General features: G+C 47.0%; 49 protein-coding genes and 1 pseudogene (1 of these 50 running past the window's edge). 15 read left to right on the forward strand and 35 right to left on the reverse strand.

Translation table 11 applies throughout. From position 1 onward, the window contains the following. Positions 1–92: 92 nt before the first annotated feature. The 16 genes and pseudogenes from ACWYU8_RS20345 to ACWYU8_RS20420 all read right to left on the reverse strand — a co-directional run bounded on the left by ACWYU8_RS20345 (position 93) and on the right by ACWYU8_RS20420 (position 18,544). Positions 93–1,068: pseudogene (locus tag ACWYU8_RS20345) on the reverse strand (IS630 family transposase). A 132-nt stretch (positions 1,069–1,200) separates the two neighbouring features. Continuing rightward, complete coding sequence (locus ACWYU8_RS20350) at positions 1,201–4,155, reverse strand: MSCRAMM family protein (RefSeq protein ID WP_457521566.1); 2,955 nt, start codon at positions 4,153–4,155, stop codon at positions 1,201–1,203. 4 nt (positions 4,156–4,159) lie between these two features. Next, a complete protein-coding gene (locus tag ACWYU8_RS20355) occupies positions 4,160–5,005 on the reverse strand; it encodes a fimbrial biogenesis chaperone (protein WP_457521567.1) in 846 nt (281 codons plus the stop codon). 17 nt (positions 5,006–5,022) lie between these two features. Next, positions 5,023–5,490 (reverse strand): DUF4402 domain-containing protein, encoded by a 468-nt coding sequence (locus tag ACWYU8_RS20360; protein ID WP_457521568.1) that lies wholly within the window; start codon positions 5,488–5,490, stop codon positions 5,023–5,025. A gap of 138 nt (positions 5,491–5,628) precedes the next feature. After that, positions 5,629–6,261, reverse strand: a complete 633-nt coding sequence (locus ACWYU8_RS20365; protein ID WP_457521569.1) for a DUF4402 domain-containing protein — start codon at positions 6,259–6,261, stop codon at positions 5,629–5,631. 188 nt (positions 6,262–6,449) lie between these two features. After that, the gene (locus ACWYU8_RS20370) at positions 6,450–7,100 is read right to left on the reverse strand and encodes an SPOR domain-containing protein (protein ID WP_457521570.1); all 651 of its coding nucleotides are present in this window, start codon (positions 7,098–7,100) and stop codon (positions 6,450–6,452) included. Positions 7,101–7,411: 311 nt separating this feature from the next. Beyond that, a complete protein-coding gene (locus ACWYU8_RS20375; protein WP_457521571.1) occupies positions 7,412–8,401 on the reverse strand; it encodes a GGDEF domain-containing protein in 990 nt (329 codons plus the stop codon). A 388-nt stretch (positions 8,402–8,789) separates the two neighbouring features. Further along, positions 8,790–9,086: a DNA-binding transcriptional regulator Fis gene (fis, locus tag ACWYU8_RS20380; protein ID WP_000462885.1), complete on the reverse strand. Its 297-nt coding sequence runs from the start codon at positions 9,084–9,086 to the stop codon at positions 8,790–8,792. Between the two features lie 23 nt (positions 9,087–9,109). Continuing rightward, positions 9,110–10,078, reverse strand: a complete 969-nt coding sequence (gene dusB, locus ACWYU8_RS20385) for a tRNA dihydrouridine synthase DusB (RefSeq protein ID WP_457521572.1) — start codon at positions 10,076–10,078, stop codon at positions 9,110–9,112. Positions 10,079–10,217: 139 nt separating this feature from the next. After that, a complete protein-coding gene (gene prmA, locus ACWYU8_RS20390) occupies positions 10,218–11,105 on the reverse strand; it encodes a 50S ribosomal protein L11 methyltransferase (RefSeq protein ID WP_457521573.1) in 888 nt (295 codons plus the stop codon). 131 nt (positions 11,106–11,236) lie between these two features. Next, a complete protein-coding gene (accC, locus tag ACWYU8_RS20395; RefSeq protein ID WP_457521574.1) occupies positions 11,237–12,580 on the reverse strand; it encodes an acetyl-CoA carboxylase biotin carboxylase subunit in 1,344 nt (447 codons plus the stop codon). Positions 12,581–12,594: 14 nt separating this feature from the next. Beyond that, entirely contained in the window at positions 12,595–13,056 is a 462-nt protein-coding gene (gene accB / locus ACWYU8_RS20400) for an acetyl-CoA carboxylase biotin carboxyl carrier protein (RefSeq protein WP_457521575.1), read from the reverse strand. A 60-nt stretch (positions 13,057–13,116) separates the two neighbouring features. Then, positions 13,117–13,566 (reverse strand): type II 3-dehydroquinate dehydratase, encoded by a 450-nt coding sequence (gene aroQ, locus ACWYU8_RS20405; protein WP_457521576.1) that lies wholly within the window; start codon positions 13,564–13,566, stop codon positions 13,117–13,119. 306 nt (positions 13,567–13,872) lie between these two features. After that, positions 13,873–15,822 (reverse strand): acetate--CoA ligase, encoded by a 1,950-nt coding sequence (acs, locus tag ACWYU8_RS20410; RefSeq protein WP_457521577.1) that lies wholly within the window; start codon positions 15,820–15,822, stop codon positions 13,873–13,875. A gap of 244 nt (positions 15,823–16,066) precedes the next feature. Continuing rightward, positions 16,067–16,696, reverse strand: coding sequence for a 3'-5' exonuclease (locus ACWYU8_RS20415; protein WP_457521578.1), 630 nt, complete (start codon positions 16,694–16,696; stop codon positions 16,067–16,069). 21 nt (positions 16,697–16,717) lie between these two features. After that, entirely contained in the window at positions 16,718–18,544 is a 1,827-nt protein-coding gene (locus ACWYU8_RS20420; protein WP_457521579.1) for a DUF294 nucleotidyltransferase-like domain-containing protein, read from the reverse strand. Positions 18,545–18,785: 241 nt separating this feature from the next. On the opposite strand from ACWYU8_RS20420, the gene ACWYU8_RS20425 reads away from it, so the two are divergent. Both ACWYU8_RS20425 and ACWYU8_RS20430 read left to right on the forward strand, forming a co-directional pair. Then, positions 18,786–19,976 (forward strand): 3-phenylpropionate MFS transporter, encoded by a 1,191-nt coding sequence (locus ACWYU8_RS20425; RefSeq protein WP_457521580.1) that lies wholly within the window; start codon positions 18,786–18,788, stop codon positions 19,974–19,976. Positions 19,977–20,095: 119 nt separating this feature from the next. Then, entirely contained in the window at positions 20,096–23,530 is a 3,435-nt protein-coding gene (locus ACWYU8_RS20430; RefSeq protein ID WP_457521581.1) for a hybrid sensor histidine kinase/response regulator, read from the forward strand. A gap of 82 nt (positions 23,531–23,612) precedes the next feature. Here the strand turns inward: ACWYU8_RS20430 and ACWYU8_RS20435 are convergent, their stop codons facing one another. From ACWYU8_RS20435 to ACWYU8_RS20450, 4 genes are all read right to left on the reverse strand, one after another. Further along, a complete protein-coding gene (locus ACWYU8_RS20435; protein ID WP_457521582.1) occupies positions 23,613–24,998 on the reverse strand; it encodes a class II fumarate hydratase in 1,386 nt (461 codons plus the stop codon). Between the two features lie 164 nt (positions 24,999–25,162). Beyond that, on the reverse strand, positions 25,163–25,645 hold the full coding sequence (locus tag ACWYU8_RS20440) for a hypothetical protein (RefSeq protein WP_457521583.1): 483 nt from the start codon (positions 25,643–25,645) through the stop codon (positions 25,163–25,165). Positions 25,646–25,751: 106 nt separating this feature from the next. Continuing rightward, on the reverse strand, positions 25,752–27,479 hold the full coding sequence (locus ACWYU8_RS20445; RefSeq protein WP_457521584.1) for a sodium:solute symporter family protein: 1,728 nt from the start codon (positions 27,477–27,479) through the stop codon (positions 25,752–25,754). Positions 27,480–27,491: 12 nt separating this feature from the next. After that, complete coding sequence (locus tag ACWYU8_RS20450) at positions 27,492–27,755, reverse strand: DUF4212 domain-containing protein (RefSeq protein WP_457521585.1); 264 nt, start codon at positions 27,753–27,755, stop codon at positions 27,492–27,494. Between the two features lie 379 nt (positions 27,756–28,134). On the opposite strand from ACWYU8_RS20450, the gene ACWYU8_RS20455 reads away from it, so the two are divergent. Beyond that, positions 28,135–29,877 (forward strand): potassium/proton antiporter, encoded by a 1,743-nt coding sequence (locus tag ACWYU8_RS20455; protein ID WP_457521586.1) that lies wholly within the window; start codon positions 28,135–28,137, stop codon positions 29,875–29,877. Between the two features lie 181 nt (positions 29,878–30,058). Here ACWYU8_RS20455 and ACWYU8_RS20460 read toward each other — a convergent pair whose 3' ends face one another. From ACWYU8_RS20460 to aspA, 4 genes are all read right to left on the reverse strand, one after another. Further along, the gene (locus ACWYU8_RS20460) at positions 30,059–30,688 is read right to left on the reverse strand and encodes a response regulator transcription factor (RefSeq protein WP_457521587.1); all 630 of its coding nucleotides are present in this window, start codon (positions 30,686–30,688) and stop codon (positions 30,059–30,061) included. A 215-nt stretch (positions 30,689–30,903) separates the two neighbouring features. Then, positions 30,904–32,730 carry a protein-disulfide reductase DsbD gene (locus ACWYU8_RS20465; protein WP_457521588.1) on the reverse strand — a complete coding sequence of 609 codons (1,827 nt, stop codon included), beginning with the start codon at positions 32,728–32,730 and terminating at the stop codon, positions 30,904–30,906. Between the two features lie 160 nt (positions 32,731–32,890). Then, positions 32,891–34,198, reverse strand: a complete 1,308-nt coding sequence (locus ACWYU8_RS20470; RefSeq protein WP_457521589.1) for an anaerobic C4-dicarboxylate transporter — start codon at positions 34,196–34,198, stop codon at positions 32,891–32,893. A 174-nt stretch (positions 34,199–34,372) separates the two neighbouring features. After that, on the reverse strand, positions 34,373–35,824 hold the full coding sequence (gene aspA, locus ACWYU8_RS20475) for an aspartate ammonia-lyase (protein WP_457521590.1): 1,452 nt from the start codon (positions 35,822–35,824) through the stop codon (positions 34,373–34,375). A 386-nt stretch (positions 35,825–36,210) separates the two neighbouring features. Here aspA and ACWYU8_RS20480 point away from each other — a divergent pair, with 386 nt between their 5' ends. Beyond that, positions 36,211–36,738, forward strand: coding sequence for an FxsA family protein (locus ACWYU8_RS20480; protein ID WP_457521591.1), 528 nt, complete (start codon positions 36,211–36,213; stop codon positions 36,736–36,738). A 60-nt stretch (positions 36,739–36,798) separates the two neighbouring features. On the opposite strand, the gene trmL is transcribed toward ACWYU8_RS20480, so the two are convergent. From trmL to ACWYU8_RS20495, 3 genes are all read right to left on the reverse strand, one after another. Continuing rightward, positions 36,799–37,278: a tRNA (uridine(34)/cytosine(34)/5-carboxymethylaminomethyluridine(34)-2'-O)-methyltransferase TrmL gene (gene trmL / locus ACWYU8_RS20485; RefSeq protein WP_457521592.1), complete on the reverse strand. Its 480-nt coding sequence runs from the start codon at positions 37,276–37,278 to the stop codon at positions 36,799–36,801. A 153-nt stretch (positions 37,279–37,431) separates the two neighbouring features. Continuing rightward, a complete protein-coding gene (gene cpxA / locus ACWYU8_RS20490) occupies positions 37,432–38,829 on the reverse strand; it encodes an envelope stress sensor histidine kinase CpxA (RefSeq protein ID WP_457521593.1) in 1,398 nt (465 codons plus the stop codon). Then, positions 38,829–39,521 (reverse strand): response regulator, encoded by a 693-nt coding sequence (locus ACWYU8_RS20495; protein WP_457521594.1) that lies wholly within the window; start codon positions 39,519–39,521, stop codon positions 38,829–38,831. Before ACWYU8_RS20495 ends, cpxA begins: the two co-directional genes overlap by 1 nt. 190 nt (positions 39,522–39,711) lie before the next feature. Between ACWYU8_RS20495 and ACWYU8_RS20500 the strand changes: the two genes are divergently transcribed. From ACWYU8_RS20500 to pfkA, 3 genes are all read left to right on the forward strand, one after another. Further along, positions 39,712–40,224 (forward strand): CpxP family protein, encoded by a 513-nt coding sequence (locus ACWYU8_RS20500; protein WP_457521595.1) that lies wholly within the window; start codon positions 39,712–39,714, stop codon positions 40,222–40,224. A gap of 124 nt (positions 40,225–40,348) precedes the next feature. Next, positions 40,349–41,257 carry a CDF family cation-efflux transporter FieF gene (gene fieF / locus ACWYU8_RS20505; protein ID WP_457521596.1) on the forward strand — a complete coding sequence of 303 codons (909 nt, stop codon included), beginning with the start codon at positions 40,349–40,351 and terminating at the stop codon, positions 41,255–41,257. Between the two features lie 284 nt (positions 41,258–41,541). Continuing rightward, a complete protein-coding gene (pfkA, locus tag ACWYU8_RS20510; RefSeq protein ID WP_457521597.1) occupies positions 41,542–42,504 on the forward strand; it encodes a 6-phosphofructokinase in 963 nt (320 codons plus the stop codon). 208 nt (positions 42,505–42,712) lie between these two features. Here the strand turns inward: pfkA and ACWYU8_RS20515 are convergent, their stop codons facing one another. Continuing rightward, positions 42,713–44,080 carry an MATE family efflux transporter gene (locus ACWYU8_RS20515; protein ID WP_457521598.1) on the reverse strand — a complete coding sequence of 456 codons (1,368 nt, stop codon included), beginning with the start codon at positions 44,078–44,080 and terminating at the stop codon, positions 42,713–42,715. A gap of 219 nt (positions 44,081–44,299) precedes the next feature. On the opposite strand from ACWYU8_RS20515, the gene ACWYU8_RS20520 reads away from it, so the two are divergent. The 3 genes from ACWYU8_RS20520 to ACWYU8_RS20530 all read left to right on the forward strand — a co-directional run bounded on the left by ACWYU8_RS20520 (position 44,300) and on the right by ACWYU8_RS20530 (position 47,302). After that, the gene (locus ACWYU8_RS20520; protein ID WP_457521599.1) at positions 44,300–44,590 is read left to right on the forward strand and encodes a co-chaperone GroES; all 291 of its coding nucleotides are present in this window, start codon (positions 44,300–44,302) and stop codon (positions 44,588–44,590) included. Positions 44,591–44,667: 77 nt separating this feature from the next. After that, complete coding sequence (gene groL, locus ACWYU8_RS20525; RefSeq protein WP_457521600.1) at positions 44,668–46,311, forward strand: chaperonin GroEL; 1,644 nt, start codon at positions 44,668–44,670, stop codon at positions 46,309–46,311. Between the two features lie 427 nt (positions 46,312–46,738). Further along, positions 46,739–47,302: a VC2662 family protein gene (locus ACWYU8_RS20530; protein WP_457521601.1), complete on the forward strand. Its 564-nt coding sequence runs from the start codon at positions 46,739–46,741 to the stop codon at positions 47,300–47,302. Positions 47,303–47,384: 82 nt separating this feature from the next. On the opposite strand, the gene ACWYU8_RS20535 is transcribed toward ACWYU8_RS20530, so the two are convergent. Together ACWYU8_RS20535 and epmB are read right to left on the reverse strand one after the other, a co-directional pair. Next, complete coding sequence (locus tag ACWYU8_RS20535; protein ID WP_457521602.1) at positions 47,385–47,879, reverse strand: MgtC/SapB family protein; 495 nt, start codon at positions 47,877–47,879, stop codon at positions 47,385–47,387. A 95-nt stretch (positions 47,880–47,974) separates the two neighbouring features. Continuing rightward, positions 47,975–48,997: an EF-P beta-lysylation protein EpmB gene (epmB, locus tag ACWYU8_RS20540; protein ID WP_457521603.1), complete on the reverse strand. Its 1,023-nt coding sequence runs from the start codon at positions 48,995–48,997 to the stop codon at positions 47,975–47,977. A gap of 32 nt (positions 48,998–49,029) precedes the next feature. Here epmB and efp point away from each other — a divergent pair, with 32 nt between their 5' ends. Further along, on the forward strand, positions 49,030–49,596 hold the full coding sequence (efp, locus tag ACWYU8_RS20545; RefSeq protein ID WP_457521604.1) for an elongation factor P: 567 nt from the start codon (positions 49,030–49,032) through the stop codon (positions 49,594–49,596). 217 nt (positions 49,597–49,813) lie between these two features. Here the strand turns inward: efp and frdD are convergent, their stop codons facing one another. The 4 genes from frdD to frdA are packed head-to-tail and all read right to left on the reverse strand — an operon-like array spanning position 49,814 to position 53,155. Then, positions 49,814–50,191, reverse strand: coding sequence for a fumarate reductase subunit FrdD (gene frdD / locus ACWYU8_RS20550; protein ID WP_444496692.1), 378 nt, complete (start codon positions 50,189–50,191; stop codon positions 49,814–49,816). A 12-nt stretch (positions 50,192–50,203) separates the two neighbouring features. Next, on the reverse strand, positions 50,204–50,587 hold the full coding sequence (frdC, locus tag ACWYU8_RS20555) for a fumarate reductase subunit FrdC (protein ID WP_457521605.1): 384 nt from the start codon (positions 50,585–50,587) through the stop codon (positions 50,204–50,206). Continuing rightward, positions 50,580–51,347 carry a succinate dehydrogenase/fumarate reductase iron-sulfur subunit gene (locus ACWYU8_RS20560; RefSeq protein WP_457521606.1) on the reverse strand — a complete coding sequence of 256 codons (768 nt, stop codon included), beginning with the start codon at positions 51,345–51,347 and terminating at the stop codon, positions 50,580–50,582. Before ACWYU8_RS20560 ends, frdC begins: the two co-directional genes overlap by 8 nt. Beyond that, positions 51,347–53,155: a fumarate reductase (quinol) flavoprotein subunit gene (frdA, locus tag ACWYU8_RS20565; protein WP_457521607.1), complete on the reverse strand. Its 1,809-nt coding sequence runs from the start codon at positions 53,153–53,155 to the stop codon at positions 51,347–51,349. Before frdA ends, ACWYU8_RS20560 begins: the two co-directional genes overlap by 1 nt. A gap of 446 nt (positions 53,156–53,601) precedes the next feature. Here frdA and epmA point away from each other — a divergent pair, with 446 nt between their 5' ends. From epmA to ACWYU8_RS20585, 4 genes are all read left to right on the forward strand, one after another. Continuing rightward, positions 53,602–54,573 (forward strand): elongation factor P--(R)-beta-lysine ligase, encoded by a 972-nt coding sequence (gene epmA, locus ACWYU8_RS20570; RefSeq protein WP_457521608.1) that lies wholly within the window; start codon positions 53,602–53,604, stop codon positions 54,571–54,573. A 9-nt stretch (positions 54,574–54,582) separates the two neighbouring features. Then, positions 54,583–54,957, forward strand: a complete 375-nt coding sequence (locus tag ACWYU8_RS20575; RefSeq protein WP_457521609.1) for a VanZ family protein — start codon at positions 54,583–54,585, stop codon at positions 54,955–54,957. A 21-nt stretch (positions 54,958–54,978) separates the two neighbouring features. Further along, positions 54,979–55,614, forward strand: a complete 636-nt coding sequence (locus tag ACWYU8_RS20580; protein WP_457521610.1) for a TetR/AcrR family transcriptional regulator — start codon at positions 54,979–54,981, stop codon at positions 55,612–55,614. A gap of 147 nt (positions 55,615–55,761) precedes the next feature. After that, positions 55,762–56,718, forward strand: a complete 957-nt coding sequence (locus ACWYU8_RS20585; RefSeq protein ID WP_457521611.1) for a DHH family phosphoesterase — start codon at positions 55,762–55,764, stop codon at positions 56,716–56,718. Positions 56,719–56,785: 67 nt separating this feature from the next. On the opposite strand, the gene ACWYU8_RS20590 is transcribed toward ACWYU8_RS20585, so the two are convergent. Continuing rightward, positions 56,786–57,671: the 3' portion of a murein hydrolase activator EnvC family protein gene (locus ACWYU8_RS20590; RefSeq protein WP_457521612.1), read on the reverse strand. 263 nt of this gene lie beyond the right edge of the window; only the last 886 of its 1,149 coding nucleotides appear in the window; the start codon falls outside the window, past its right edge; its stop codon occupies positions 56,786–56,788.

Here is a 57,671-nt window from a genome sequence, read left to right on the forward strand (position 1 = left end):
AGAATAAAAGCAGAGTTATCTCACTCTGCTTTAGGGACTGGACAAGATTGACCACTTAATTAATGTAATTGGTATTATACCAATCTGGAAAATTAACTGATCAGGTCTATCCATCTTCTTGAGCACATTTTGGTGACTCTTTTGGAGCTATCCAAAAAACGATTCCATGCATCGCAGACTTTGGAGATGATGTCGTCGTAATCAGTAAAAGATTGGTTGGCTAAATAGCGTTGCCTCAACCAACTCCATACTTGTTCGATAGGGTTTAGCTCTGGAGAATAGGGTGGAAGTTTGATGACACTGACATTCTTAAAGTCATTGGCAATGTCTTCTGTATGCCATCCTGCTCCATCCATAATGATGACGGCATGACGTCCTTTTTCAGTGACCGACGATATTTGCTTTAAATGCTCGATCATGATGTCTTTATTGACCCACGGGACAACGATAGCCTCACCAATTCCTTTTTGTGGGTAGACAGAACCAAACAGATACGCATATTCAAATTGTTGTTGCTTCACCGCTCTGGGATGTGCTCCTCTCGCTGCCCATAAACGGGTTGTTGTGTTTTGTTGCCCAAATCTGGCTTCGTCCTGAAACCAGACATCAACACACTCTAAAGCTCTATGTCCTGGGATCTTAAGGATCGTTTCGATTTTGAATTTTTTTAAAATCGTCTTGTGTTTGTTGAGATTGTTTGGGGTGTTTTGAGCGGGAAGTTATCCATGAAAAGCCCATGTGGTCGAGCAGGTAATAGATAGAATCTGGGTGGTAGTGCTTGCCAAATTCTTTCACGCTATAAGCATGGATGTCGGCACCAGTCAGTCGTCCGCCTTGTGTATCATTGGCTTTATCTTTTATGTATTGGCTCAATTGCTCTCTTTGCTGAGGAGTCAATTGTGGTGGTCTTCCTGTTCTTGGCTTTTCGTGCAGTCCTTCCAGCCCTTCTTCAAGAAAAGTTTGTACCCACTTATTAACACTGGTTCGGCTCATCTAAAGAAACTTGGCGATTTGGGTGCGAGAGTGTCCATCTTTGAAATGAGCAAGGGCCAGCAGTCTCATTTTCATCTGAATAGATTTCTACTGGCTTGCGAGCTTATTAAAGTCGATATTGTTGAGGCTATCCATAGCGAATAAGTTCTATTGTTGGATGGCCTCAATTAGGTCATATTTTTTACTTAGATTGGTACAAGTCCGATGCTAAGAGCTTTTTTCTAATAGGATCTCTGTGGTTGTAACCCGGCAGTTGATGTCTTGCTCCTGCAGACTGCGGCACTGAGACTGCGCCTGGGCTCTGTTCAGGTAGGTGCCCAGTTGCAACCTGAGGTACTCGCTGCCTTCCCTGGCCACCTTGGAATAAGATGCCTGCGGCAATATATCGGCGTGTGAACGGTGGAGCAGGTGCCAGTAGGCCCTCATGGTTGTTTCTGAGCTAAACTCACCCAATGAAACCAGAAACGCTGGCTGGAAACTCAGGGCGGCAAGGCTGAAGTCGTTGCCGCGTAATACATCACCATCACCGTTTATCGTCACCTCGATGGCCTCAAGCGGATACATTTTCTTCTCCTCGATATACTGCTTATCGATCTCCACCCGGAAATTACCCGGCAACACATTCATAAAGAGATAGAAGCCATCATATTCGCTCTCCCCCCTCTGTACCACTTTGCCCTGATCGTCCAGTAGAACAAGGGGGGCATAGGCTGCCGGCTTTTCACCGCCATGGCCATCCTCTAGGTAGATCATGCCTTCGATTTCACCAGTGGTGACCACAGGTATATCTAGGGTCTCCACCACCCCCGGTCTGGGCGTAATAGAGATCCCGGGACGGCTGGGCATCCAGTAGGGATCCTCCAGACTGCCTGCCTCTAGTTCAATATCCGTGGTGTTATAAGCGGGCAGGCCACGTAAAAAAGCAATACCCTTGTCATTAGTAGAAGCTCTGCGGTAAACCTGGGTTCCTTTTACCTTGGCACCCACCACTGGCGGTTCATCTTGATCGTAGTGGCCGTTTAGGTTCAAATCATGAAATACGCGAACACTGATGGCACCGTTTTGCGCTAGGCGGCGGCGATCTATATAAAGGTCGCTTTCCTGAGGATCCCAGCCCAGGCTAAATAGGGTGTTCAGGCCCAGGAACCATTCGCCGCGATCATCGTAGGAGAGGGTAGAGCTCAGATAAAACGTATCGGCTTTCCAGTTCAACCTCATATCCGCTTTATACCTTTCGGTTTGGGGCCAGTAGTTAATGCCAAACTCGCTGTTAAGGGAGGAGCTGAGTGCGCGGCTGAACTCGGTATCCAGCTGGGTTAGCTCGGCCTCGGGTGACAGGCTATAGTCAGCCCCCAGCTCCCAGGTGAATGCTGAAAAGCGCTTACGCAACAAAGTGCTGCCGCTTTGCCAGTTCTCTGCCTCACCCGCCTCAGACTCGGTTCTTTGATAAGTAAAGCTGTTGCTCAGGTAATAGGACGGCCGGTAGAGGCTGAGACGGTTTTGCAGCGAAAAGATCGGTTGGTCGATATCGCCATAGTGGCGGCTAAATCCCTGCTCATAGTTGAGTGCAGTCTGCCGGCCCTGAAAAAGCGAGCCTGCCAGCGTCACATTGTCATTAAACTGACCATCATCAGCATTATGCGAGAAATTCAGTGCATGTTTGCCCAAAAAGGTTTTCCCCCCCACCCGGAAGGCGCCGTTGTTGTCGACTCCGGTCTGCATCAGCAGGCGGTCAAACAGGGAAAAACTAGCGCCTAGAGAATACGCGGCTTTATCTCTTTCCATCTGGGAAAAGGTTGCATCAAACAACAATTTGTCGCTAAGGCTTTTGCTATACTTGCCGGCCAGATGCCAGTCGGCAGCATTGGCGGTGGGCTCGTTGAGAAACAGGCTGCCGGGCTGGGTAAGGGAGAGATCGAAATAGTGCTGCTTTTGTACTGTGCGACTGTCTACCAGCACCTGCTTGGTCTTTTCCCGAATCTGGCCTTGCGGACCGTAAAAGATCAGTCTAAGGGTGTTGTTGCCGTAGAGCAGCTCGATATCGTTAAACACATAGCGACCATCTGGTCCGGCGGTCAACGCACCTATCAGTACATCGTTGCGATAGAGTTCTACATCCCAGCCGGGCTGAATATCTCCCTGCAAATCCAGAGTGTCTAACTCTGTATTGCCCGTCAACGGCCTGTTGCCGAAGCTAACTCCCCGCTCCTGGTTGCCTGCACCGGCCACTGGTAAAATATCGCCAAAACGATATTGGGTGGCATTTATGGGGCCCAACAGACCACCCTCTAGCGAGGTTTTTTCCAACGTCAGGCGCGCATAGTCCAGTTCATTTTCCGAGCCGCCGCCAAGGTAATACTGACTGCTAAAAAAGCCCAAATCATGGCGGCCCAAGGCAGCATAGCCGAAGTTGACATCTTTTCCTGAATAAGTGGCGTTGGTGCTGATATCCAGTAGGGGCGCGGACAACAGCTCATAACTGCTTTTGCGCAGTGGTAAAACTGGCTTGGAGCTGGTTCTTTTTGTCCTGCTTTTTTGTCTTTGCTTACGCGCCAGAGCTGCCTGAATCGGCAGGGGTTGCTCTGGCTTAAGCATCAACATCATAGCACCGAAGTCAAATGTCATTTTGATATTAAACCAGTGGCCAAGATCGTCGGCATGAATATAGAGGTCGTCCGGCAAGTTCTGAAAGCGTGAGGGCGGTAAATTGTAGGCAACCCCGTTGGCCTCGGCTTTAATCTGGCTATCGGTGGCAGCTTGCTCACCATCCTTTCCGGCCAGCTTCAGGCTAAAGCTCTGGCCCTCATTGATATACCAGCCAGCGGCCGCTGATGTTTCGCTGTCCAGCTCAATGGCGAAATCCAAAATCTCGACCAACTGGCCAAAGGCGATAAGGGCACTATCTTGATGCTTGATGGCAAACAGATCGCCGATCACCAGATCGTCGATGCGCACCTCCAGTATCAGCTCTTCACCATCGGCGATGCCCCGGCCGTCATCTGTCGTCGGAGCGTCGGCAGGCATCAGACCAAAATCTGGTTCCTGGTATTTGCGGTTGATCGTTCGGATCAACTCAAACAGTTCTAACTGGGCAACTGCGGGCGTGCAGACAGGCCAAAGCAAGCCCAGCAGCAGCCACTTACACGGATGGTTCAGGGACATAAAGTTAAGGTGCTAATTGGTAGTCGCTGATGGTCAGTTGTTGCTCTGCCAGAGCTCGGCCACCGAACTCGTCGTCTCCCTCATAAATCAGACGCAGCGTGCCGTCCTGCGCAATGGGATCGTGAAAGGGCAGACTAATCACGCGTTGTTTGTTTTCATGGAAAACTGCAACGTTGTTAAGGGTAGCCACATGGCGCTCTTCGCCGCCGTCATGCGGGCGCCAGAAGGCTTTTAGGCTACCGAAGGTGCTGTGCAGACCGGAGCGGTTAAGGGAAAAGGTTAATCCATCTGGCTTAGCACTACCGGCATCCTGGTAGAGCTCCATCGGGCCAAACTCTGCAGTGGCATCCAGGCCGCCGGCACGTATGATCACCGGAATGGAAAAGCTCAGCCGTAGGTTTAACTGAATACCCACGCCCTCGGTTTGCTTGCGTTCCTTATTGCCGGGCAGAGCGGCAAGCAGCAGGTGGGAGCGATACTCCCCGAGTGCAAGCTCCTTAGGGCGACGCACCGCGATGCGAACTTGCTGACGCTCGCCTGGGCCGAGTGTTACTTGTCTGGGGCTAAATCTGAGCATGCTGCTGGCAGTATTAAAGCTGGCTAACTCTTCCTCGCTCAGCGCCTGGTAGCGGCCGTCGGGTAATTGCCTTTGCTGCTGAAACTCCAGTCGATAGGTTTTGGTCTCGCTACTGGTATTCATCAAAAAGACCTTAGAACTGCGTTCTCTCTCGGCAAAGGTCAATCGGGTCGGCGAGATCAAAAGACTGGCGCTGGCGTTGCTGGCAAGTAAAACAGGCAGCAGCAAGGTGGCGAGCAGAGACAGGGTTTTTCTGCTTATTATCAACAGCATGGAATTCCTAAACTTTATTAATGGGTGATTTGTAGAGTTATATGAGGATTGTCGTATTTGGCGTCCAGGTAGTTGCCTGTGCCTGAGGTAGCCAGTGTGGCGCCAACCCATACCCGAGCCTCGCCCTTAGTGTTGGTTCTGACCCAGGGCTTGACGTTTAATTGCTTAATGGTGAAGCGGCTACCGGCGTTGCCGCCGTGGCTCAGGATGTTAGCACCCTCCGGCAGGCTGGTCGTGATATGCAGGTAACTGTCTGCCTGAAAACCGGAAAGCAGAAACTCGGCCGGGTGACCCTGCTCTATCACTACGATATTGGGGTCATATTTTCGTGAGCCGTCCGGGTTAATCTGGTAGTTATAGATATTGTCGTTGTTGCGCAGTGCGATAACCCCGAAGTCAAGCGGTTTAACCTGTGTGATCTCCTCTGCCCGGGCTTCTCCGGTGAGCAAGCATATTGCCAATGCCGATAACAAGCGGTTACGCATTACTTCTCCATAAACTCTTGTACTGGTTAATTGAGTAGAGGCAAGCCGGTAAGCCAGCCCGCCTCTTTGCTTTACTAATTGATACTCCGGCATATGCATTGCGGTAAAAGTTATGGGAGTATCTTGCAACCCGTGTTGCTAGTAGCTAATGGTTACAGCGTATTCGCCTTTGTATTCAGCATCCAGATAAGGTTCGGTTCCAGCAGTGTTCTTCGTTGTTGTGGTATTTAGCGTCGCACCCACTCTTAACAACAGGATACCAGTGCCGTCGGTCTTTGCCTGGCCCTTGTTACTTGCCAAGGTAACGGGTTTTTCATTTGCAACAACATCAAAATCGGTTAGCGTAAAAAACAGTGATTCCGGTGCCGCATTGTCCATTTTCAACTCAACGTCTTTAGTTTGAGTCAAATCGATATTCAGGTCGGTATATCTGGCTGCGTTGCTCACCGTAAAAGTACCTGGCGACACATTGGTTTTATCAATTGGGGTAATGCTGCCTACTTTCTTGTCTGTAGCGGTGGCGGTACCGGACGCCGCAGTTACTTCGCCGGAGGCCGGATCCAACGTCAGTGTGGCCACAGTTGTATCATTACCAGCTACGGCGGCAATGGTGCCGAAGTTAAGCGAAGCCGTTTCGACGATATCCAGAGTATTTCTGACCTCGACCGATGCTGTCCCCTTGCCGTTAAACTCAGGTGCTCCGCCCTCTGCGTAGGCAGAGCTGGCAAATACGGCCAGTGCTGCATAAGCCAGTTTTTTGTTATTTTTCAATGTTAACTCCTTTTGTTTTCAAGATAAGCGGGCGGCTAAGTGCCACCGTTAGATTATTCAATCAAGAGAACTTACTAAACCAATAGACGTGGGCGTATCGTTTAAGCACGGCCAATAAACGCAGGGGCAGGGTTAACCAATCGGCTATCCTTTAACCTCTCTGTCAGCACATACTTACGCCGGTTGATTTACTTTATATAAGCGATATTCTGTTCATCGGACAAAGGCTTGCCAGTCAGCGGCCTCACCATACAGTCCAGTCCGTCGGTCTTAAGTTGCCGACACAATGCTTGTGCAGTCACTTTATCTTTAACAGGGCCGGCAAGTAGACGATAAAGCCTCTCCTTTTTTGGCCCGATATAAACGGGTGTTAGATAAAAACGTTTATCTGACAGAAGTTCAGGCGACTTCTTCACCAGTTTCCTTTTATTTGACTCGATATATTGAAGCCATCTATAGGTGCCAACTTGTAATGCATATTGTTGGGTTTTAGGCTGAGCGTCTTTCTCTTTATTAGCTGAAGCCTTGATTGCTTTATCACCTGCATCGACCACTGGCATCAACTTATGATCTTTTACTTCAGGGAGGATCTTAGTCGGCGCTGGCTTAGGAGAAGAGGATGCCATTTTATCCAGCTGGCCAATCAGATTTTTAAAATCAGACTCCAACGCAGCCAACCGGTTAATGCCTGGACGGTATTGCTCCCACTCCGTATTTTGTTGGTCAAGACGATCTCTCAACTCTTCGACTTGTGTTTGAATCGCCTGGTATTCAGATGTGTTTGTGGATTTGCTGGTTGCGCAGGAAGCCAGTAAGAGACAACAGCCAACGATGAACAACTTTGATATCGCTGTGCTTGTATATGGAGTTTGAACTGTATTCGACCGACAACTTTGTCTTGTAAGCTTATTATTGTACGCCTTACTTATTCGCACGCTTTATATCCAAAATATAACTTATTGATATTTATAATATCAAGGCAGTTTAATCAGGGGGTAAAACTAATCAATAGCTAGAATAAGATTACGCGACGGGGTTAAAAGAACAGTTAAGAAAGAGCTTCTCTCTGAGCTTGCCATTCCAAGCAACTTATGGGTGTGTCGTTGGAACAATCGATCATCTAGATAAGTATGAGGGAAGATAGAGTGGGCTACGACACTCTTTGGATTTTGAGATGTCCTGCTTTATACAGTTTGGGATCAGGCAGATTCTCATGAAATAAAGTCACCTGATTTCGACCAGAATGCTTAGAGTAGTACATTGCTTTATCAGCATCGATTAAAAGCTCTTTGGCCTGTGAACGCTGTGAACTTAGCTCGGCGATGCCTATACTGACGGTCGTATTAATCTCTATTCCGTCTACATAGCATGTTGTCTGCTGTATGGACTGGCGAATACGCTCTGCGACTTCATAAGCCTGCATCGCGCTTTTGTCCTCGAGAATGACTGCGAACTCTTCACCTCCCAACCTACCGATAAAGTCTCTATCGCTAATGATATCCTGGCAGGCCAGGGCAATACGGCTGATTACCTGATCTCCAGAGAAGTGTCCAACTTGATCATTGATCTCTTTAAAATGATCGATATCGATCATTAGGCAGGATAGTGTTTTTGAATCAGCTGTATGAGCGATGATTCTTTTTTCGAAATTAGAGAGAAATGCTCTGCGGTTTTGTACGCCGGTGAGCTCATCGGTTTCCGAAAGTTGTTTTAAGCGCTGTTCTAATAAATGGGTTCTGGTGATATCTCGGACAGACCATATCACTAGGTTGTTTTCACCATTGTATTCTTCAACTGGCTTAATTATCGCTTCAAACCATGTCTCTTCCGGATTTTCCAGTGCTGCTAGTTCTTCGATAGGAAGGATTAAATGATCGTGAAGGGCCAGACTGTATTTCACGACTTTTATTTCGTTGTCTCGAATGACGTCATGAATATGTTCGACTAATTCAGCCGCTTTGCTCGATGAAAACACTTCACCTAAATACAAGTTAGTGTAGCTTTTGGCACTAAAACTACTCGACTGGTAGGTGCCACCGAAGCTTTCAATATAACGACCGTTCTCATCAAGGATAAATACATGATCGGGTAGGGTGTCTAATATGACTTCAAGCCATTTCTCCCTTTTTCCATCGTTCATGTGAGTCATCCTCTAGTTTTTTTAAGTCGTTGATTATATATATTTTAGGGGGTGAAACAATGAACGAAGATCACAGAAAACTTAACCTTTGAGTAAATATTCAACAACATTGGTTACCAAGAGAGACGTGATGGAAACGTATATATCTTCGAAAGGTTCTTGTGGGGAAAAGGATCCATCATTGAAGTATAGATGTAGTTGCTTTTATATCGCCTATGTTGAACCAGAGAGGTGATATTAGCTTGAAGTAAGGATATCGACTAACTGGCAATCTGAGGCATTTCAGTGCGTTTTAGAGACTAATAGGATCTTGGTGATCTGGCGGATAAAGAAAAGCCGCTACCTAAAAAGGTAACGGCTTGTTCTATAACAACTTTGAATTACGGTCTTAGTTCATGCCGTATTTTTTAAGTTTCTTGCGAAGAGTACCGCGGTTGATGCCCATCATAGTTGCGGCGCGAGTTTGGTTACCGCGAGTGTACTGCATGATGGTATCTAATAGTGGCTGTTCAACTTCAGCTAGAACTAATTCGTATAGTTCTGTTACTTCCTGGCCGTTTAGCTGAGCAAGGTAGTTTTTAAGAGACGCTTTAACAGAGTCACGTAAAGGCTTCTGAGTAATCTGGTCTTGTGACGTTACTGTAGTTACTGTTAATGCTTCTGAAGTCAGATTTTGTTCGAACATATTCGGTCTAGCTCTTCTCTTAATTATGATGCAACGTTATCAAAATAACCTTCTAACGCTTCAATTTGCAGCGGGGCTGCGTCGAGCGCGTTGAAGGTACGGCGAAACTCACTTGCTTGCTCATGCTCTTTTAGATACCAACCTACGTGCTTGCGCGCGATACGCGGTCCTAAGTACTCTCCGTAAAATTCATGCAGAGCATTCACATGGCCAAGCATAATGGTTTTCACTTCCTTCGCTGGAAGCTCATCCATTGTGGTGCCGTTTTCCAAATAGTGATGGATTTCCTGGAAAATCCAAGGGCGACCCTGGGCAGGGCGTCCAATCATTAAAGCGTCCGCACCGGTGTACTCCAGTACAAATTTGGCTTTCTCCGGACTATCGATATCACCGTTCGCGATAACCGGAATTGAAATAGCCTCTTTTACCGCTTTAATGCTGTCGTATTCGGCCTCACCTTTGTACATACATGCCTTTGTTCTGCCATGCAGTGCCAGAGCTTGTATGCCGCAGTCTTCGGCTAATTTAGCGATTTGGATGCAGTTTTTATTTTCTGTATCCCAGCCAGTTCGGGTTTTTAACGTTACAGGAACGTCAACAGCATTCACTACCGCTTTCAAAATCTCTTCGATAATGGTTGGGTATTGAAGCAGTGCAGAGCCCGCCAGCTTTTTATTCACTTTCTTTGCTGGGCAGCCCATGTTGATGTCGATGATTTGCGCACCGTTTTCAACACTGAATTGAGCTGCATCCGCCATAAGCTGTGGATCGGAACCGGCAATCTGTACAGAGCGAATGCCCGATTCGCCTTCATGTACCATGCGCTGTTTCGACTTCGACGTTTTCCATAGCTTTGGGTTGGCGGACATCATTTCACTGACGGCCATTCCCGCACCATAACGAAGACACAACTCGCGAAACGGTCTATCCGTTACACCAGCCATAGGGGCTACGATTAGATTGTTCTTAAGTTGATAGTTTCCGATTTTCAAAACGTCATCACAGTTCTGTACCAGCAAGGGCGCGCATTTTACGCATTTTTTCACTGCGTGAAAAGACTAATATTTGAGCATTTACAAATTGTTTTTGTAAATAGTATGAATTTCAAACAATTAGCGCGTAAATCCTTGTCTAGCCTTGCTTACGACCAGAGATGCGACACCACTCTTTTTGCTCCGCAATCGGATCAATGTGAAGCTCATCACGGTAGTAGCTTGCTACGTCTTCTGCCTGAGTGTCTAAAACGCCGGACATCGCAAGGTCACCATTTAGCTTAACCAGACCTTTAATGACAGGCGCAAGTTCGCGTAGCGGACCAGCAAGAATGTTGGCAACCACAACGTCAGCGATCAGGCCTTCAGGTTGATTTTGAGGTAGGTAAACTTCGAGTTGATCTGCGACGCCATTGCGTTCTGCATTGTCGCGAGATGCTTGCAGAGCTTGAGGATCAATGTCGATCCCGATGACTTTTTCTGCACCCAATTTGATCGCAGCGATCGCCAGAATGCCTGAACCACAGCCAAAGTCGATAACTGTCTTACCCGTGAGATCCATGCTTTCCAGCCACTCAAGGCAAAGTGCTGTAGTTGGGTGAGTACCTGTACCAAAAGCCAGGCCAGGATCGAGCATCACGTTCACCGCGTCTGGCTCTGGAACGTCACGCCAGCTTGGACATATCCACAGACGCTGACCAAACTTCATTGGGTGGAAGTTTTCCATCCATTCGCGTTCCCAGTCTTTGTCTTCCAGCTGTTCTACTTTGTAAGCAAAATCGTCTGCAAGCATGCTGCTCGCTTTGATTTGGTCGATGATGAAGTTGGTATCGGCTTCTGCATCGTACAGTGCCAGAATATCAGTATCGCCCCATAAGCGAGTTTCGCCAGGGAGAGGTTCGAATACAGGCGTATCCTGCGCGTCTAGGAACGTTACAGACAGCGCACCAGTCTCTTCCATTAGCATGTCGCCGATTTGCTCAGCGTTTTCATTGGTCGCGTTGAGTTTGATTTGAATCCAAGGCATTTATTTTTGCTCTTAAAGTGAATGAAGTGGCGCAGAGTTTATCAGAACTCTACGAATTGTTTGAGTATAGATTTTGTACAAAACAAAAATGCCCACACAGTGTGGGCATTTTTCATGAGTTCAACTCAGGCTTATTGTAGGCCGAGTTTCTTCTCTAGGTAATGAATGTTCGCACCGCCATGTTGGAAGTTCTCATCATTCATGATTGATACTTGAAGTGGCACGTTAGTTTTAATGCCTTCAATGATCATCTCACCAAGCGCATTCTTCATACGTGCGATCGCTACGTCACGGTTTTCACCGTAAGTGATCAGTTTACCAATCATTGAATCATAATGAGGTGGTACTGTGTAACCCGTGTAGATGTGCGATTCCCAACGCACACCCATACCACCCGGAGAGTGGAAGCGCTCAATCTTACCTGGAGACGGTAGGAAGCGCTCTGGGTCTTCTGCGTTGATACGACACTCAATTGCATGGCCGCGAATCTTAATGTCATCCTGAGTGAACGACAGTGGCTGGCCCGCTGCAACACGTAGTTGCTCTTTGATTAGGTCGATACCTGTAACCATTTCTGTTACTGGGTGTTCTACCTGAATACGAGTATTCATCTCGATGAAGTAGAACTCGCCGTTTTCGTACAGGAATTCAAATGTACCTGCACCACGGTAACCGATTTCGACACATGCACGAGTACAACGTTCACCGATGTACTTACGCATTTCTTCAGTGATACCCGGTGCTGGCGCTTCTTCCACAACTTTTTGGTGACGACGCTGCATTGAACAGTCACGTTCACCTAGGTGGATTGCACCGCCCTGGCCGTCAGCAATGACCTGTACTTCAACGTGACGAGGGTTTTCCAGGAATTTCTCCATGTAAACCATATCGTTGTTGAACGCAGCTTTTGCTTCTGCACGAGTCATAGCAATGGCTTGAACGAGATCTTTTTCAGCACGAACAACGCGCATACCACGACCGCCGCCGCCGCCAGATGCTTTAATGATGACTGGGTAACCAATGCGTTTAGCAAACGCTTTGTTTTTATCTTCATCGTTATCCAGTGGGCCGTCAGAACCCGGTACACATGGAACGCCAGCTTTCTTCATTGCGTTGATCGCTGACACTTTGTCGCCCATTAAGCGGATAGTTTCTGCTTTTGGACCAACGAAGATGAAGCCACTGCGCTCAACTTGCTCAGCGAAGTCTGCGTTTTCTGACAAGAAGCCGTAACCCGGGTGGATAGCAACCGCACCAGTCACTTCTGCTGCAGAGATGATGCGTGGAATGTTTAGGTAGCTGTCGATACCACGAGCAGGACCGATACATACGGTTTCGTCTGCAAGTAATACGTGCTTAAGATCACGGTCAGCTGTTGAGTGAACAGCAACGGTCTTAATACCTAGCTCTTTACAAGCGCGAAGAATACGAAGTGCAATTTCACCTCGGTTCGCGATGACAACTTTATCTAGCATAAGGCAAGCCTCGCTTATTCGATTACAACTAGAGGTTGGTCGAATTCAACTGGTTGGCCGTCTTCAACTAGGATTGCAGTAACAACGCCAGACTTGTCCGCTTCGATTTGGTTCATCATCTTCATTGCTTCAACGATACATAGAGTATCGCCAGCGCTAACTTTTTGGCCTACTTCAATGAACGCTTTCGAGTCTGGACTTGGAGAGCGGTAGAAAGTACCAACCATTGGAGAAAGAACTTGGTGACCTGCAGGTACCGCTGCTGCTGGAGCTGCCGCTGGTACTTCCGCTACTGGCGCTGCGACTGGTGCAGGTGCTGCTACTGGAGCTGCTGCGTAGTGAATTGGCGCTGCTACTGGAGCTGCTGCGCCGTGACGACTGATGCGTACTGACTCTTCGCCTTCTGAAATTTCTAGCTCAGCAATGCCAGATTCTTCAACTAACTCAATTAGCTTCTTGATTTTACGAATATCCATCTTTTCTTTCTCTTTTATCTTGTGAGTAAGACAACCCCGCAGGGTTGCAGAGTGTTGGGGTTACTTTGCCTGCAACTTTTTAACTGCAGCAGACAGAGCGAAGTCATAACCTTGTGCGCCCAGACCGCAAATCACACCCACTGCCTTGTCCGACAGATAGGAGTGGTGACGAAACGGTTCACGTGCATGCACGTTTGATAGGTGCACTTCGATAAATGGGATGGCTACGCCAAGTAATGCATCTCGCAGCGCTACACTGGTATGAGTGAAAGCCGCTGGATTGATGATGATGAAATCAAACTTGCCGTAAGCAGCATGAATGGCTTCAATCAGTTCGTACTCACGATTTGATTGTAGGTGTTCCAGTTCAACTCCTGCATTGTAGGCTTGCTCCGTTAGGGCATCCACAATTTGTGCTAGAGTGTTGTTACCGTAGTGTGTCGGTTCGCGCAGACCTAATAGATTAAGGTTTGGTCCGTTTAGAACAAGAATCCGTGACTTTGCAGACATTATGTTGCTATCTTCCCTTATCGTGAGTGGAACGGTTATATTCCCAAATATACGATAATTCAACACGATTTTTTTGTTAAAACCGAGCAAATTTTAAAAAATCGACCAAGATTATAGCTAATTCATAGCAATTAGCAGCAATTTACTGGTCTAATCTCCTAATAGCCCACTTTGTTTCTGCAACCAAGTTAACAAAAACAACATAATTACCATATTGGGAATATGGCTAATCTGTACACGTAAATGCAAAAAACCGCCATCAGTGATAGCGGTTTTTTATCAGTCAGTTAAAACAGGTTGGTTATCTTATACCAGCTCTGCTTTTTCTGCGATGAGCTTATCGACAACGCTTGGATCGGCAAGTGTTGATGTGTCACCCAGATTGCTGGTATCGCCGGTTGCAATCTTGCGCAGAATGCGACGCATGATCTTACCAGAGCGGGTCTTCGGTAAGGAATCCGTCCAGTGCAGCACGTCTGGTGTTGCAATTGGACCAATCTCTTTACGTACCCAATCTTTTACTTCTTTATGCAGTTCTGCTGATGGGAACTCACCATCAATGAGCGTGATGTAAGCGTAAATAGCCTGGCCTTTGATGTCATGAGGAATACCGACAATCGCTGCTTCCGCAATTTTGTGGTGCGCGACAAGCGCTGATTCAATCTCTGCCGTACCCATACGGTGTCCAGAAACGTTCAATACGTCATCTACACGACCTGTGATCCAGTAGTAACCGTCTTCGTCGCGGCGAGCACCATCACCAGTGAAGTACATGCCTTTGAAGGTAGAGAAGTAAGTTTGTTCAAAGCGCTCGTGGTCTCCATAAACCGTACGCATCATACCTGGCCAAGAATCCAGAATAACCAGATTACCTTCCGTCGCACCTTCAACCACGTTACCCATGTTGTCTACTAACGCAGGTTGTACGCCGAAGAATGGGCGAGTTGCCGATCCCGGTTTGAGCGCCGTTGCACCTGGAAGTGGAGTAATCAGGATACCGCCAGTTTCAGTTTGCCACCAGGTATCTACGATTGGTGATTTTTCATTACCAATGGTCTTGTAGTACCACTCCCAAGCTTCAGGGTTAATTGGTTCACCTACCGAGCCCATGATACGCAAGCTGTCGCGAGTTGTGCCCTGGATAGCTTCGTTACCTTTCGCCATCAGTGCACGAATTGCCGTCGGAGCGGTGTAAAGAATATTAACTTGATGCTTGTCGACCACTTCGCTCATACGGCTTGTGCTTGGGTAGTTAGGCACACCTTCAAACAAGATTGTCTTAGCGCCATTAGCCAGCGGTCCGTAAATAAGATAAGTGTGGCCAGTGATCCAGCCCACGTCCGCGGTACACCAGAAGGTTTCACCTGGCTGGTAGTCGAATACGTATTTGAACGTCATGGTTGCGTAAACAAGGTAACCGCCAGTAGTGTGTAGGACACCTTTTGGTTTACCTGTTGAGCCTGACGTGTAAAGGATGAATAGAGGATCTTCCGCTTTCATTTCTTCAGGTGGACAAATATCCGAAGCGGCAGCCGTTGCTTCATGCCACCAAACGTCACGATGATCATGCCATTCGATGTCACCACCAGTGCGTTTAAATACCACTACCTTGCTGATGGTTTTCACTTCAGGGTTAGTCAGAGCTTCATCAACGTTCTTTTTCAGCGGAACCGCACGTCCACCACGAACGCCTTCGTCTGCAGTGATCACTACTTTAGCGTCTGAGTCGATGATACGGCCTGAAAGTGCTTCAGGTGAGAAGCCGCCAAATACAATGGTATGTACGGCACCGATGCGGGTACAAGCCAGCATCGCGATAGCCGCTTCAGGTACCATTGGCATGTAGAGACAGACTACGTCGCCTTTGCGCACGCCTTGAGCTTTCAATGCGTTGGAGAATTTACACACTTCTTTGTGCAGTTGGTTAAAGGTCAGCGTTTTATCGTCAGCCGGGTCATCGCCTTCCCAGATGATGGCAACATCGTCACCGCGCTCTGCTAGGTGGCGGTCAATACAGTTTGCTGAAACGTTCAGTGTGCCGTCTTCAAACCAACGAATGTCTACGTGACCGGTATCGAAAGAGGTGCTTTTTACTTTGGTGAAAGGTTTGATCCAATCAACAATTTTGCCGTGCTCGCTCCAGAAGCCCTCAGGATCGGAGACCGACTGCTGATACATGGCTAGGTAAGTGTCATTATCCGCGTGTGTATGAGTTTTAATGTTTTCTTTTACCGGATAAATGTGGGCTTCGCTCATGGCTTCTCTCCTTGTGCCTTAATCTCTCGGCCTTGCGTCACTTTGAATCTGCATAAGGCCTTGAATCTTTAATTTTGTAGCGCTGTTGTTCGGTTTTAAACGGTCAGTTGCTTCAACAACGACCTTGTGCCTATAACTGTCAGTCACAGCGCGTATTTCCACAATTAGACTTTAGGATGAGAGAGAGGAATCTACCTAAAAAGGTTTGAAATAAAAGTAATTATGGGAGCCAGGTCAACCGGGATCATCTATAAGGTACGCTGAGATTAGGTAATTCACCTTTGGTCAAGCGCACAAAGATCAGGGCGGCGGCGATGGCATCTTGCAATGCGTCGTGTCTGTCTTGCATCGGCAGTTCAAGATGCTTGCAAATCGCCTCCAGACTTAAGTCGAAATAGGCATTCGGTAAATGTCGTTCCAGCATGTCAAAGTATATCTGGCTGACTTCAATTAACGCATTAGGCAGAGGGAATCCAAGTTGTCTCTGGCAGGCAAGATCCAGGATTCTTTTATCATAGCGGATGTGGTAACCAACGAGTGGCCGGTTTCCGATGAAGTCCAACAGTTTCACCAGAGCGTCTTTTTCACTGATGCCATCCACTAAATCCTGATGGCGAATTTTATGGATTTTTACCGAGCCGGAATCGAGTGATTGTGGCGCGCGCAGGTGCACTTCAAATGGCTGGCTGGTGATGATACGGTTATCAATGATTTTGGTGGCAGCAATGGTAACCAGTTCAGCCCGATTGGGATCTAAACTCGTGGTTTCACAATCGAGAGAGACGAGTTCGGTATTTCCCGGATCACAAAATAGTGACTGATAAGGCGAGCCTTTCAGCTTGTAATGCCAATATTTTCGTTTCAGCCAATTCATCCCTGATACCTCTTGTATGACTTAATCACGGATCTGATAGTGGAAACCTAAAAACTGCTTAAACTTTTTCACCACATGCAGGCTATGGCGGAGTAAGTCACGTTCGGTTCTGTCGAGTTGTTTAAGGTCGATGTTGTTGAGCGCATCTTGCTGGTTCAGCTGCTGATTCAGGCGAAGTTTAAAGAACAGTTTGAGCGCTTCATTTAAGTTGTCGGCGGTTTCAGGTTCTAAAATGCGTTTGTTTCTTAATGCTTCTATACGGGAAAAGGTGCTTTTTTCTTCAATTGCATATTCAAGAGACAGAGTTCGGATACCATGCACGATAGGGAAGATACCGCCTCGTTTGATATCTAAACCATCTTTGTCGCTTTTGACGTTACCAAACAGGGTCAGCGGCACGGAGAACTGGAGTGCTGGACGAGTAAAATCGGATAATATCAGCATGCGATCTTTCATCGTGTCTCTGAGATGCTCGGCAACAGGAGTGAGCAGTGCCCGGTTTCCCGCAACGGCCTGTGCATCACTAAAGATAGCCAAATCCATAATTTGCTCTGGTTCTGCTTTTGCAATCCAACTATCAAGGGTTTTAATCCAGGCCGTTTGAGACTTGACCCACTTAGGATTGTTGACCATGACCTTACCAGGGCAGAGTGGGTAACCCAGCTGTTGCAGGGTATGAGTAAAAGATTGCATCACCTGCTCACACAGAGACCACTCTAATCCGTCTTGAATGATGAGTGCGTTGTCTTGATCGGTTTTGAGGATCTGCTCTCCTCGGCCTTCAGATCCCAGCACTATTAAACAGCAGTGATCGTGGAGCGCTGGTGGCACCACTAATTCAAAGGCTTTCTCGATGATTTGTTCATTAACGGCGGAAATCAACTCCATGATAAAGCGGGTACGAATACCGTTTCTTACCAGACTTTCTACCAACTGACGTTGTCGGTTGGATGCAAGGGCAAGTTCTTCTACACTGCTTGCTCTGGCGATACTTAGCGTGAGCACATGTGAGTGAGTCGAAAACGCACTGAGTATCTGGGTCATGTCGAGCATGCCAATGGCTTGATTGCCATCACATACCATCAAACGTTTCATCCGGTTACGTGTCATGGTGATCATGGCGTTAAACAGGAAGTCGCCTTCATCGACATGATAAACCGGGAAGGTGGCGATCTCGCCCACAGGTGTATCGACAGCGCAGTTATCTAACATCACGGAATGGAGCATATTCGTACGAGTGACAATGGCATAAGGATGTGCTGACGGCCATTTATCAAGGCGTGGATCGTCTGGGTTAAGTTTCACTAATGCTGCGTCGATACCGTTTTCTTTTAGCGTTCGTGTCACCTCATTGATCGGTGTCTCCGGGAGCAGGAGCATTGGGGGGTGGTAAATGCTCTTATCGACTTTAGTCAGAATAAACTCAGCCAAATTTTGCTGTTGATGAGCGGCTTCTATCAACGCTTGTCGTTTTGACAGGTTGTTATCGAAGTACGCTGCAAATTGCCCATTTTCATTATAGAGTTCAAGAAACACTTCTTTGGGCAGCAAGTAAGACAGGGTGTCTTCGAGTGCCACATATTGATGGCGCACGTTGTCTTCAAACAGAGAGCGCACATCGAACATGTCATCATTCGCGTAATGAGCGAAGACTTCGCTCTGGTCCTTGGAACGTTCTTCCACCGCACCTTTGATTAATATGTGCAAATGAGGATTGGTCTGCCCGCTAGATAAAATAACATCTCGGGTTCGATAATACGCCACGTCAAGGGATGAGCGCAGTCGCGCTTGTTGCTTGCTGGTCAGGCGGTCGAACGGGGGAGATTGCATATTAAATTTATCAGGCATATAGAATCCTAATGTTGGTAGGAACACATTCTAAGTCTGACAAATTTCTTTCTATAAGCCAGACGACTTTGGTCTAAACCTGATGCTATGTCGCCTGATGATCAAAGCGTAAAGCAAGCGCAAAAAGTTTGTATTCCATCGAGGAAACGGTAAGTTGCCGATTCTTCCCTTTTTCCGTTCAGCCTTGCGAGCCATAATCCACACTCAGAACGTTGATGTTCCCATTTTTAGGATAATAGAGATGTTGAAACCTTCTCCGTATGGCTGGATCTCCCAGTACTTTCTCGGATTCTTTTTCGCTTATGGTGTCTATCTGCCGTTTTGGTCTCTGTGGTTTAAAGAGCAGGGTGTCTCACCAACCGATATCGGCCTGTTAGTTGGTTTAGGCTTGGCGACGCGCTGCATAGCTAACATCGTCATCACCCCTCGAGTACATAAAGTTGAGCATTTAATGCCAACCTTACGTTGGTTAAGTTTGGCTGCTCTTATCTTTGTTGGATTCCATTTTTTTACGGGCGGCAGTTTTGGGTTAATGGCGTTAGCTACTGTTCTGTTTAACTTGTGTTGTGGGCCTGTGGTGCCACTGTCTGATGCGATGGCCAATTACTATGCTCGTTTAAAAATGCTGGACTATGGTCGCACGCGCTTATGGGGCTCGGTCGCGTTTATCGGCGGTTCTACCGTAGTCGGGTATTTAGTGGCTGAATTTGGATCTGACATGATTCTCTACACAGCGATGGTTAGCGTGTTGCTCTCGCTATTGTTTGCGATGCGTAATACCAATCCGATGCCAGTGACTCTCAGCGCTCAGCATGCAGTGCGTCCTAAACTGTCTGCCCTGTTGACAGACAAACCTGTACTCAAATTTCTGGTGTTGGTTTCGCTAATCCAGGGCAGTCATGCGGCGTATTACGGTTTTAGCGCTATCCATTGGAAAGCAGCGGGACACTCTGAAGATGTAATCGGGTATTTGTGGAGTCTGGGGGTGGCCGCCGAGGTGGCGGTATTTGCATTAAGTAAGCGCTTGTTTGCTGGTTGGTCTTTACGTACTTTATTTGTAATTGCTGCCTTTGGCGTGATTATGCGCTGGGGGATCACGGCCGGGACAACGTCGATTGCCGCTCTGGTTGTTGTACAGATGCTGCATGGTGTGACCTTTGCGACGGCGCATATTGCTGCCATCCAATACATTCAGAACTCTGAAGAGAACAAGATGGTCGCATTACAGGCGCTGTATAACGCGATTCCATTGGGAGCGTTTATCGCACTTATGACAGTGCTGAGTGGTTTGGCGTATGAACATTGGGGCTCAGTCGTGTTCTGGGGGATGTCTGCAATGGGACTGTTGGCACTGTTCATTAAACTGGAACCACAACAGCCGGCAAAGCATGTTGTTGACCTGTCCGATAAAGCACTTGAAACACAGAATTAGACTTCTGTGACAAAGGTTAAAAACTAAGCTTTGTCTCTATTGTGAAAGCAGTGTTAAATGAAACCTCTCCTTTACGGAGAGGTTTTTTGTTTTAGTAAGAAAGACTAAAAGGATATCGGATGCAAGGATGGCTGGTGGTTCCCGTTTCTTTGGCGTACTTGGGAGCCCTATTTATAATCGCTTGGTACGGAGACAATCAGAGAAGGTGGCTGGCGAGGTGGCGACCTTGGATCTACAGTTTGTCTATTGCTGTTTATTGTACTTCCTGGACCTTCTACGGCACCGTTGGTCAAGCGAGCAGCAATCCCTGGTCTTTTTTACCTATCTATATTGCGCCGATTCTGGTCTTCACACTTGGTTGGCGGGTACTCGCCAGACTGATCTTGATCGCCAAACGTGAACACATAACCTCTATTGCTGATTTCATCGGCGCACGTTACGGAAAATCGCAAGGCCTGGCGGTCGTCGTGACCCTGATTGCCGTTGCCGGTATTCTGCCTTATATCGCATTGCAGCTTCGTGGTATCACCATGGGGCTGGAAATTATTGCGCCTGAACTGGCAACGGACTTTGGCTATCATAACGACAGTGTCTCCTGGTTCGTGGTGATGGCTCTTGCTATTTTTACCATTTTGTTTGGTACACGCCATATCGATAATACCGAGCATCATCGCGGCATGATGATGGCAATCGCATTTGAGTCGATCATTAAGCTGATGGCGTTTTTAGTTGTGGGCGTGTTTATTGTATGGCTAGCCATGCGTACAGAAACCTTAAGTCTGATAGACGTGGCGACCGAAACCTATCAACCGCCAAACATTCCTACAATACTGATTCATACCGTACTCACCATGTTGGCGATCGTCTGCTTACCTCGTCAGTTTCATACCATGGTGGTTGAAAACGAACGCGCTCAGGACCTTCATGTTGCCCGTTGGTTATTTCCGATTTATTTGATTTTAATGGGAATTTTCGTATTGCCGATCGCATGGGTAGGGCAAGGACTGCTGAGTGGCGCGTCACCTGATACCTATGTAATCAGTGTACCAATGTCAGTTGGTGCCAGTGAGATTGCATTGCTAGCCTTCCTGGGGGGGACATCTGCGGCAAGTGGCATGGTTATTGTCTCTACCATTGCGTTAGCCATCATGGTATCGAATGACTTGGCGATGCCACTGCTTTTACGTCGTATGCGCCTGTCGCAACGTAATCATCAGCACTTTTCTCAACTGTTGCTGCGTATTCGTCGCGCTCTGATTCTGATTCTTTTGATTGGTGCATGGGGCTTTTATCAGGCGCTTGATAGTATTCACTCACTCTCTGCGATAGGTTTTCTCTCCTTTGCTGCCATTACGCAATTCGCTCCGGCACTGATTGGCGGGATGTATTGGCGTCAGGGAAACAAGAAGGGCGTTTATGTCGGTCTTGCGGTTGGTTTTACTATTTGGCTTATCACCCTAATGAGCCAAACCGACATGCTGGCGGGCAATGCCAGCAGTAATTTCCTGATATGGCTGATCACGCCACCAGAAATGCTGACAAGCTTTGATATTGCCATTTCGGACTGGGGGATGATTCTCAGTGTGGCGGTAAATACGGCCTGTTTTGTCGTGGTTTCTATGATCACCCGTCCAAGCCTAAGTGAGCGCTTACAATCGGCTTCCTTTGTTGGTACGCCACTGCCTGAAAGTGAAAACATGAGCCTTTACCAGAGCCGTGTGACCGTGGCTGAGCTGGAGATGCTTGCCTCACGTTTCGTCGGACGCTCGCGAGTGAAAGTCGCATTTCAGGCCTATTGGAGTCAGCAGCGTGAAGAGCTGATGCCAAACCAGCAAGCACCGTCTTCGTTGATCCGGCACACAGAACGCGTATTAGCCGGGGTGTTTGGCGCTTCTTCAGCTAAGTTAGTACTTACTTCTGCTTTGCAGGGAAGAAACATGCAGCTGGAAGAAGTGGCAACCATTGTTGATGAAGCTTCTGAGCTGTATGACTTCAGCCGGGGATTACTGCAAGGGGCGATTGAGCACATCGGTCAGGGGATCGCCGTGGTCGACAAACAGTTGCGGCTGGTGGCATGGAACCAACGTTATCTGGAGCTGTTTGAATTTCCTCCGGGTTTAATCCAGGTTGGTCGCCCAATCGCAGATGTTATTCGTCACAATGCGGAGCAAGGATTGTGTGGTCCCGGCGATCCGGACGACCATGTGCGTCGTCGGGTTTACCATCTTGAACAAGGAACGCGGCATACCTCATCTCGGGTACGCCCCGACGGGCGTGTGATAGAAGTTCAGGGTAATCCAATGCCGGGTGGTGGTTTTGTAATGAGTTTTACTGACATCACCGTTTTCCGCGATGCCGAACAAGCGCTAAAAGAGGCAAATGAGACGCTTGAGGAACGCGTGCGACTTCGTACCCGCGAACTCGAACAGCTCAACAAACAGTTGGTGGTGGCGACTCAGCGATCAGATTTAGAATCGAAGTCAAAGTCACGATTCCTTGCAGCGGTGAGTCATGATCTTATGCAGCCACTCAATGCGGCGAGACTTTTTGCCTCGTCACTTTCTGAAGTTGCAAAGGACGACGAGACGAAAAAGCTTTCTTCTCATATCGAAAGTGCGCTCGGCGCTGCAGAAGATTTGATTGGCGACTTACTGGATATTTCCCGTCTGGAATCGGGCAAGCTTGAAGTACATGTGTGCGGTTTTGCCGTGAACGATGTGCTGGCCAATCTGAACGCTGAATTCAGCGCACTGGCCAAACAACAGGGCATTGAATTTACCATGATCCCATCGTCACTGACGGTGAATTCAGACCCTAAACTTCTGCGCCGAGTGGTACAAAACTTTCTCACCAATGCGTTCCGCTACAGTCCAAACGGCAAAGTTGCTCTGGGTGTACGCCGTGTTAAAGGACGTGTGCGTATTGATGTCTGGGATAACGGTATGGGCATCGAAGAAGAGAAACAGCAAGAGATCTTTGAAGAATTTAACCGTGGCTCTCAGGTGCGTTCCGATCAGGGGTTAGGACTAGGTCTTGCGATCTCGAAGGGTATCGCGCAGGTGCTGGGGCATGAAATTTCGATGCGTTCCTGGTATGGCAAAGGCAGTGTCTTCTCAATCACGCTCGACAAAGCGGAGAGCGTACAGGTGCTTAGTACTGTGAAGATGCCAAGTAGTGCTCAGTCTGAGCTATGTCATTTGAAAATTTTGTGTGTCGACAACGAGCCAGATATTTTAGTGGGTATGGAAAACCTATTGTCGCGTTGGGGATGCGATACGCGAATCGCGATCGATCTGGTGGAAAGTTTGCGTGCCTTGGACGATGGCTGGATTCCGGATGTGATTTTCTCTGATTATCGATTAGATAACGGCCGCACGGGGTTAGAAGTGCTGCAACAGTGTCGACTTCGTCTGGGGAATCGCTTTGAGGGCGTCATCATCAGTGCGGATCGTACCGATGATATGTTGGATGGCATTAAAGCGAACGGGTTCAGTTTCATTGCTAAGCCGGTTAAACCATTGAAGTTGCGTTCGGTGTTAAACAGGGTCGCCTAGCCTTAGAGAGTATTTAGGTTCTATCTGAGTAGAAAAGAAAGAGACCTCCGATTGGAGGTCTCGGTGCATTGATAGCGGGCATTTATTCAGCCACCCCGCCTTGTGTCAGCTTGGCTGGGTTGAGTAGCCTTTCGAGTGTGGAGCGGTCTAAATCAGTTTCCTCTTCTGCAACATCAATGATGGCTCGCCCTTGTTTGTAAGCCTTTTTGGCAATTTCGGCTGCTTTCAGATAACCGATCACCGGATTAAGCGCAGTAACTAAAATCGGGTTCTTAGCTAAAGCGACATCAAGTTTGTCTTGTCTTACTTTGAAGTTTGAAATTGCCTGGTCTGCTAATGATGTCGCGCTATTAGACAATAGTTCGATGCTTTCCAATACGCTATGGGCAATCACTGGCAGCATAACGTTGAGTTGAAAATTGCCCGACTGACCCGCAATAGTAACGGTTGTGTCATTGCCAATTACTTGTGCACAAGCCATGGCTACCGCTTCGGGTATTACAGGGTTTACCTTCCCCGGCATGATGGATGAGCCCGGCTGAAGTGCTTGTAGTTCAATTTCACCCAACCCCGCTAATGGTCCTGAGTTCATCCAGCGAAGATCGTTTGCGATCTTCATGATCGCAACTGCTGCGGTTTTGAGCTGTCCGGAGAGTGCCACGATCGCATCCTGACAGCTAAGATTAAAAAAGAAGTTCTGGCTGGAAGAAAACGCCACGTGCGTGGATTGCGAAAGATTGTCCGCGAACAGTACAGCAAAGCGTTGATCGGCGTTGATCCCTGTACCGACGGCGGTTCCACCTTGCGCCAAAGCCTTCATGGCGGGCAGAGTGTGCTCGATGGCTAGCTTGGCATGCTCTATCTGGAACTGCCAGCCACTGAGCTCTTGTGCGAATGTAACCGGCATTGCGTCCATCAGGTGAGTACGTCCGGTTTTGACCACATTTGTTAAGGTCTGTCGTTTAGATTCAATGGCTTTGCTGAGGTGAGTTAGCGCGGGAATTAACTGTTTTTCTATCGCCAGTGCCGCACTGACCTGAATCGCCGTTGGCACCACATCGTTACTGCTTTGCCCCATGTTGACGTGATCATTCGGGCTTACCTTACCACCCATAATCTCGGAGGCCAGAGTGGCGATCACCTCGTTGGCGTTCATGTTAGAACTGGTCCCCGACCCGGTTTGAAAGACATCTATCGGAAACTGATCCAGATGTTGACCGTCGATAATGGTTTGCGCTGCATCCGCTATCGCATTAGCAATGTCACCTTCTAGCAATCCTAATTGGGCATTGGTAAGCGCTGCCGTCTGCTTGATATGTGCCAAGGCATGGATGAAGCCTTGTGGCATGGTGTGTTTGCTGATGGAAAAGTTGTCGACAGCTCGTTGGGTTTGAGCCTGATAGAGGGCATCCGAGGGGACTTTTACTTCCCCCATACTGTCTTTTTCGATGCGGAAGTCGGTAGTCATGGCTGTATCCTTGAATATCAATAAGGAGTCCTGTAACAACCATAGGTGATTTATGAGAATTATGACGACAAAAAAGCCGATGCATAAATCCACGCATCGGCTCGTAGCCAGTGAGCTTTATCCCTACAATTAAGCTCAGAGCTCTTCTTTTGCTAGTTTTTCAGTTATTCAGTAAACAAAGTCTCGTATTTCACGAAAGCCGTTTGTGTCTCGCCGTAGTAGAGCGTTCCATTTGATTGGATGACTACTCTTAACCAGCTTTCTGCTGATTTTGGTTTTGGCAAGGTGATGTACCAGTTTTGTCCCGCTTGATCGGCGCGTGTCATATCGACTGGTTGGGCGTTTTTCTCTTGGTCTGCAACCAAAGAAACCTTTACGCCTTCCAATGGATAAGCGGCATTGAGAGACAGCTCTAAACTGTCTTTCGTGAGCTTCTCTGAGCGAAACTTCACTTTAAAATCGCCATTTTCCATATCACACAGACCACTGGTGTAACGACAATTGGATTTGCTGGCTAATTTGTAGCTCTCACCTTCTTTGGCTGCGTGAGGTTTTTCACTGAGCGCAATATCGGTACCGAAGTAGGCGATAAGAGAAAGGATGGGAGCGATTAGCAGGGCGAGAATTAAGTGCTTATTTTTGAACATCTTGACTTCCTTGCAACGACGGACTTCGAATATGGTAACTGAAAGCAGAGAATAAAAAAGCCCCGGACAGAGGTTTCCAGACGGGGCTTTGTGGTTCTAATAATAATTAGTGATCGACAGCTTGGCCTGCACCGACAGGTACACGTACGTGCTCAACAAGATCTTTTACTTCTTGTGGAGTTTCAGCCGTTACTTTCGATACAGCAAATGCCACGATGAAGTTAAAGAGTGCACCGATTGCGCCGAATGCGTTTGGTTCAATGCCTAGGAACCAGTTGCTGCCCCAGCTTTCCAGGTATGTCCAATCAGCGATGAACAGGATACCTTTGTGTTGGAATACGTAGAACAGCGTGATACTGATACCCGCGATCATACCTGCAATAGCGCCTTCTTTGTTGATGCTCTTACTGAAGATACCCATCATCAACGCTGGGAAGATAGAGGACGCTGCCAGGCCAAAGGCCAGTGCAACGGTACCTGCCGCAAAGCCCGGTGGGTGTAAACCCAAGTAACCAGCCGCTGCGATAGCCACCGCCATGGAAATTCGGCTGGCGAGTAGCTCTTTCTTCTCGGAAATATTCGGATTGATAATACCTTTGATTAAGTCATGGGATATTGCGGACGAAATTGCCAACAACAGACCCGCCGCCGTTGATAGTGCTGCTGCCAGACCGCCAGCGGCAACCAATGCGATTACCCAGTTTGGTAGCTTAGCAATCTCTGGGTTTGCCAGTACCATGATGTCGTTATCAACTTGCAGTTCGTTTGTCGCAGCATCCGACGTGTAGTTGATGCGACCGTCGCCGTTCTTGTCATCAAAGCCCAGTAGACCTGTTTTCTCCCAGTTCTTAAACCAAGATGGACGCTCGTCATAAGCTAGGTGCTCACCCGGAGCTGGGTTTACTGTATTCATAAGGTTTAGGCGCGCCATTGCTGATACAGCTGGAGCTGTTGTGTAAAGAATCGCAATGAAAATTAGTGCCCAACCTGCTGATGTACGCGCGTCACGAACCTTAGGTACCGTAAAGAAACGGATGATTACGTGTGGCAGACCCGCTGTACCGATCATTAGTGACATAGTGTAGGCAAACATGTTTAGTGTATCGCCACGAACTTGGGTGGTGTATTCACTAAAGCCAAGTTCAGTCACGACCTGATCGAGCCGATCCAGCAGGTAGACATCGGAGCCAGCCATGGTACTGCCAAGTCCAATTTGCGGAATCGGGTTACCTGTTAATTGCAGAGAGATAAACACTGCTGGGATAGTGTAAGCAAGAATGAGTACGCAATATTGAGCAATCTGCGTGTATGTGATGCCTTTCATGCCGCCTAATACAGCGTACATAAATACGATACACATACCAATCAGTAGACCTGTTGAGTAATCTACTTCCAGGAAACGACCGAATGCAACGCCAACGCCTTTCATCTGACCGATAACGTAAGTTACTGATGCGATGATCAGACAAACTACCGCTACGACACGAGCAGTGTTCGAGTAGAATCGCTCACCGACAAACTCTGGCACTGTAAATTTACCGAACTTACGTAGGTAAGGTGCCAATAGCAGTGCAAGTAGTACGTAACCGCCAGTCCAGCCCATCAGGAATACGCTGCCGCCGTAACCCATGAAAGCAATCAGACCTGCCATTGAGATAAACGAAGCTGCAGACATCCAGTCAGCGGCTGTCGCCATACCGTTCGCGATTGGGTTTACACCGCCACCCGCAACGTAGAACTCTTTGGTCGAGCCAGCGCGCGCCCAAATCGCAATACCGATGTAAAGGATGAAGGTTGAACCAACAACCAGGTAGGTAATAGTTTTCAAATCCATCTGAGCGACTCCTTACTCGTCCACGCCGAATTCACGGTCAATTTTTCGCATCTTCCATGCGTAGTAGAAAATAATACCCAGGAAGGCGTAAATAGAGCCTTGTTGAGCAAACCAGAAACCGAGTTTGTATCCGCCTAGTTGAAATTGATTAAGTACGTCGACAAATAAAATGCCGCAGCCGAAAGACACTAAGAACCAGATGATCATTAGACTAATCATTAGCTTCACGTTTTTGTCCCAGTAGGCTTTGGCTCTTTCTTCATTTTCAAATGCCATTGCCGTCTCCTTACGATTGGTATTGTTGTTAAGAAAATGTTTCAACATGTACATTAGCAAGGTGTTGGCAATAACTCTTTTCAACTTTAGTCGAGGCGTAAAATACAAAAAGGCCCTGAAAAATGGGCGTTTAGGCGTGCTGGGTAATAAATAACCAATGTTAAATCAATGTTAAATTAGCCTAAGGTCTAATGCGAAATGACAACTTTCACGAATTATTTTTCTGGGCGTTATCTTTTATTCATCGATTTCATGGAATTTATATCCGTCTTCTCAAGTTATTTGTTTACATAAAGTTTTCGTTTTAACTAGAGCTTTGAGACACAAAAAAGCGGTAGACTTAGCGATGTTGGTCGTAATTTTATTAAGGGAGGGTGGAATGGACGCAAACACCATTAATAGCTTTTTTCTAGTTGGTGCATTGCTGATTGCGCTGAGCGTTCTTTTAAGCCCTGTTTCCTCTAAGCTGGGTATTCCAATTCTTCTCGTCTTTCTTGCCGTGGGTATGTTGGCTGGAGAAGACGGCCTGGGGGGAATTCGATTTGATAATTTTTCTATTGCTTATTTAGTCAGTAACTTAGCTTTAGCTATTATTCTTCTTGATGGTGGTATGAGAACCAGAGTGGCAAGCTTTAGGGTGGCTTTATGGCCGTCTGTGTCGCTGGCCACACTCGGGGTTGCCTTGACGACGCTCTTGACGGGACTGATGGCCACCTGGTTGTTTGATCTGGATTTACTGCAAGGCATCCTTGTCGGTGCTATTGTCGGGTCAACAGACGCAGCCGCCGTTTTCTCATTGCTCAAAGGGCGCAGTCTGAATGAGCGTGTGGGTTCGACATTAGAAATTGAATCCGGTACCAACGATCCGATGGCGGTATTTCTTACCGTAACATTGATTGCTATTTTATCGAGCTCTGGAGCTGAGCTGAGCGCCGGATTTTTAGCTCTGAGTTTTGTTAAGCAGTTTGGCATCGGTGCGCTGCTTGGTTTGGCTGGTGGCTGGCTACTTTGGAAGGTTATTAACCGCAATCAACTTCCGGACGGCTTGTACTCGATTCTAACCGTTAGCGGTGGGCTGCTGATTTTTGCCTTATCAAATACACTCGGCGGCAGCGGCATCCTGTCTATTTATCTGGTGGGTTTGCTGCTTGGTAATCGTCCAACACGCAGTCGTCACTCTATTCTGCATGTTTTAGATGGTATGACCTGGTTAGCTCAAATCGGCATGTTCCTGGTACTTGGCTTGCTGGTTACGCCTTCGAACCTGTTGTCCATTGCTTTGCCGGGTCTGGCACTGGCCTTCGGCATGATTCTGTTTGCCCGTCCAGTTTCGGTCTGGATTGGTTTATTGCCATTCAAAAGCTTTACGCCGCGTGAGAAGTGGTTTGTGTCCTGGGTTGGCCTGCGTGGTGCCGTGCCGATCATTCTGGCGGTATTCCCTATGATGGCTGGGCTGCCGGATGCGCAGCTCTATTTTAATCTCGCGTTCTTCGTCGTTATGGTCTCGCTGATTGTGCAGGGGGGCACGCTGACTAAAGCGATGTCGCTGGCCAAGGTAGAGTTACCGCCGAAACCTGAGCCTATTTCACGCATTGGTGTTGAAGTGTACCCAACCAGCGAGTGGGAGCTGTTTATCTATCGATTGAAAGCCGATAAATGGTGCATTGGTGAACCTCTGCGTAGTTTGTCGATGCCGAAAGGTACGCGTATTGCCGCTGTATTTCGCCAGCAAGAGTTGCTCCACCCGTCAGGCAGCACCAAGCTTGAAGAACACGATACGTTATGTGTATTTGCGCAAGAGAAGGATTTGGATGCACTGAGCCTGTTGTTCAGTGAAGCACCAGAAAAAGCGTCACTGACCCGATTCTTTGGTGATTTCTTTTTGGATATTGAAGTCAGGTTGTCGGATGTGGCCATGATGTATGGCTTAGACCTGGGAGAAGGGGCGGAGAAAACCCTGAGAGCGCTAGTTGAAGAGCACTTAGGCTCAACCCCAGTCCTAGGCGATCAATTTGAATGGCAAGGCTTGCACTGGATTGTTGCTGATGTGGTCGATCAGCAAGTGACCAAAGTAGGTTTACGCTTGCCTAGTGAGCAAGATGAATCGACAGAAGATGAGTAATACCAATCACAGTAAGACAATGGTCAGAAATAGCGTAGGAAAAATGCTTGAGAATAAGGCAGAATTTTTCGATAAGTAGTTATTCTACAATCAAACTTCTTTTACAGCGAAAAGTTAACGCAGTTATCTAGTGTTTTAACAAGCTAGGATGACCAGTTACTTACTACGATTGGTATAAACTTTAGTTGTTCATTTCCGTTAGCATGATGACTGCCTGAGTGCGATTTTTCACTCCTAGTTTGCGAAAAATCGCCGTCATGTGTGCTTTGATGGTGGCTTCTGAAACATTCAGCTCATAAGCGATTTGTTTGTTTAGCAAGCCATCTGACAGCATCCCCAACACTTTGTACTGCTGCGGTGTCAGCGTAGCAATCTTCTCCGCTAAATCGCTGCATGCAGCATTGTTAGTGATCAGTCCCGCAGGGAAGTACGGGTCTCCGTTGAGAACCTGATTAATGGCACTCACCAACACTCGCATATCGCTCGATTTAGGGATAAAACCAAAAGCACCGTGACTTTTCACCTGACTCACGATAGCGGGTTCTTCACTGGCCGACACGACCACGATCGGTAAATCCGGATATTCTGCACGCAAATGTATCAGACCTGACATGCCATTGGCACCTGGCATCTTGAGATCCAACAGCACCAGATCTGGCTCTTCCTCTTTGGCTAACAACGCGAGCAGAGCATTGAGTGAGTCAGCTTCGAGGAGGTTAGCTCCGCTTACAGCCATGTGTACTGACTGAAACAAAGCATTACGGAAGAGTGGATGATCATCGGCGATGATGATGGTGTAGGTCGAATCCATGACGTTAAACACTTTTGACTATTTGGTTAAATTTATTATTGTCCAGCTTTGAGAGTGTGGACAATAAGTATTCGCTAAAAGTCTGAACCAAATCGACTTTTATTAGAGGAAATGCATATAAGCGTTATTTTGTTTGGTCAATGTGTGAAATGAAAAAAAACGCCAGTGGCTTTTACCTACGTTTGTGTTCGCACTGGCGTTTGAGTCTGGTGAAATTAAAACTGACTGATGTGCTCCAGAAAGGGTTCAGCTTGCATAAAGCCGGTGAGTCGTGCGTTTGAAACGTGTTCCCCTTTGCTATTCCAGAACTCTATTGTCGGTAAGCCAAGCACACTCATACGTTTTAGTAATTCGATATCTTGAACCTGATTTTTGGTCACGTCGGCTTGCAGTAGCACAAAATCTCGTAGTTTGTGTTCGACTTTTGGCGAATGGAAGGTGTACTTCTCAAACTCTTTACATGCCACACACCAGTCAGCGTAGAAATCGAGCATCACTGGTTTACCAGCCTGTTTCGCAAGCGCGAGCTGTTCTTCCAGCTCTGCTACATTCGCAATCCGAGTAAAACGAATGCTTGTTTGTTGAGCCTGAGTTTCGTTGTTGCCAAACCAATAATTGAGAGCGGGCTGTGCAGAAGCAAACAAGCCAAGAACGGCAATAATGCCCACTGCGCTTTGTTTCCAGCCACCAAACGTTAAGCTGTTTTTCACGTGATATAGCCAGCCAAAAGCAGCAACACCCAGTGCAGACCAAAGCATCGTCGACCACATTTCAGGTAACAGACGTTCAAGCAGGAAGATTGGCGCGGCGAGCAGAATAAATCCGAACAGTGTTTTTACACGATCCATCCAGCCGCCCGTTTTTGGTAGCAGTTTGTTGCCAAATACGGCGACCAGAATTAATGGTATCCCCATCCCCATTGCAAGTGCATATAAGGCGATTGCACCTGTGAACAGATCGCCACTTTGAGCTACGTAAATCAGTGCTCCGGAAAGTGGTGCGGTGGTGCATGGCGAGCAAACTAAACCAGAAATAGCACCCATAACGAAAACGCCGGCACCGCTGCCACCTTGCTGTTTATTACTCAGGTTATTGAGCCAGGTTTGTGCGCTGCTTGGAAGCTGTAGTGAGTACATACCAAACATCGACATCGCTAGTGCAATAAACAACACACTCAAACCGATCAACACATAAGGGTGCTGCATGGCTGCCTGGAACTGCATACCTGCAGAGGCAACCACCAGACCGAGTAGGGTATAGGTTAGTGCCATGCCCTGTACGTAGATAAACGACAGACCAAGAGCACGTCGTTGGCTGAGTTTGCCACTGCCAAGCATAATGCTGGTCAGAATCGGGTACATAGGTAATACACACGGAGTGAAGGCAAGACCAACGCCTAAAGCCAGGAACAGCAGCGGGGTCCACCAGCTTTCAGCAAGGTTGGCTGCCAGACTGTCTTGCTGCGAGACTGGCGCAGTCGGGCTGGTAGTGATTGCTGACTTACTTGGCGTTGCTTTTTCTGCCACCGGTTTTTGTTGAGCAGTATTCGCTGTGTTTGCCGGACCATCGGATGACGCGGTGAAGGCGTTGATAGCAATTAGACGCGTTTCTGGCGGGTAACAGAAGCCAGCTGAGGCGCAGCCCTGATACTGAACGATGACACGAGCACCTTCTTGCCAGTTTGAAAGCGGTACATTGACAAATAAAGGCATGGTGTAGATATGGACTTCACCAAAGAACTCATCGTTATGCGGTGTACCAGACTCCATATCTAATTCACCAAGAGTGACATTCTCTCCGGATACTGACAGACGTTCCTGATACAGGTAGTAACCGTCACGGACCTGCCAGTCGAGCATTAACTTGCCGTCTTGCTGATAGAAGTTAAACGGAAAAGCCTGATCGACAGATACAAAGGTTTCGCTATTGCTACCGAAGCTATTGTTCTGACTATTGTTGAGCTGGTCTTTGCCAAACAGAGCAAAAGACGGTGCAGAAAAGGTAATCAACCCTAAGAGTAATATGGAGAATAACGCACGCATAAAATGTTCAATTCATCTTAGATAATTGCCGTAAGTGTAACTCAATCAGACCGGCTGGCTAGCCAATAAGTTTCATCGAAGTGAAGATTTGTTAAGCAAAGCTTGAGGGAAGAGAAATAAAAAAGGGAGCCGAAGCTCCCCGAGTAAGACTCTGTTTCTGCTAGATCAGAAGGCCGCCGAAGACGAAACCTAGTGTTACCGCGGAAGCGATAGTCGCAACTCCTGGTACGAAAAATGGGTGGTTGAACACGTATTTACCGATACGAGTTGAACCCGTGTCATCCATTTCAACGGCAGCAAGTAGCGTTGGGTAAGTGGGTAGAACGAACAGTGCACTTACCGCCGCGAATGATGCAACTGCTGTCAGAGGTGCAACACCGATAGCCAATGCTGCTGGCATCAGTGCCACAGTGGTCGCACCTTGTGAGTAAAGCAGCATAGAGGCAAAGAACAGCACAAGTGCAAGCATCCATGGGTAGTCTGCCAGTAGTGCGCCTGCGACTTCTTTAATGCCATCAACGTGCGCGTTTACGAAGGTAGAACCAAGCCAGGCTACACCAAGTACACATACACAAGCTGTCATACCAGAGCGGAAAGTTGACGCTGAAGGAATTTTTGCCGCGTCGATTTTTGTGGTAAGAACGATAGCGGCCGCAGCGGCCAGCATGACTGTCATGATCGCTTCGTTTCGGCCCAGAGTTGGGTTCTCGATAAGGCCGACTGAGCTTGAAATTGCTGCTGCGTAGCACACGACGAATGCGATAGCGCCAAGGAAAATAAACGTTGCTTTCTTCGCTGTTGGTAGAATTTCACGTTTTTCTTCAGTATTCAGTTTGATGAGGCCATTTTCCAGACGATGTTGATATTCAGGATCGTCTTTCAGCTCTTTTCCCATAAAGTTCGCCACGAAGGCGCCGATCATACAAGCGATGAATGTGGTTGGAATACATACCGCGAGCAATGTCAGATAATCCACACCAAATGGTGCTAGCATCGCCGCGAAAGCAACCACAGCCGCTGAAATCGGAGATGCTGTGATCGCGATTTGTGACGCAACAACTGCGATAGAAAGTGGACGGGAAGGACGAACACCCTGACCTTTTGCTACTTCTGCAATAACCGGAAGCGTAGAGAATGCCGTATGACCAGTACCCGCCATCAGTGTCATCAGGAATGTCACAATTGGAGCGTAGAAGGTGATACGTTCAGGGTGTTTGCGTAAAAAGTTTTCTGCAACTTGAACCATCCAGTCCAGACCACCAGCGACTTGCATTGCTGCAATTGCGGTGATAACGGACATGATGATCAAAATCACGTCAACAGGGATAAAAGCTTGGCTAGTAGGAACACCTAGGATCAAAGACAACGCAATGACACCAGCTCCACCAGCAAAACCAATGCCGATACCGCCGATTCTCGCTCCTAAATAGATGAAGAGCAGAACCACGAAGAGTTCGAGCATGACCATTATTAATACCTCGTTAGTTTGTATAGATTCGGATTTTTTGAACACTCAGGAACAGGAATAAATGCTCAGAGAATCAGAACCTGGCGACCTTCGAAATTAAAAGCTTGTAAAAATTGTGGCTAATCTTGTGAGTGACTAAAAAGGGGCCTTGTTGGCCCCCTTGTGGAAGGATACTTATTCGTAGCGCTTCGCTTTGTATTTCGGATGCATGAAGTTTTCAACCGATAAAATTTCGTCAAGTTCTTCTGCTGTTAACAGACCGCGCTCTAGCACGACTTCACGAACGCTCTTACCTGTTTCTGCACAGATTTTACCTACAATGTCACCTTCATGGTGGCCAATGTATGGGTTCAGGTAAGTCACGATACCGATTGAGTTATAAACGTAGTTTTCACAGATTTCTTTGTTCACTGTGATGCCATCGATACACTTGTCGCGTAGGTTGACACACGCATTCTGTAGTAGCGAGATGGACTCAAACATGCTTTGCGCAATTACTGGTTCCATTACGTTTAGCTGTAGCTGACCACCTTCCGCTGCGAAAGAAATCGTATTGTCATTACCCAATACTTTAAAGCAAACTTGGTTTACCACTTCAGGAATAACCGGGTTCACTTTCGCTGGCATGATAGATGAACCAGCTTGCATTTCAGGAAGGTTCAGTTCGTTAAGACCAGCACGTGGACCTGAAGACAGCAGACGAAGGTCGTTACAAATCTTAGACAGTTTCACTGCAAGTCGTTTTAGCGCGCCATGCGCCATTACGTAAGCACCACAGTCTGAAGTTGCTTCGATTAAGTCCTCAGCTGGAACCACGTCCAGACCAGTAACTTCCGCTAAGTGTTTTACAGACAGCGCTTGGTAGCCCGTAGGTGTGTTCAGGCCCGTACCGATAGCGGTCGCACCCAAGTTGATTTCTAGGAGTAGTTTTGACGTGTAGTCTAGAGCACGAATCTCTTCGTTCAAGGTAACCGACCAAGCGTGGAATTCTTGACCTACTGTCATAGGCACCGCGTCTTGTAACTGAGTACGGCCCATTTTAAGAATATCTTTAAATTCAATCGCTTTAAGATCGAATGCGCCTTTCAGGTACTCAATTGCTTCCATCAGCTTATGGATGCTGTTGAATACTGCGATACGGAAGCCGGTAGGATAAGCACAGTTGGTAGACTGACTTTTGTTGACGTGATCATTAGGGTTGATGAACTCGTACTGGCCTTTTTCTTTGCCCATTAGTTCAAGTGCTACGTTCGCGATCACCTCGTTGGTGTTCATGTTCACTGACGTGCCCGCACCACCTTGGAATACATCTGATGGGAATTGATCCATGCATTTGCCGGTTTCCAGCATCAAATCACACGCTTCGATGATGTAATTCGCAACGTCTTTTGGAATCGCGCCAAGTTCTTTGTTTGCCAACGCCGCCGCTTTCTTTGTCATCACCATACCGCGTACAAACTCAGGTACGTCAGAGATAGTGACATTAGAAATGTTGAAGTTTTCGATAGCGCGTAGGGTGTGAATACCGTAATACGCATCAGCAGGGACATGACGTTGACCTAATAGATCTTCTTCAATACGAGTGGCTGATTGTACTGCTTTTGGAGCATCAGATAGGGTAGCCATAACAGGATCCTTAGATGATAATTCTAATAATTTAATTGAGTATTAGCCTATTCTGCAATCTAGAATCCATTCATCAGAATTTTGGGCTGTAAAATCCGTCCTGACTTGTGTGGCACATGATACTGTACCTAGCACATAAAAATAGTAACTAGATCACTATTTTTACTTTTCATTCGTCAATAGTTTGCAAAGTATGAATGGGGTATTGCTTTTGTTTCCTGGCTTGAGTTTTTACTCTTCAGGTTTGATGTTTAATACGCTGAAAACCAAGTCAAAAGAAGGGCATCATTAACGCCATATTGAGAATATGAACACGCTTTTTTACAACGATTCGTTTGAGCTTGGTTGGCTTTTACCATTACACTGAATTAAACAAAGGAGGGCGTGTGTTTCCTATCTTATTATTGGCGTTTATTTTTGTTCCGATCATTGAAATCGGCTTGTTTATTCAGGTGGGCGGATTTTTAGGACTTTGGCCAACCATCGCATTGGTGTTGATCACGGCGATTGTGGGTGCGTCTCTGGTACGCAGTCAGGGTATTCAAACTCTGATGTCTGTACAGGGACGTCTAGAGCAAGGTGAAATTCCTGCTCAACAGATTTTCGAAGGCGTCATGCTGGCAGTGGCCGGTGTGTTGCTGTTAACTCCGGGTTTTATGACCGATGCTCTTGGCATGGTAGTGTTGCTGCCTGCTCCTCGAGCCGCAATTGCCAAATACCTGATGAGTACGATGGTCGTGAAAACGGTTCATGGTGGTGGTTTCCACGGAGGTTTCTCTAACCAAGGCCCGTTTGACCAGGATCCATTTCGTCGCGGCCCGTTCGATTCTCACTCAGACAACGGGAATACCTTCGAAGGGGAATACGAGCGCAAAGACGATGATGACCGAAATGATCGTAATAAGCTCAACTGATAGACAATCAGTTCTGTAGATAAACCAAAGGGCGCATCAGGCGCCCTTTAATTTTTCTTCTTATTGTGCGCCTTCAAAGCCCATCTGACGCCAGGCTTCAAACGCAATAATCGCGACCGCATTCGACAGGTTCAGGCTACGGGCATCTGGCATCATTGGAATGCGAATGCGCTGCGCCATTGGCAGACTTTCAATCACTTCTGCTGGTAAACCACGGGTTTCTGGACCAAACATTAATACGTCACCTGGTTGATATTGAGCATCCACATGGTGACCTGTCGTCTTAGTCGTGCAGGCAAACAGGCGGTAGTTACCCTGCTTTTCTTCCTCTAAATAATCTAAGAATGCTTGATAGTTTTTATGGCGCGTTACGCGAGCCAAATCGTGGTAATCCAATCCTGCACGGCGTACTTTTTTCTCTTCAAGGTCGAAGCCCAGAGGTTCAATCAAGTGAAGGTTCGCACCACAGTTGGCACACAATCGAATAATGTTGCCAGTATTCGGCGCAATTTCTGGTTCGTATAAAGCGATATCAAACATGGTATTGAAATAGAGTTAGTAAAATTTGAGAGGAAGTATATAGCAGGAATCAGTGCGTTGTCAGTTACCGCTTGTCCGAACGATATATTGAAAGCCCTAGCTAGAGAAAACCCTCCGCAAGTTGGGAGGGTTCGTTGGACAATAGGATGTCGATTATTTACTTATAGGAAGCGTAATGCTCATTCGCAAGCCGCCCAGTGGACTACGGCTTGCTACTATTGTCCCGCTGTGTTGACGAATCGCACTTTCGGTTATTGTTAGCCCCAGCCCCGTCCCGCCAGAATGGCGATCGCGCGCGGTAGATACCCGGTAGAATGGGCGAAAAATGGCATCCAGTTCGGCATCCGGAACGCCTTCACCATTATCGTCTACCGTAATGTACAAGGTATTCCCTTGTGTTTTTATATCGACTTCCACTTCATCTTTACCGTAGTAAATGGCATTCCTAATGATGTTCTCAACTGCGCTCATGAGCAATTTCGGATTACCAGAAATACTGCCCTTTGGTAGTTCAGAATAATGCAGCTTTTTGCCTATTTGTTCGGCTTCAAATTGGGCGTCTTTGATGATCTCTTCCCACAAGCTTTCAATAGGTTGAGTCTCTCGGATCATGTGGCTGTTTGCCTGCATACGAGAGAGCTCAAGTAACTCGCTTATCATCTGTTCCAGTCTCTGAGCTTCGGTATCAATTCGCATAAGCTCAGGGCTTTCGCCTTGTTTGCGTGTTGCCAGAGCGCTGGCCATTCGCAGACGTGTTAGTGGCGAACGTAATTCATGGGAAATATCAGAAAGCAGTCGCTGCTGTCCGGAAATCATCTGATTGACCGCTTCGACCATCTGGTTGAAACTGCTGCCTGCCTGACGAAACTCCGAGGTGCCTTTTTCTAAACTCGGATCAATCACAAATTCCCCTTTGGCTACGCGTTGAGCGGCCGCTTCCAGGCGGCGTGCGGGCTGACTTAATGCCCACGCTAACCACAGCAGTAGTGGGGTACTGACTAGCATCACGGCAAGCAGAAGCTGCAGCGGATAATCAAACAGTCTTAGCAGAAGTGGCGGTGGCTCCGTCCATTTAAAGCCGACGTACATCAATATATCTGAGTCAGCCAGTGTGATAGGCACCGGGCCAGCAACCATATATCGACCGTATAGTTTCTGTTTCGGCTGGTTGTAATCTTCGATAATGGAGACGAAATTTTGCATCGCACGCATATGAAAGTTGTTACGATTATCGGTCGTTAGCACCTTTCCGTCGTAATCAGAAAAGAACACTCGTGGTCTTGGGTCGTTTTTATTTTGGCGACGTCCCTCGATGCTAAATAAGATGCGTCCAAGGTCGGTTTGCTTGCTGTACTGCTTTTGAATGCCATCACGCAGTTCAAGCATACGTTGATAAGGCTCGGCTGGAATGTCACGCGCTTTGCGTGGATCCAGATGAGGCAGAGACAGTACGGCAATCAAGACCAACAACATGGTGAACCAAAAGATGGCAAAGATGCGTCCATACAGGCTGTTGAGGTTCGGCAACTTGATGCTTGAAAGCACGCTCATTAATCCTCCTCAAGCAACATATAGCCTCGGCCACGCAGCGTTTTGATGCGCGGTTTGCCGTTCGTCTGATCTGGCAGTTTTTTACGTAAGTTGGAGACATGCATATCAATTGCACGATCAAATGCCGCGAGACGTTTACCCAGCACATCGAGACTTAATGTCTCTTTGGTGAGCACCTGTCCCGGGTTCTGTACAAAGTGTGCGAGCAGCGCAAATTCTGTTGCGGTTAGGTCGAGCAGTTGCTGATCGCAGTAGGCTTCTTGTTTACCCGGATAGAGGTGAAGCTCTTGATATTCGATGCAGTCGCCGCCTTTATTATCTTTTGACATATTGTTGTTGGTACGGCGTAAAATCGCGCGAATGCGAGCCAGTAATTCTCGGTCACTGAATGGCTTTGGTAAGTAATCATCCGCCCCAAGCTCTAAACCAATCACCCGATCTATTTCTTCGCCTTTAGCGGTCAACATTAACACTGGCGTTTCCCAGCTTTCGCGCAAGCGTTTTAATGTTTCCATACCGTTCAATTTTGGCATCATGACATCGAGTAAAATTAAATCCACTTCGCTGTTAACTGCCGCCAATCCCGCTTCTCCGTCATTTGCTTCATTAACTTCAAAGCCTTCGAAACTGAGCACTTCTTTTAACAGGCTGGTTAGCTCTACATCGTCATCAATCAAAAGAATATTTGCCATTTAGGGACCTACTGTAAATTACCGTTTGTTTAATACTACATTGGAATGAAGGGTGACGAAGAGTATAAAAATCACTCTTTACGAATCTTTACGCTCCCTATACGTCGCTTTACCTAATGCGTTCTATTCTATACTCAAGCGCTGGGAGAACAGCCCAGAAGAACCAATCAGATGTATGAGGAATCAAATTATGAAATCTGCAAAAAAAATTGTGTTAGCTGCCGTTGTTCTACCATTAACTCTTGGTGCTGCGGGGGCATTCGCCTATGGTGGTAAAGACCAGCAAAAAGGCCCTCGTGATGAATGTGGTCCTGGTATGGAACGTGGCATCATGCGTCAACTTAATCTGACTGATGCGCAAAAAGACCAGCTACAATCTTACCGCGATGCAAATCGTGCCGAGATGAGAGGAAAAAACGCAGCAGATCGTGATGCACGTATGGCTGAACGCCAAGCATATCATGCGAAAGTACAGGCTCTTGTACTAGCAGATAACTTTGATGAAGCTCAAGCCAATGCGCTCGCAAAAGAAATGGTAGAGAAACAAACTGAGCGCCGCGTGAATATGCTGGAGAGAAAACACAAAATGTTGAGCATACTGACTCCTGAGCAAAAAGCGGAGTTTGTGAAATTGCAAAATGAACGCATGAAAGAGTGCGGTGACCGAATGCAACAACGTATGAACAAACCAAGCAGCAACTAACCCTTCTTGGACTATGAATTTGAAGAGGCAGCCACTGGTTGCCTCTTTTGGATCCGGTTATTTCATACTCATTCAATAATTATCGAGGTATACTCAAGCTATGGTTTGAGTTAACTCTTTGATTATGAATAAGCAATATGCACGTCTAGTTACGACCGCGGCATGGACCGCAACGATAGCTGCCACATTTCTTCTTTTAGTGAAGGTCATGACCTGGTGGATCACGGGTTCCGTCAGCCTGTTGGCTTCACTGATTGACTCTATGCTCGATATTGCCGCATCAGTAGTGAATCTGGTTGTGGTTCGATACGCTCTGCAGCCTGCGGACAGAGAGCACACTTTCGGCCATGGCAAAGCTGAGTCGTTAGCTGCGCTCGCCCAGGCGATGTTTATCTCTGGTTCGGCCGTGTTTCTGATTCTTAACGGGGTAGAGCGCTTCTTTCGTCCTCAGCCCCTACATGAACCAGAGTTAGGTGTTTATGTGTCGTTGTTTGCCATTGCCGTAACACTGGGGTTGGTTACTTTTCAAAAACATGTTGTGAGGGTGACGGGCAGTCAGGCGATTGCGGCGGATTCACTTCACTATCAAACCGACCTTTACATGAATGCGGCGATCATGGTTGCACTTGGGCTAAGTTATTTTGGCGTTACACAGGCAGACGCGGTGTTTGCGATAGGTATTGGCGTCTTTATTCTCTACAGTGCATTCAAGATGGTTAACGAAGCAATTCAAACTTTATTGGATAGAAAACTGCCTGATGCAGAGATAGAACAAATTCATACAGAGTGCTTGAACGTAAAAGGCGTATTAGGGGTTCACCAACTGCGAACTCGGATGTCAGGCCCCACGCGTTTTATCCAGTTGCATTTAGAGCTGGACGACAATCTACGTTTGATAGAGGCGCACTATATTGCTGATAAAGTGGAAGAAAATTTACTGATACGGTTCCCGGGTGCTGACGTTATGATCCACCAGGATCCGCTGTCAGTGGTTTTTGGACCAGAGAAAGAACAAAAGTCGCAAGATTGGTAGCGTTGGAAAAAACAAACGGCTTCTGACGACAAATAAGCACTTGTTGACTATCTTTCCATCAATAGTTATTAAGAATCCTGATACTGATATGAATCAACGAAGTTGCCAAGAGAAACTGTAATACTCTTACATAAGTAGAAAAGTTACATAAAAATGTGTGTTTTCATTGGTATTCCTGTATAGGAAATGTAACATAACGCACAGTTCTGGATTATGCAGGTTGCTTGGTAACAAGGAGCCTAGAAGAAAATTATATAATTGATTGCCAAAGATCGAGGGTGAGCATGATTAAGAAGATCGGTGTTTTAACAAGTGGCGGTGACGCTCCTGGTATGAACGCTGCAGTACGCGGCGTAGTACGTACAGCACTATCTGAGGGATTGGAAGTTTACGGTGTGCAAGATGGCTACCTGGGTCTTTATGAAGATCGCATCGTAAAGCTAGATCGTTCAAGTGTATCTGATGTGATCAACAAGGGCGGTACGTTCTTAGGTTCTGCGCGTTTCCCTGAATTCAAGGAAGTCGCAGTTCGCGAAAAAGCGATTGAGAACTTAAAGAAACACGGTATCGATGCACTTGTTGTTATTGGTGGTGATGGTTCTTACATGGGTGCGAAGAAACTGACTGAAATGGGTTACCCATGTATCGGTCTGCCTGGCACAATTGATAACGACATCGCAGGTACGGATTACACCATCGGTTACCTAACGGCGCTGAACACCGTAATCGATGCAATCGACCGTCTACGTGATACTTCTTCATCTCACCAACGTATTTCTATCGTAGAAATCATGGGTCGTCACTGTGGAGACCTGACTCTGATGTCTGCAATTGCGGGTGGCTGTGAATACATCATCACACCTGAAACAGGTCTTGATAAAGAGAAGCTTATCAGCAACATCAAAGACGGCATCGCAAAAGGTAAGAAACACGCCATCATCGCTCTTACTGAACTGATGATGGACGCAAACGTGCTAGCGCGTGATATCGAAGCAGCAACGGGTCGTGAAACTCGTGCAACGGTGCTTGGTCATATCCAACGTGGTGGTCGTCCGACGGCATTTGACCGCGTGCTTGCATCTCGCATGGGTAACTACGCTGTTCACCTTCTAATGGAAGGTCACGGTGGTCGTTGTGTTGGTATTGTGAAAGAGCAGCTTGTTCATCACGATATCATTGATGCTATCGAAAACATGAAGCGCCCTGTACGTAATGATCTGTACAAGGTTGCAGAAGAGCTATTCTAAGCAGAGTCGATTCGCTTTGTATTGAGCTCAATTACTGAATGCCGTTTGCTTAACCGTAAACGGCATTTTTGTTGGTTTGGATTACAGATGACGGAGCGCTTCGCTTACAGATTACGGGAGTTATTCTTTTCAGTATTCAGTATTCAGTATTCAGTATTCAGTATTCAGTATTCAGTAGCCCCCAAACTTTTTCCTAAAACCTCTGGCTTTATTCTATCAGCACTAACTTTCGCTCACGTAACGCATACATATAGCCGAGCAATCCACCTAGCGTATTTCCTACCGCAATACCAATAAACAACCCTTCAACAGCATATAGATGGCTGCCAATCCAGGCGGCTGGTAGCGTGAAGACGAACAAGCGCATAAAGCTCCATTGGAAGGCACGCAATGGTTTATGCATGGCATTCAAGCCACTGATGAGGATCATCACGATACCCTGGAAACCGTAGCTAAACGGTACGACCAGAAGGTAATGCCAGAGCAGGTTCTTTACTGAGTCTTCCTGAGAAAACAGTGCGGCAAGCGGGATACTAAGTGGCACCATAGCCAGAAAAATCAGACCTTGAAACACAACCGCAAAGCGCATGCTAAGGAATAATCCGGTAAACGCTCGCTGTGGATTATTCGCGCCCAAATTTTGCGCCATAAACGGCGTCAGAGCAGAAGTCAGGGACATCAGTACCAGAATCAGTATGGATTCAATTCTTTGTGCTGCTCCATAAGCGGCAACCGCAGTCGTTCCGTGGCTTGACAACAACATCATCAAAATAGCGCCCGAAAGCGGATTCATTGCATTCGATAGCGCAGCCGGAGTGCCAATTCTTAGGGTTTGCTGCCAATCTCGTTTAAGGAATTGCCATTGAGGTTGAGCGAGTAATTGTTCCCTTTTTACCAATAAATAAAATGAGCCGAACAAAGCGCCTAGCCAACTGAATGCACTCGCGATGGCTGCGCCTTGGATACCGAGCTCAGGGAAGGGACCTAACCCGAAGATCAGCAATGGGTCTAACACGCCGTTGATCAAACCTGCAAGCATCATGATTTTTGCTGGCGTCTTGGTATCACCGGTTGCGCGTATTGCACTGTTTCCGGCCATTGGGATCACCAGTAGTGGAATGGTGAGATACCACACCTGCATGTATTGCTCGATGAGCGGCAAAAGATCATCAGTTGCACCCAGAAAACTGAACAATGGGCGGATAGTCATAAAACCGATCGATGATGCGACGGCCACTAAGAGAACGGCTAACAGCAAACCATGCGTGGTAAAACGCGCAGCTTGTGATGCATGGCCTTGCCCGAGTAAACGCCCAATATTGGTAGAAAGACCCATGCCGATTCCCATCGTAATGCAGTTAACCGAAAAAGTGACAGGAAAGGTGTAGCTGATTGCCGCTAAAGCATGCGTGCCGAGCAGAGAAATAAAGAACGTATCGACCAGGTTAAACATCAAAATTGCGATCATACCTACGGTCATATGGACGGTCATTTTTCGCAGAGTTTCGGGAATCGGTGCGCTCAACAAACCATGTTTATCTGTTGATGGCTGCTCCGGCTTATTCTTTTCCAGCATGTTTGACGTCTATCTGGTGGATAAACTGCAAGGATACAAGAAAGCAGGAAGGTGAGCGAGTGCGCATTTCTCACGCAAACCGTTGCGTTCTTTTAAATAAGTCACAAAAAATTCATGCCCACCCCTTGGGATTGTTTAAATGACCCCTTATATAGTTATCACGTGCCTCATGACGGGCAATTATCAAATAAACATGGAAATTTTCAGGAGAGACGACCAATGAACATTCGTCCATTACACGACCGAGTTATCGTTGAACGTAAAGAAGTTGAATCTAAGTCAGCTGGTGGAATCGTTCTGACTGGTTCTGCTGCGGAAAAATCAACTCGCGGTGTTGTTCTAGCTGTGGGCAAAGGCCGCATTCTAGAAAACGGCACAGTGCTACCGCTGGACGTTAAAGTTGGTGATACCGTTATCTTCGCTGAAGGTTACGGCACTAAAACTGAAAAAATCGACGGTAAAGAAGTGCTTGTGATGTCTGAAAATGACATCCTGGCAATCGTTGAATAATAGCAATCATTGAGTAATTTTTTGCTCAGATTCAAAAACGAAGTCGAACACAAAGAATTGTAGAAAGGAAATCAAAGATGGCTGCTAAAGACGTTAAATTTGGTAATGACGCACGAGTTAAAATGCTGGAAGGTGTAAACGTTCTGGCTGACGCAGTAAAAGTAACACTAGGTCCTAAAGGCCGTAACGTAGTTCTGGATAAATCTTTTGGTGCACCAACAATCACTAAAGATGGTGTATCTGTCGCGCGTGAAATTGAACTGGAAGACAAATTCCAGAACATGGGCGCTCAAATGGTTAAAGAAGTAGCATCTAAAGCGAATGATGCTGCGGGTGACGGTACAACAACAGCAACTGTACTTGCGCAAGCCATTGTAAACGAAGGTCTGAAAGCGGTCGCTGCGGGTATGAACCCAATGGATCTTAAGCGCGGTATCGATAAAGCGGTTGCAGTAGCAGTTGAGAAGCTAAAAGAACTGTCTGTAGAGTGTAATGACACTAAAGCGATTGCACAGGTAGGTACTATCTCTGCGAACTCTGACGTAAGCGTAGGTAACATCATTGCTGAAGCAATGGAACGTGTTGGCCGCGACGGTGTTATCACTGTTGAAGAAGGTCAGGCGCTACAAGACGAGCTAGACGTAGTAGAAGGTATGCAGTTCGACCGTGGTTACCTGTCTCCTTACTTCATCAACAACCAAGAAGCAGGTTCTGTTGACCTGGAAAACCCATTCATCCTTCTGGTTGATAAGAAGATCTCAAACATTCGTGAACTTCTACCTGCACTAGAAGCGGTTGCTAAAGCATCTCGTCCACTGCTAATCATTGCAGAAGACGTAGAAGGTGAAGCTCTGGCAACGCTAGTTGTGAACAACATGCGTGGCATCGTTAAAGTGGCAGCAGTGAAAGCTCCTGGCTTTGGTGACCGTCGTAAAGCAATGCTACAAGATATCGCTGTTCTGACTGGCGGTACTGTGATCTCTGAAGAAGTTGGTCTAGAGCTTGAGAAAGTAATGCTAGAAGACCTTGGTCAAGCTAAGCGCGTTGCGATCACTAAAGAAAACACGACTATCATCGATGGTATCGGTGAAGAAGATATGATCAAGGGCCGTGTTTCTCAGATTCGTCAGCAAATCGAAGAATCAACTTCAGACTACGACAAAGAAAAACTGCAAGAGCGTGTCGCTAAGCTAGCTGGCGGTGTTGCAGTTATCAAAGTTGGTGCAGCAACTGAAGTTGAAATGAAAGAGAAGAAAGACCGAGTAGAAGACGCACTTCATGCAACTCGTGCAGCCGTTGAAGAAGGCGTAGTTGCAGGTGGTGGTGTTGCTCTGATCCGTGCGGCATCTATGATTGCTGAACTGGAAGGTGACAACGAAGAGCAAAACGTGGGTATCCGCGTTGCACTACGTGCAATGGAAGCTCCTATCCGTCAAATCACGAAAAACGCAGGTGACGAAGAGTCTGTAGTAGCGAACAACGTGAAAGCGGGTGAAGGTAGCTACGGTTACAACGCGGCAACTGGTGAGTACGGCGACATGCTAGAGATGGGTATCCTGGATCCAACTAAAGTAACTCGTAGCGCTCTACAATTTGCAGCATCAGTTGCAGGTCTGATGATCACAACTGAAGCAATGGTTACTGACCTACCACAAAGAGATTCAGGCATGCCAGATATGGGCGGCATGGGTGGTATGGGCGGTATGGGTGGCATGATGTAATTCACCGCTTATCTTGTCGTTGTAACACCTTATAGCGTAAAGATAACTGACCAATCCAATAGAAAGCCGAGGTTTTACCTCGGCTTTTTTGTATTCGGCATTTGAATAAGTCTTTTCCATTGATCTGTAATGGCCCGTTCACTTGTTGTTTTGGCTTTAGAACATTGACGCAGAAAAGTGTTTTAAGCTTAGAAATTGTAGCCATATAGTGCATTTAACGGTGATATTTAAGCTTGGGCTGAATTAATGTTGTGGGGCTGGTACAAGAAATGGCAGAGAGTTTTCGCATACGTAGCCGATGAGCACTTTTTCTATTATAGTCAACTTGTTAAATATGACGTGTGACTAACATTTTTTACTACAGCTAGTACAAAATGCTGGTATATGCGCTATGTTGTAAATATTGCTTAATATAACGGAGATTAGAATGAAAAAGCTTTTGACGTCTTTGGCAGTGGTTGCCTCTGTAGCATCACCTGTTGCTCTTGCTGACAGTACTCCTGTGATGTTCTCTACTATCGATCATATTAATGCACCATCTCGCTCTGAAGTTGGTGGTGTTCGCCTTGCTGTTCTTCATGGTCAGGTTAACGAAGTAAAAGGGATTGATTTTTCACTACTTGGTATGTCAGAAACCGATCGTACGACAGGTATCAACTTCGGTCTTTTCTTTGGTGCGGCTAAAGTAAACCAAGAAATGAAAGGTGCTTCGCTTGGTTTGGTAAACTGGAACCGTGGTCAAACTACCGGTCTAAACCTAGGTGCAGTGAACATTACTAACAACGTAAAAGGCCTGAACTGGAGTGCTGTGAACTATTCTGAAGGCTACACAATGGCGGATGTTGGTCTGGCCAGTATCTCTAAAAAGTCTAACTTCCAGCTAGGCTTCTTCAACATGACTGACCAAATCGACGGTATTCAAATCGGTCTGCTGAACTGTGCGGATAACGGTTTCTTGAAGTGTTTCCCACTGATTAACTTCGCGAAATAATTTGAAGTTATAGCAAGAAGACCCCAAACAAAAAAAAGACCCCGAACTGTTGTCGGGGTCTTTTTATATCTCATGTTTTAGCTTATTTGATTAAGCGAGACGATTTTCTTCGCTGTATTCGTTGGTGCACGCCACGACGCAGCGCCGTGATGTGGCTCTCCGCTTTATCCACCCCCAGCAATACCGTCAAGGCCAGTAGGGTGATAACTACTGATTGTGATAAGTACCCAAGACCTATCATCAGCCCCAATCCTGCTAATACCCAAATCACGGCTGCTGACGTCACTCCATGTATTTTGCCGTCTAGCGTCATCATCACTCCAGCGCCAAGGAAACCCACACCTGTGATGATTTGCCCTAGAACGCGAGCCTGATCAAGCGTGTTAGGTGATAAGGATACTGCCATCGACATAAACAGGTAGGTGCCTGAAATAATGAGAATTGCAGTGCGAATGCCAACCGGTTTGCCACGGGTTTGACGCTCTATGCCAATCATTAACCCATTGATGGCACAGCAAAGTAGGGCAGGCCAACTGAATGGGCCAAGATCGAAAATTTGTTCGAATGTTGTATGCATCTTGACCTCCAAAGGAGCGGAGTATGCACAGACTTACCCTTCAACGCGAACAAAAAGAAACGCTCTTTACGATAAATTAAATTTAGCCTTGGTGTTCACTCTAAATGCAGATCCAACGGCGTTTTGCTTGGTCTTCCGCCAATCTCACGCGTAAGTTTTGGAACCAAATAACCCGATACACGTGTGATGACTCCGCGCATTATTTCCTTGGCTTTTTCATCCGAGACATAGTAGTGCGCAGCGCCCTGAACTTTGTCTAATACATGCAAGTAGTAAGGTAAAATGCCCGCATCAAACAAGGCTTCACTTAACGCGACCTGTGCGTCTACCGAGTCGTTGACATCTTTGAGCAGAACGCTCTGATTGAGCAGTGTAACGCCGGCTTGTTTGAGCTTGAATAGTTGAGTGGCGAGTTCGTCATTAATCTCGTTTGCATGGTTAATATGTGTCACCAGAATAACCTGCAAGCGAGAAGCTCTGAGCATTTGACATAACTCAACCGTGATACGAGAAGGGATCACTACAGGTAAGCGGCTATGAATACGCAGACGTTTGATATGTGGGATCTGAGCAATGTGGTCTATCAGCCAATGAAGTTCGTCATCTTTCGCCATTAGCGGGTCGCCACCGGAGAATATCACTTCATTAAGTTCTGGTTGTTGAGCCATGTACTCCAGGCTTTGCATCCATGCTTGCTTACCACTTTTGTTGTCCTGATATGGAAAATGACGGCGGAAACAGTACCGACAATTCACCGCACAACCACCTTTCACTATCATCAGGGCGCGATTGCGATATTTGTGCAGTAAGCCGGGAATGTCGTTGTCTTGTTCTTCCAGTGGGTCATTGGAGTAGCCAGCATGAACGTCAAATTCTTCACTTAAAGGTAAAACCTGGCGTAAAAGAGGGTCTTTAGGATTGCCTTTTTCCATCCTTTCGACAAAACTTTGCGGTACACGCTGTGCAAACAGCTTGCGCGCAGCAAACCCGTCTTGCCACGGCGACGGATCAATTTCTAGTGATTCGAGCAATTTTGCAGGATCAGAGATCCCATTCGCCAATTGTTTGAGCCAGTTTTGCTCAACAGAATCGACTTTTCGGGTTATTATGTGCGGCATTGAATTTAGCTCTAAGAATGTAAGAGGAAAAAATGGCTACAGTTAGCACCAATGAATTTAAAGGCGGTCTTAAGTTAATGCTTGATAACGAGCCTTGTGTAATTCTGGAAAACGAATACGTTAAACCAGGTAAAGGCCAGGCGTTCAACCGCGTTAAAATTCGTAAACTTCTTTCTGGTAAAGTGCTAGAGAAAACATTCAAGTCTGGTGACACTTGTGAAGTGGCAGACGTAATGGATATCGACCTAGATTATCTATATTCAGACGGCGAATTCTACCACTTTATGAATAATGAAACGTTTGAGCAGATCGCGGCAGATGCAAAAGCGGTTGGTGAGAACGCTAAATGGTTGGTAGAAAACAACACTTGTATGATCACACTTTGGAATGGTAACCCAATCTCTGTTACTCCACCAAACTTCGTTGAACTAGAAGTGGTTGATACAGATCCGGGCCTAAAAGGTGACACACAAGGTACTGGTGGTAAACCAGCTACGCTTTCTACTGGCGCAGTAGTTCGTGTACCTCTATTCATTTCTATCGGCGAAGTTATCAAAGTCGATACTCGTAGCTCTGAATACGTAGGTCGTGTGAAGTAATTCTCTGCCTCTCTGAGAAAGGTCGCTTCGGCGGCCTTTTTTATTACCTGTGATTTCTCAATTTGTTGGTTGGGACAGTGATAGGAATAATGGAGATTACAGCTCTGGAAGTAAAAGGATCATGGGTGGTCAAAAGCTTGAAAAGCAAAAAGATCATGGGTGACCAAAAACAAAAAAAGCTGGCATAGCGCCAGCTTTTTTATTTGATAACAGCTTCTTAGATCATGAAGATAAAGATAACTGATAGCGCACTGATTAGGCCTGCGAATGCGTAACAAGCGATTTTACCTACCACACCAGTGTGGAACTTAAGGTCATGCATACCGTGATGAACACGGTGCATCGCATGCCACATTGGTAGCGCTAGTGTGCCGATGATGAAGAGTGCACCAATGATGCTGGTAGCGAATTCAGATACTCGCTCGTAGCTCATTGCGTCTGCATCAATCACGCCCAGTGGAACGAGAATACCCAGCACAAGCACTGTGATTGGTGTGATCATCGCAAACCAAGTACCACCTGCACCAAATAGACCCCACCAGATTGGCTCATCAGAACGTCTAGGTGCTGTGTTTACACTATAATTCGGTTTCATTGTTCAAGCTCCTTACACCACGATGAGAACAATCAGTGAGATGAACGCTACTGCTGCCCACTGAGTCAAAACGACAATCTTCTTATCTACCGTTTTGCCTTTCAGGCGAATTGGCATCACTTGAGGCATCATGCTGAAGAAAGTTTGTGCGTGGAATAGGCTACCGAGTAGGGCAACGATGTTGATCGCCACTACGATTGGGTTTGCCATGAACTCTAACCAGCCTTGCCAGGCTTCAGGACCTTTCACTAAAGAACCCAGACCAAAAGTCAGGAAGATAGTGAACAGGATGAGTGGCAGTACCGTCGCTTCACGTAACATGTAGAAGCGGTAGAAAGGATGGCTCTTCCACCAAGTGCGTTTTATTTCACGAACGTAAGGTTTACGGTTACTCATCCTTTGCCTCCACTGTTTTGACTGAACCATCTGGTTTCAGCATCGCAATTACGAAGTCCATAGAAGACTCTACTTTGCCTTGGTTTACTGCTGCCGCAGGATCAACGCTCTTTGGACAAACCTCAGAACAGTAACCGACAAACGTACAACCCCAAGCGCCATTGTCGCCGTTAATCAGCTTCATACGCTCTGCTTTACCGTTGTCACGGCTATCTAAGTTGTAACGGTGCGCCAGTGTTAGTGCCGCAGGGCCGATGAACTCTGGGTTTAGGCCGAATTGTGGACATGCTGCGTAGCAAAGGCCACAGTTGATACAGCCTGCAAACTGCTTGTATTTCGCCATTTGCTCTGGCGTTTGCAAGTTGGTGCCGTCTTCAGGTTTACGGTCGTTCCCTATGATGTAAGGTTTGATCGCTTCCAGACGCTCGATGAACGGTGTCATATCGACGATCAAGTCTTTCTCGATAGGGAAGTTGGCTAATGGCTCAATTTTCAGACCATTTTTGTAGTCACGTAAGAAGCTCTTACACGCTAGCTTAGGCACACCATTGACCATGATGCCGCAAGAGCCACAGATCGCCATACGACAAGACCAACGGTAAGATAAGTCTTTGTCTAAGTTATCTTTGATGTAGCCAATCGCGTCTAGTACCGACATGGTTTCATCGAATGGCACTTCGAAGGTTTGTAAGTGCGGTTCTGCGTCTTTTTCTGGGTCATAACGCAGAATGTCTACTTTTTGGATGCGGTTTGCTGACATTATGCTTGCTCCTCTGCGTTCTTCGCTGCTTCTTCTGCTGCTGCTGCTTTTTCTGCAGCTTCACCGTATAGACGCGCTTTAGGCTGAGACTTAGTGATAGTTACATTGCTGTAATCGATACTTGGCGCTGAATCTGGCTTGTAGAAAGCAAGAGAATGTTTCAGGAAGTTCTCGTCATCACGTTCTGTGCAGCCTTCATCCAAACGTTGGTGAGCACCGCGAGATTCTTTACGTAGAATCGCTGAGTGAACCATAGCTTCTGCAACCTCAAGGCCGTAGCCGACTTCGATCGCGTAGAGAAGGTCAGTGTTGAATACTTTGCCTTTGTCTTTGATGCTGATGCGCTTGTAGCGCTCTTTCAGTTCAGTGATCTTGTTGATGGTTTCTTGCATCAGGTCTTCTTGACGGTAGATACCACAACCCGCTTCCATAGTGTGACCCATTTCAGTACGGATATCTGACCAGTTTTCATCGCCTTCTTGATTCATCAGGTTGGCAATACTCTCTTCCACGGCCTTCACCTGAGCCGCAATAGCGTCGTCGTTCCAGCCTTTGAATTCTGCTGCACGTTTCACTGCGTTTTCACCCGCAACTCTGCCAAATACCACGAACTCCGCCAGAGAGTTAGAGCCAAGACGGTTCGCACCATGCAGGCCAACAGACGCACATTCACCAACTGCAAACAGACCTTTAATGCGAGTCTCACAACCGCCGTTTGTTTCGATACCACCCATGGTGTAGTGCACTGTAGGACGGATTGGAATTGGCTCTTTTGCTGGGTCAACGTTCACGTAAGCTTTTGCCAGCTCACAGATGAATGGTAGACGCTCTTGCAGGTATTCTTCACCCAAGTGGCGAAGGTCAAGGTGTACCACATCACCAAGAGGATGTTTGATGGTGTTGCCTTTCTGCTGTTCATGCCAGAAAGCTTGAGAAACTTTGTCACGTGGACCCAGTTCCATGTATTTGTTTTTCGGTTGACCCACTGGAGTCTCTGGGCCCATACCGTAATCTTGCAGGTAGCGGTAACCGTCTTTGTTCACGATAATACCGCCTTCACCACGACAACCTTCCGTCATTAGGATCCCCGTACCAGGAAGACCTGTTGGGTGGTATTGTACGAATTCCATATCACGTAGAGGAACGCCGTGACGGTAAGCCATTGCCATACCATCGCCCGTTACGATACCGCCGTTGGTGTTACAGTGGTAAACACGTCCCGCGCCGCCTGTAGCAAGTACCACAGATTTCGCTTTGATGGTAACCAGTTCGCCTTCAGACATGTGAATCGCGATCAGGCCTTGCACTTCACCGTCATCAACAAGCAGATCCAGCACAAAGTACTCATCAAAACGTTTGATGTTACTGTACTTCATTGATGTCTGGAAAAGAGTATGAAGCATGTGGAAGCCAGTTTTGTCTGCGGCAAACCAAGTACGCTCAACTTTCATACCGCCAAAACGGCGAACGTTGACTTCTCCGTTCTCTTTACGGCTCCATGGACAACCCCATTGCTCCATTTGGATCATTTCGCGGGTTGCGTTTTCTACAAAGTATTCAACGACGTCCTGTTCACATAACCAGTCTCCACCGCCAACGGTATCGTTGAAGTGGTTGTCTAAGCTATCTTCTTCCTTGACAACTGCTGCTGAGCCACCCTCCGCTGCGACCGTATGTGAGCGCATCGGGTAAACTTTAGAAATCAAAGCAACTTCTAAATCAGGGTTTGCCTCTGCTGCTGCTATAGCCGTACGAAGACCAGCGCCGCCAGCGCCGATGACTGCGATATCTGTGGTGATCGTTTTCACAGTTATCCTCCAGTGAGTGATTGCGGAAATCCGCTTGTTATAGTGATTATGAGGGGCTCTTAAAAAGAGCGCTCCAAGAGTAGTTAAGTTAGTGTAGTGGAGCGATATGGGATAAATATTGATGTATTTAGGTTTTTTCTTCGGTAATGCACTTAAGAGCATAAAATTTCTAGGTTATGTGATAACTATCACGGCGAGAACTTCGAGAGTGGAATCTGCGATTTGATGAATGTTAACGGACTGTTGCTTGGTGTGGTTGCCGTTGCTAACAGGTTTTATGTTGAATGTTGTTTTTGTTCTGTAGTACGAAAAATGTTGGCTTCAATGTTTCGTGTTTTGGCGAGCAATCCGATTGCTAGCGTTGGAGAAAATCCTTTCTCGTCAAAAAGAAAAAGCATGTAGAATGACGGTTTAATTCGCCATCTATGAGCTCAGAGAGACTTGTTATGCAAAACAACTGGCAACCGACTGCATCTATTGAACAATTGCGTCAGCGCGCGACGCTAATCGCCTCTATTCGTCAGTTTTTTGCTGAACGTCAGGTGATGGAAGTAGATACACCTGCCATGAGTCACGCGACCGTAACAGACATTCACTTACATACCTTTCAAACTGAGTTTGTTGGCCCCGGTTATGCTGACGGCAGTAAACTGTTCTTTATGACCAGCCCCGAGTTCCATATGAAGCGTTTATTGGCTGCAGGCAGTGGCTGTATTTACCAGATCAATAAAGCGTTCCGCAATGAAGAAAACGGTCGTTATCACAACCCAGAATTCACCATGCTGGAATGGTATCGAGTGGGGTTTAACCATCACCAGTTAATGGATGAGATGGATGACCTTCTGCAACGAGTGTTAAAGTCTGGTGCGGCTCATCGCATGACTTATCAACAGGCCTTTATTGATGTGCTTGGCGTGTGCCCACTTGAAGCCTCGATGTCAGAGCTTAAAGTCGTCGCCGGAAAGCTGGGGTTGAGTGATATTGCTGATCCGGAAGATGACCGCGATACTTTACTGCAACTACTGTTTAGTATTGGTGTCGAAAGTAAGATTGGTCAGGATGCGCCTGCGTTTGTTTATGACTTTCCTGCATCGCAAGCGGCATTAGCAAAAATAAACCCTCAAGATAGCCGTGTCGCTGACCGATTTGAGGTGTACTTCAAAGGGATTGAACTCGCCAATGGCTTTCACGAATTGGATAATCCAAAGGAGCAATTGGCACGTTTTGAGCGGGACAACGCCAAACGTCTGGATATGGGATTAAAGCCTCAGCCGATTGACTATCATCTTATTGCGGCACTAGAGGCTGGGTTGCCGGACTGTGCTGGTGTAGCGTTAGGCGTTGACCGACTCATCATGTTGGCATTAGATTGTGATCATATTGATCAGGTGACCGCATTCCCGTTCCCTATTGCATAAGGATATTCAATGAACCGAACGGTAGGACGTTTGATTATTTGCGGTTGCGCTGTCGTGATTGCGTATTTATCGCTCAGCTCAGGAGAGCTGCAAAAGTGGGGTCACTTTGCTTACCTCGATAAGCTACAGCATTTAATGGCATACACTAGCTTTGCGTTTGTCGCCTGTTGCTGTGTTAGTCATTGGCGCCGACGTTGGATGGTGGCGATTGGTATTCTATTATTTAGCGCGGTGATTGAATTGCTACAAGGTTATGTCGGCAGAGAAACCTCATGGTTCGATCTTGCGGCTAATGCCTCCGGGATTCTGACTGGTCTGCTAAGTTACCGTATTTGGAGCCTCTATCGACCTGGGTTGGTGAAGTCGCTATACTCGATTCGTTAACGAAAAGGGAATACGATAATAATGAAAACGCGCGACAAAATAGTCTACGCGGCACTGGAGTTGTTTAACCAACATGGTGAGCGAAACATCACCACCAATCACATTGCCGATCACATCGAAATCAGTCCAGGTAATCTTTATTACCACTTTCGCAATAAGCAGGAAATCGTCCGCGAAATCTTTGCGCTTTATTCAGCAGAACTTTTAGAAAGATTTACCCCTCTTAAAGGCTCTCAAGAGAGTCTGACTATGCTGAAGAGCTACCTAGATTCGACCTTTACGCTGATGTGGAAGTACCGTTTTTTCTACGCAAATTTACCAGAAATTTTGTCACGTGATGAACAACTCCACGAGCAGTACATTGAGGTACAGGATAAACTGCAAGCTAATCTGATTACGATTATGCAGGAATTCGTTGCTCTCAAACTGCTGGACGTTGACCAGCCAGCGTTGAAGTCACTGGTATGCACGCTGCATTTGATCGCCTGTAGTTGGCTGTCTTATCAATCTGCGATGGTATCGAAGACGAATATTACCGAGCAAATGGTGCGACAAGGCATGTTACAGATGATTAATGTTGTAAAACCAGTCGCAACGGAGCAAGGTCTAGAACAGTTATTACTATTGGAAGATGGTGTAAGTGCAATGCAGGGTTAATTGCGCTGCATATTACGCTTAATTTCGAGTAACTCTCTCATTTTCGAGTCGTACTTTGAGTTGACTTGTGGCACGTGCTGCGCACAATAGGTGAAAACTCCCAAGTGATGTCTGGGCGAGATTTCTCGATAAAGGAATTATCTTTCAATGAATTACGACATTTTTAATGGTGATGCAGATGGCATCATCGCTCTATTGCAATTGCGCCTGGCTGATCCCCTGGAAGCCAAATTAGTTACGGGCGTAAAACGCGATATCAAGCTGGTGGAAACCGTGGAAGCCCAAGCGGGTGATGAACTGACAGTGTTAGATATCTCCATGGAAAAGAACATGGCAGGTCTGGAGCAAGCGTTGGCTCAGGGCGCGCATGTTTTTTATGCTGATCACCATAAAGCAGGTGACATTCCGCAGCATGGCAATTTAGATGCGCACATCGATTTAGACGCCAACATGTGTACCGCTTTGATCGTCGATAAACTTTTGCAGGGGCGTTTCCATGCTTGGGCGATAACGGCAGCGTATGGTGACAATCTTATCGCTAAAGCGGACGAACTGGCTGACCTTGCTGGTTTTTCGGTGGAGCAGAAAGCACAACTCAAAGAGCTGGGTACGTTGATCAACTACAACGGTTATGGCTCAAAAGTTGACGATTTACACTTTCATCCAGCGGACTTGTATCAAGCTCTGAAGAGTTACACTTCGCCATTTGATGTGATTGCAGATACAGCTTCGCCATTCTATCAGCTACAAGCGGCATATCAGCAAGATATGGATGCCGCGCAGTCAGTTCCTGCCGTTCACGAAAGTGACAAGCTGAAATTGTTTGAGCTGCCTGATAATGCTGCCTCACGTCGTATTAGCGGTGTTTATGGCAACTGGTTGGCGAATCAGAATCCAGATTCTGCCCATGCTGTATTAACCGAGAATGCTGACGGTACTTATACGGTTTCTCTGCGCGCGCCGCTGAACAACAAACAGGGTGCGGTTGCAGTTTGTGAGCAATTCCCGACAGGTGGTGGTCGCGAGGCTGCTGCAGGGATTAATGCATTAAGCAAAGATGAGGTGAGCGCGTTTATTGATGCGGTCGAAACGTATTACGCGTAATGATTACTCTCAATTCTTATATAAAAAGGAGCCATGGCTCCTTTTTTAGTTCTCGATGAATGGTGAATTATAGGCTTTTTAACCAAGATTTCGGGTTTTGGGCTTCACTGTTGCGACGGATTTCGAAGTAGAGGGAGGCTCTGTCCTGACCTCCGGTGTCGCCGGCAAGGGCAATCACTTCACCAGCGGTGACTCTATCGCCTTCTTTTTTGGTCAGTGCCTGATTGTATCCGTAAAGGGTCATATCGCCTTTACCGTGGTCGAGTAATACTACCAAGCCATAACCACGCAGGTATTCAGCAAAGACAACCGTGCCGGGATACACCGCTTTAACTTGCTGACCATAATTAGCGGATAACACCATGCCTTTCCAGTTTACCTGACCCGTTTGACGAGTCCCAAAGTTGTGCAGAACATTGCCGTTTATTGGCCACGGTAATTTGCCACGCTGTTTTGCTAAACCGTCCATCGGGACTGCGTTACGTTTTGCTGCTTTAGCGATTTCTGCTTTTAAGCGGGTTTCATTGCGCTGCAACTCTGCCAGATAACGTTTGTCGTTGGTAATGCTGCTCTGGATTTTGCTTAGTGTTTGCTTACGTTGCGATTGGGTGCTTGCTAGTGAAGTCCGTTTTTCTGACTGCTGTTTGAGCAAGGTTTCAATTTGCGCTTTTTCCAGCTCAAGTTGGTTTTTATTGTGTTCCAGTTCTTGTGTGGTTTTGGTGATCGCATCAATCACTTCTGAACGTGCTTTGGCCAAGTGCTGGAAGTATTGACTGATGCGGTCTTCTTCCACGCCTTGATTGAGCAAATGGCCATTTGCTTTGGCACGCTCGGTGACGTAATAGGTTTGCAAAAGTTGTTTGAGTTCCTGCTCCTGTGCCTGGCGCTGTCCTTCTTGCAGAGCAATCTTTTCTTCCAGCTTGCCGATGTTATTATCGGCTTGGGCTAGCTCG

This window comes from Vibrio limimangrovi, from assembly GCF_054064025.1.

Bases quoted from the DNA above. Each gene is read 5' to 3' on its own strand.
- ACWYU8_RS20350 (WP_457521566.1), bottom strand. From the start codon at position 4,155: ATGTCCCTGAACCATCCGTGTAAGTGGCTGCTGCTGGGCTTGCTTTGG.
- ACWYU8_RS20355 (WP_457521567.1), bottom strand. From the start codon at position 5,005: ATGCTGTTGATAATAAGCAGAAAAACCCTGTCTCTGCTCGCCACCTTG.
- ACWYU8_RS20360 (WP_457521568.1), bottom strand. From the start codon at position 5,490: ATGCGTAACCGCTTGTTATCGGCATTGGCAATATGCTTGCTCACCGGA.
- ACWYU8_RS20375 (WP_457521571.1), bottom strand. From the start codon at position 8,401: ATGAACGATGGAAAAAGGGAGAAATGGCTTGAAGTCATATTAGACACC.
- fis (WP_000462885.1), bottom strand. From the start codon at position 9,086: ATGTTCGAACAAAATCTGACTTCAGAAGCATTAACAGTAACTACAGTA.
- prmA (WP_457521573.1), bottom strand. From the start codon at position 11,105: ATGCCTTGGATTCAAATCAAACTCAACGCGACCAATGAAAACGCTGAG.
- accC (WP_457521574.1), bottom strand. From the start codon at position 12,580: ATGCTAGATAAAGTTGTCATCGCGAACCGAGGTGAAATTGCACTTCGT.
- accB (WP_457521575.1), bottom strand. From the start codon at position 13,056: ATGGATATTCGTAAAATCAAGAAGCTAATTGAGTTAGTTGAAGAATCT.
- aroQ (WP_457521576.1), bottom strand. From the start codon at position 13,566: ATGTCTGCAAAGTCACGGATTCTTGTTCTAAACGGACCAAACCTTAAT.
- acs (WP_457521577.1), bottom strand. From the start codon at position 15,822: ATGAGCGAAGCCCACATTTATCCGGTAAAAGAAAACATTAAAACTCAT.
- ACWYU8_RS20415 (WP_457521578.1), bottom strand. From the start codon at position 16,696: ATGAATTGGCTGAAACGAAAATATTGGCATTACAAGCTGAAAGGCTCG.
- ACWYU8_RS20420 (WP_457521579.1), bottom strand. From the start codon at position 18,544: ATGCCTGATAAATTTAATATGCAATCTCCCCCGTTCGACCGCCTGACC.
- ACWYU8_RS20425 (WP_457521580.1), top strand. From the start codon at position 18,786: ATGTTGAAACCTTCTCCGTATGGCTGGATCTCCCAGTACTTTCTCGGA.
- ACWYU8_RS20430 (WP_457521581.1), top strand. From the start codon at position 20,096: ATGCAAGGATGGCTGGTGGTTCCCGTTTCTTTGGCGTACTTGGGAGCC.
- ACWYU8_RS20435 (WP_457521582.1), bottom strand. From the start codon at position 24,998: ATGACTACCGACTTCCGCATCGAAAAAGACAGTATGGGGGAAGTAAAA.
- ACWYU8_RS20440 (WP_457521583.1), bottom strand. From the start codon at position 25,645: ATGTTCAAAAATAAGCACTTAATTCTCGCCCTGCTAATCGCTCCCATC.
- ACWYU8_RS20445 (WP_457521584.1), bottom strand. From the start codon at position 27,479: ATGGATTTGAAAACTATTACCTACCTGGTTGTTGGTTCAACCTTCATC.
- ACWYU8_RS20450 (WP_457521585.1), bottom strand. From the start codon at position 27,755: ATGGCATTTGAAAATGAAGAAAGAGCCAAAGCCTACTGGGACAAAAAC.
- ACWYU8_RS20455 (WP_457521586.1), top strand. From the start codon at position 28,135: ATGGACGCAAACACCATTAATAGCTTTTTTCTAGTTGGTGCATTGCTG.
- ACWYU8_RS20460 (WP_457521587.1), bottom strand. From the start codon at position 30,688: ATGGATTCGACCTACACCATCATCATCGCCGATGATCATCCACTCTTC.
- ACWYU8_RS20465 (WP_457521588.1), bottom strand. From the start codon at position 32,730: ATGCGTGCGTTATTCTCCATATTACTCTTAGGGTTGATTACCTTTTCT.
- ACWYU8_RS20470 (WP_457521589.1), bottom strand. From the start codon at position 34,198: ATGGTCATGCTCGAACTCTTCGTGGTTCTGCTCTTCATCTATTTAGGA.
- aspA (WP_457521590.1), bottom strand. From the start codon at position 35,824: ATGGCTACCCTATCTGATGCTCCAAAAGCAGTACAATCAGCCACTCGT.
- trmL (WP_457521592.1), bottom strand. From the start codon at position 37,278: ATGTTTGATATCGCTTTATACGAACCAGAAATTGCGCCGAATACTGGC.
- cpxA (WP_457521593.1), bottom strand. From the start codon at position 38,829: ATGAGCGTGCTTTCAAGCATCAAGTTGCCGAACCTCAACAGCCTGTAT.
- ACWYU8_RS20495 (WP_457521594.1), bottom strand. From the start codon at position 39,521: ATGGCAAATATTCTTTTGATTGATGACGATGTAGAGCTAACCAGCCTG.
- ACWYU8_RS20500 (WP_457521595.1), top strand. From the start codon at position 39,712: ATGAAATCTGCAAAAAAAATTGTGTTAGCTGCCGTTGTTCTACCATTA.
- fieF (WP_457521596.1), top strand. From the start codon at position 40,349: ATGAATAAGCAATATGCACGTCTAGTTACGACCGCGGCATGGACCGCA.
- pfkA (WP_457521597.1), top strand. From the start codon at position 41,542: ATGATTAAGAAGATCGGTGTTTTAACAAGTGGCGGTGACGCTCCTGGT.
- ACWYU8_RS20515 (WP_457521598.1), bottom strand. From the start codon at position 44,080: ATGCTGGAAAAGAATAAGCCGGAGCAGCCATCAACAGATAAACATGGT.
- ACWYU8_RS20520 (WP_457521599.1), top strand. From the start codon at position 44,300: ATGAACATTCGTCCATTACACGACCGAGTTATCGTTGAACGTAAAGAA.
- groL (WP_457521600.1), top strand. From the start codon at position 44,668: ATGGCTGCTAAAGACGTTAAATTTGGTAATGACGCACGAGTTAAAATG.
- ACWYU8_RS20530 (WP_457521601.1), top strand. From the start codon at position 46,739: ATGAAAAAGCTTTTGACGTCTTTGGCAGTGGTTGCCTCTGTAGCATCA.
- ACWYU8_RS20535 (WP_457521602.1), bottom strand. From the start codon at position 47,879: ATGCATACAACATTCGAACAAATTTTCGATCTTGGCCCATTCAGTTGG.
- epmB (WP_457521603.1), bottom strand. From the start codon at position 48,997: ATGCCGCACATAATAACCCGAAAAGTCGATTCTGTTGAGCAAAACTGG.
- efp (WP_457521604.1), top strand. From the start codon at position 49,030: ATGGCTACAGTTAGCACCAATGAATTTAAAGGCGGTCTTAAGTTAATG.
- frdD (WP_444496692.1), bottom strand. From the start codon at position 50,191: ATGAAACCGAATTATAGTGTAAACACAGCACCTAGACGTTCTGATGAG.
- frdC (WP_457521605.1), bottom strand. From the start codon at position 50,587: ATGAGTAACCGTAAACCTTACGTTCGTGAAATAAAACGCACTTGGTGG.
- ACWYU8_RS20560 (WP_457521606.1), bottom strand. From the start codon at position 51,347: ATGTCAGCAAACCGCATCCAAAAAGTAGACATTCTGCGTTATGACCCA.
- epmA (WP_457521608.1), top strand. From the start codon at position 53,602: ATGCAAAACAACTGGCAACCGACTGCATCTATTGAACAATTGCGTCAG.
- ACWYU8_RS20575 (WP_457521609.1), top strand. From the start codon at position 54,583: ATGAACCGAACGGTAGGACGTTTGATTATTTGCGGTTGCGCTGTCGTG.
- ACWYU8_RS20580 (WP_457521610.1), top strand. From the start codon at position 54,979: ATGAAAACGCGCGACAAAATAGTCTACGCGGCACTGGAGTTGTTTAAC.
- ACWYU8_RS20585 (WP_457521611.1), top strand. From the start codon at position 55,762: ATGAATTACGACATTTTTAATGGTGATGCAGATGGCATCATCGCTCTA.